General features: G+C 52.1%; 41 protein-coding genes and 9 pseudogenes (1 of these 50 running past the window's edge). 33 read left to right on the top strand and 17 right to left on the bottom strand.

Annotated features, from left to right (window positions below):
• The 3 genes and pseudogenes from menH to menF form a co-directional block, all read right to left on the bottom strand.
• On the bottom strand, positions 1–385 hold the 5' end (the start) of the coding sequence (gene menH, locus CS369_RS04155) for a 2-succinyl-6-hydroxy-2,4-cyclohexadiene-1-carboxylate synthase (protein WP_244664763.1). It extends 437 nt beyond the left edge of the window; the window shows 385 of its 822 coding nt (coding positions 1–385); it begins with the start codon at positions 383–385; the stop codon falls past the left edge of the window.
• A pseudogene (menD, locus tag CS369_RS04150) lies at positions 382–2,111 on the bottom strand (2-succinyl-5-enolpyruvyl-6-hydroxy-3-cyclohexene-1-carboxylic-acid synthase). Before menD ends, menH begins: the two are co-directional and overlap by 4 nt.
• Positions 2,112–2,218: 107 nt before the next feature.
• Entirely contained in the window at positions 2,219–3,559 is a 1,341-nt protein-coding gene (menF, locus tag CS369_RS04145) for an isochorismate synthase MenF (RefSeq protein ID WP_196906113.1), read from the bottom strand.
• Between the two features lie 592 nt (positions 3,560–4,151).
• On the opposite strand from menF, the gene rcsD reads away from it, so the two are divergent.
• Entirely contained in the window at positions 4,152–6,812 is a 2,661-nt protein-coding gene (gene rcsD, locus CS369_RS04140) for a phosphotransferase RcsD (protein ID WP_196906112.1), read from the top strand.
• A gap of 8 nt (positions 6,813–6,820) precedes the next feature.
• Positions 6,821–7,474, top strand: a complete 654-nt coding sequence (gene rcsB / locus CS369_RS04135) for a response regulator transcription factor RcsB (RefSeq protein ID WP_196906111.1) — start codon at positions 6,821–6,823, stop codon at positions 7,472–7,474.
• A gap of 184 nt (positions 7,475–7,658) precedes the next feature.
• Here the strand turns inward: rcsB and rcsC are convergent, their stop codons facing one another.
• Positions 7,659–10,538, bottom strand: a complete 2,880-nt coding sequence (gene rcsC, locus CS369_RS04130; RefSeq protein ID WP_244664762.1) for a two-component system sensor histidine kinase RcsC — start codon at positions 10,536–10,538, stop codon at positions 7,659–7,661.
• 126 nt (positions 10,539–10,664) lie between these two features.
• Positions 10,665–13,301: a DNA topoisomerase (ATP-hydrolyzing) subunit A gene (gene gyrA, locus CS369_RS04125; protein ID WP_196906109.1), complete on the bottom strand. Its 2,637-nt coding sequence runs from the start codon at positions 13,299–13,301 to the stop codon at positions 10,665–10,667.
• A 221-nt stretch (positions 13,302–13,522) separates the two neighbouring features.
• Between gyrA and ubiG the strand changes: the two genes are divergently transcribed.
• The 20 genes and pseudogenes from ubiG to ybaK all read left to right on the top strand — a co-directional run bounded on the left by ubiG (position 13,523) and on the right by ybaK (position 30,643).
• Complete coding sequence (gene ubiG, locus CS369_RS04120) at positions 13,523–14,245, top strand: bifunctional 2-polyprenyl-6-hydroxyphenol methylase/3-demethylubiquinol 3-O-methyltransferase UbiG (RefSeq protein WP_196906108.1); 723 nt, start codon at positions 13,523–13,525, stop codon at positions 14,243–14,245.
• Between the two features lie 511 nt (positions 14,246–14,756).
• A complete protein-coding gene (gene nrdA / locus CS369_RS04115; protein ID WP_196906107.1) occupies positions 14,757–17,042 on the top strand; it encodes a class 1a ribonucleoside-diphosphate reductase subunit alpha in 2,286 nt (761 codons plus the stop codon).
• 86 nt (positions 17,043–17,128) lie between these two features.
• Positions 17,129–18,259 (top strand): class Ia ribonucleoside-diphosphate reductase subunit beta, encoded by a 1,131-nt coding sequence (gene nrdB / locus CS369_RS04110; protein WP_196906106.1) that lies wholly within the window; start codon positions 17,129–17,131, stop codon positions 18,257–18,259.
• Between the two features lie 4 nt (positions 18,260–18,263).
• Complete coding sequence (yfaE, locus tag CS369_RS04105; protein WP_196906105.1) at positions 18,264–18,524, top strand: class I ribonucleotide reductase maintenance protein YfaE; 261 nt, start codon at positions 18,264–18,266, stop codon at positions 18,522–18,524.
• 396 nt (positions 18,525–18,920) lie between these two features.
• A pseudogene (locus CS369_RS04100) lies at positions 18,921–20,947 on the top strand (type VI secretion system tip protein VgrG).
• Between the two features lie 87 nt (positions 20,948–21,034).
• Positions 21,035–21,742: a DUF4123 domain-containing protein gene (locus CS369_RS04095; protein WP_244664761.1), complete on the top strand. Its 708-nt coding sequence runs from the start codon at positions 21,035–21,037 to the stop codon at positions 21,740–21,742.
• 104 nt (positions 21,743–21,846) lie between these two features.
• Positions 21,847–22,170, top strand: a complete 324-nt coding sequence (locus CS369_RS22970) for a hypothetical protein (RefSeq protein WP_244664760.1) — start codon at positions 21,847–21,849, stop codon at positions 22,168–22,170.
• 30 nt (positions 22,171–22,200) lie between these two features.
• Complete coding sequence (locus CS369_RS04090) at positions 22,201–23,736, top strand: DUF2235 domain-containing protein (RefSeq protein WP_244664759.1); 1,536 nt, start codon at positions 22,201–22,203, stop codon at positions 23,734–23,736.
• Positions 23,736–24,341 (top strand): DUF2931 family protein, encoded by a 606-nt coding sequence (locus CS369_RS04085; RefSeq protein ID WP_244664758.1) that lies wholly within the window; start codon positions 23,736–23,738, stop codon positions 24,339–24,341. The genes CS369_RS04090 and CS369_RS04085 overlap by 1 nt, the downstream gene beginning before the upstream one ends.
• A 99-nt stretch (positions 24,342–24,440) precedes the next feature.
• On the top strand, positions 24,441–24,587 hold the full coding sequence (locus tag CS369_RS04080) for a hypothetical protein (RefSeq protein WP_196906104.1): 147 nt from the start codon (positions 24,441–24,443) through the stop codon (positions 24,585–24,587).
• Positions 24,587–25,234: a DUF2931 family protein gene (locus tag CS369_RS04075; RefSeq protein WP_244664757.1), complete on the top strand. Its 648-nt coding sequence runs from the start codon at positions 24,587–24,589 to the stop codon at positions 25,232–25,234. Before CS369_RS04080 ends, CS369_RS04075 begins: the two co-directional genes overlap by 1 nt.
• Positions 25,235–25,322: 88 nt before the next feature.
• A complete protein-coding gene (locus CS369_RS04070) occupies positions 25,323–25,589 on the top strand; it encodes a type VI secretion system PAAR protein (protein WP_196906103.1) in 267 nt (88 codons plus the stop codon).
• A 121-nt stretch (positions 25,590–25,710) separates the two neighbouring features.
• Positions 25,711–25,941: an SEL1-like repeat protein gene (locus CS369_RS04065; protein WP_196906102.1), complete on the top strand. Its 231-nt coding sequence runs from the start codon at positions 25,711–25,713 to the stop codon at positions 25,939–25,941.
• A gap of 81 nt (positions 25,942–26,022) precedes the next feature.
• On the top strand, positions 26,023–26,121 hold the full coding sequence (locus tag CS369_RS25035) for a hypothetical protein (RefSeq protein ID WP_374191028.1): 99 nt from the start codon (positions 26,023–26,025) through the stop codon (positions 26,119–26,121).
• A 581-nt stretch (positions 26,122–26,702) separates the two neighbouring features.
• Positions 26,703–27,386 carry a methyl-accepting chemotaxis protein gene (locus tag CS369_RS04060; RefSeq protein ID WP_196906101.1) on the top strand — a complete coding sequence of 228 codons (684 nt, stop codon included), beginning with the start codon at positions 26,703–26,705 and terminating at the stop codon, positions 27,384–27,386.
• A 33-nt stretch (positions 27,387–27,419) separates the two neighbouring features.
• Positions 27,420–27,620 (top strand): hypothetical protein, encoded by a 201-nt coding sequence (locus tag CS369_RS04055; protein WP_196906100.1) that lies wholly within the window; start codon positions 27,420–27,422, stop codon positions 27,618–27,620.
• A 213-nt stretch (positions 27,621–27,833) separates the two neighbouring features.
• Positions 27,834–28,757 carry an SPFH domain-containing protein gene (locus tag CS369_RS04050; RefSeq protein WP_196906099.1) on the top strand — a complete coding sequence of 308 codons (924 nt, stop codon included), beginning with the start codon at positions 27,834–27,836 and terminating at the stop codon, positions 28,755–28,757.
• Positions 28,747–29,205, top strand: a pseudogene (locus tag CS369_RS04045) (NfeD family protein). The gene CS369_RS04050 and the pseudogene CS369_RS04045 overlap by 11 nt, the downstream one beginning before the upstream one ends.
• Before the next feature lie 114 nt (positions 29,206–29,319).
• Positions 29,320–30,135 carry a TraB/GumN family protein gene (locus CS369_RS04040; protein WP_196906119.1) on the top strand — a complete coding sequence of 272 codons (816 nt, stop codon included), beginning with the start codon at positions 29,320–29,322 and terminating at the stop codon, positions 30,133–30,135.
• A gap of 28 nt (positions 30,136–30,163) precedes the next feature.
• Positions 30,164–30,643, top strand: coding sequence for a Cys-tRNA(Pro)/Cys-tRNA(Cys) deacylase YbaK (ybaK, locus tag CS369_RS04035; RefSeq protein WP_196906098.1), 480 nt, complete (start codon positions 30,164–30,166; stop codon positions 30,641–30,643).
• 152 nt (positions 30,644–30,795) lie between these two features.
• Here ybaK and CS369_RS04030 read toward each other — a convergent pair.
• Both CS369_RS04030 and ushA read right to left on the bottom strand, forming a co-directional pair.
• A pseudogene (locus tag CS369_RS04030) lies at positions 30,796–32,160 on the bottom strand (glycoside hydrolase family 28 protein).
• 224 nt (positions 32,161–32,384) lie between these two features.
• Positions 32,385–34,045, bottom strand: a pseudogene (gene ushA, locus CS369_RS04025) (bifunctional UDP-sugar hydrolase/5'-nucleotidase UshA).
• A gap of 544 nt (positions 34,046–34,589) precedes the next feature.
• Between ushA and ybaL the strand changes: the two are divergent.
• Positions 34,590–36,278: a YbaL family putative K(+) efflux transporter gene (gene ybaL / locus CS369_RS04020; protein ID WP_196906097.1), complete on the top strand. Its 1,689-nt coding sequence runs from the start codon at positions 34,590–34,592 to the stop codon at positions 36,276–36,278.
• Between the two features lie 34 nt (positions 36,279–36,312).
• Here the strand turns inward: ybaL and hemH are convergent, their stop codons facing one another.
• Positions 36,313–37,293, bottom strand: a complete 981-nt coding sequence (gene hemH / locus CS369_RS04015) for a ferrochelatase (RefSeq protein WP_196906118.1) — start codon at positions 37,291–37,293, stop codon at positions 36,313–36,315.
• Between the two features lie 494 nt (positions 37,294–37,787).
• On the opposite strand from hemH, the gene CS369_RS04010 reads away from it, so the two are divergent.
• Both CS369_RS04010 and CS369_RS04005 read left to right on the top strand, forming a co-directional pair.
• Complete coding sequence (locus CS369_RS04010; protein ID WP_196906095.1) at positions 37,788–38,327, top strand: hypothetical protein; 540 nt, start codon at positions 37,788–37,790, stop codon at positions 38,325–38,327.
• A complete protein-coding gene (locus tag CS369_RS04005) occupies positions 38,328–38,612 on the top strand; it encodes a hypothetical protein (protein WP_196906093.1) in 285 nt (94 codons plus the stop codon).
• A gap of 604 nt (positions 38,613–39,216) precedes the next feature.
• Here the strand turns inward: CS369_RS04005 and adk are convergent.
• The 7 genes from adk to CS369_RS03970 all read right to left on the bottom strand — a co-directional run bounded on the left by adk (position 39,217) and on the right by CS369_RS03970 (position 46,260).
• Entirely contained in the window at positions 39,217–39,861 is a 645-nt protein-coding gene (adk, locus tag CS369_RS04000; RefSeq protein WP_196906091.1) for an adenylate kinase, read from the bottom strand.
• Between the two features lie 160 nt (positions 39,862–40,021).
• Complete coding sequence (htpG, locus tag CS369_RS03995) at positions 40,022–41,911, bottom strand: molecular chaperone HtpG (RefSeq protein ID WP_196906117.1); 1,890 nt, start codon at positions 41,909–41,911, stop codon at positions 40,022–40,024.
• A gap of 207 nt (positions 41,912–42,118) precedes the next feature.
• The gene (gene recR / locus CS369_RS03990) at positions 42,119–42,724 is read right to left on the bottom strand and encodes a recombination mediator RecR (RefSeq protein ID WP_196906089.1); all 606 of its coding nucleotides are present in this window, start codon (positions 42,722–42,724) and stop codon (positions 42,119–42,121) included.
• On the bottom strand, positions 42,724–43,044 hold the full coding sequence (locus CS369_RS03985) for a YbaB/EbfC family nucleoid-associated protein (RefSeq protein WP_196906087.1): 321 nt from the start codon (positions 43,042–43,044) through the stop codon (positions 42,724–42,726). Before CS369_RS03985 ends, recR begins: the two co-directional genes overlap by 1 nt.
• Before the next feature lie 39 nt (positions 43,045–43,083).
• Positions 43,084–45,069 (bottom strand): DNA polymerase III subunit gamma/tau, encoded by a 1,986-nt coding sequence (dnaX, locus tag CS369_RS03980; protein ID WP_196906085.1) that lies wholly within the window; start codon positions 45,067–45,069, stop codon positions 43,084–43,086.
• Positions 45,070–45,181: 112 nt separating this feature from the next.
• Entirely contained in the window at positions 45,182–45,733 is a 552-nt protein-coding gene (gene apt / locus CS369_RS03975) for an adenine phosphoribosyltransferase (RefSeq protein WP_196906116.1), read from the bottom strand.
• A 158-nt stretch (positions 45,734–45,891) separates the two neighbouring features.
• Positions 45,892–46,260: a DUF454 family protein gene (locus CS369_RS03970; protein WP_196906115.1), complete on the bottom strand. Its 369-nt coding sequence runs from the start codon at positions 46,258–46,260 to the stop codon at positions 45,892–45,894.
• A gap of 163 nt (positions 46,261–46,423) precedes the next feature.
• On the opposite strand from CS369_RS03970, the gene priC reads away from it, so the two are divergent.
• Together priC and rsmS are read left to right on the top strand one after the other, a co-directional pair.
• Positions 46,424–46,963, top strand: a complete 540-nt coding sequence (gene priC, locus CS369_RS03965) for a primosomal replication protein PriC (RefSeq protein ID WP_196906084.1) — start codon at positions 46,424–46,426, stop codon at positions 46,961–46,963.
• Between the two features lie 22 nt (positions 46,964–46,985).
• Positions 46,986–47,123 (top strand): annotated as a pseudogene (rsmS, locus tag CS369_RS22965) (pleiotropic regulatory protein RsmS); the annotation flags it as partial.
• 189 nt (positions 47,124–47,312) lie between these two features.
• Here the strand turns inward: rsmS and CS369_RS03955 are convergent.
• Both CS369_RS03955 and acrR read right to left on the bottom strand, forming a co-directional pair.
• Positions 47,313–50,536: pseudogene (locus tag CS369_RS03955) on the bottom strand (MscS family mechanosensitive channel).
• Positions 50,537–50,713: 177 nt separating this feature from the next.
• Positions 50,714–51,380, bottom strand: a pseudogene (gene acrR, locus CS369_RS03950) (multidrug efflux transporter transcriptional repressor AcrR).
• A gap of 142 nt (positions 51,381–51,522) precedes the next feature.
• On the opposite strand from acrR, the gene CS369_RS03945 reads away from it, so the two are divergent.
• The 6 genes and pseudogenes from CS369_RS03945 to CS369_RS03920 all read left to right on the top strand — a co-directional run bounded on the left by CS369_RS03945 (position 51,523) and on the right by CS369_RS03920 (position 57,595).
• Positions 51,523–52,716 (top strand): efflux RND transporter periplasmic adaptor subunit, encoded by a 1,194-nt coding sequence (locus CS369_RS03945; RefSeq protein ID WP_196906080.1) that lies wholly within the window; start codon positions 51,523–51,525, stop codon positions 52,714–52,716.
• 16 nt (positions 52,717–52,732) lie between these two features.
• On the top strand, positions 52,733–55,879 hold the full coding sequence (locus CS369_RS03940; RefSeq protein WP_196906079.1) for an efflux RND transporter permease subunit: 3,147 nt from the start codon (positions 52,733–52,735) through the stop codon (positions 55,877–55,879).
• 164 nt (positions 55,880–56,043) lie between these two features.
• Complete coding sequence (locus CS369_RS03935) at positions 56,044–56,292, top strand: type B 50S ribosomal protein L31 (protein WP_196906077.1); 249 nt, start codon at positions 56,044–56,046, stop codon at positions 56,290–56,292.
• Between the two features lie 30 nt (positions 56,293–56,322).
• Positions 56,323–56,461, top strand: a pseudogene (ykgO, locus tag CS369_RS03930) (type B 50S ribosomal protein L36).
• 499 nt (positions 56,462–56,960) lie between these two features.
• Positions 56,961–57,329, top strand: coding sequence for an Hha toxicity modulator TomB (gene tomB / locus CS369_RS03925; RefSeq protein ID WP_196906076.1), 369 nt, complete (start codon positions 56,961–56,963; stop codon positions 57,327–57,329).
• Between the two features lie 62 nt (positions 57,330–57,391).
• Positions 57,392–57,595 (top strand): HHA domain-containing protein, encoded by a 204-nt coding sequence (locus CS369_RS03920; RefSeq protein WP_196906074.1) that lies wholly within the window; start codon positions 57,392–57,394, stop codon positions 57,593–57,595.
• Positions 57,596–57,671: the final 76 nt, after the last annotated feature.

Raw genomic sequence — 57,671 nt, 5'->3', positions numbered from 1 at the left:
GCAATCCAGGGTTGCCGCCTTCCACTAACAGGCCACGTAATCCTTCCGCCACTTCCCCTGCGCAAGAGGCCGCGAAATCCATTGCGATACACCCACCTAACGAATAGCCAATCAGCCAGTAACGCATGATGCCCTGCGCACGCAATGTCAGTGCCAACTGCTGGCGCATCTCGCTGAAATCACGGACACGCACGCACGTCGAAGCGCCATGACCCGGTAAATCCACTTGCAGAATGGGCCACTCTGGCAACAGCGGGCACAGCGCCTGCCAATCATCACCGCAACCAAGCAACCCATGCAACAGCACCAGCCAGGGTGTCTCTGGTGTAACATCTGGAGGTGCAATACGCAGGCAGTGCAAGCTCATGGCGGGACCAGCACTCATAGCGGGAGCGGTTCTAAACGGGCAATGTCGCTTTCCAACTGTGTTTCAATCTCACCGCTGGCAACCTGAGTCGCGAGTTGATTGAGCGTGTCAGCCCCCGCCTTGGCTTCGACGGCGGCCTCCAGCAAGGTTACGCCACCTTGTGCCCAGCAGGCCGCCGTGGCTTCGCTCATCTGTTGCCAGCTTTCCGCACGCACGTAGTTCAGTACGAACATGGCAGCAACGTGGCTAAACTCCACATCTTGCGGCATGGAATAAAAAGCTTCTCGCGCCCGAGCAGGCGTCGGCAACAAAGAGAAAATCTGTCCGCCGTTGTTGTTCACCACCATCAGCACCAGTGGAGCCGGTGCCTGGCGCAGCAACGCCAGCTAGTTCATGTCGTATAGCGCGGAGAGATCGCCCACAATCCCCAGCGTCGGTAACCCGTTTGCCCGCTGGACTCCCGCCATCGTTGCGATCAGGCCATCAATGCCGCTGGCACCGCGATTGCCATACACGTTATAAGCACTCGGTAACTGCGCCAATGCATCGATCAGGCGAATCACCAGACTATTGCCCGCAAACAGTTGACGATTTGGCGGTAGCAGCGCCGCCACACGGTGTGCCAATGGCGCTTCACCAAAGGGTCCCGCCAACCGCGCGGCCACATAATCACGGACCGCCTCTACGCACGCCGACAATCCGCGCGCCCACGGTGCCTGCTCCTGCGCCGGATGAGCGTTAAGCCAGTCACTGACGGGAGCCACCAGACGACGCCCGCGATGATGGGCAGGATCGAGCAGCCCCGACATCGGGTCAATCAGCCAGAACTCTTGCGGGCAGCAGTGCTCCTGCCAATGCAACACGCGTTTTCCAGTCAGACTACCACCAAATTGCAATACCACTTCGGCTGCCTGCAATTGCTGCGCAGCGGTCGGATGCGCCAGCCACAAATCCGCATAAGGCAACGGTTGGCCGGTTTGCGATAGGGCATCGCCAATCAACGGCCAACCTAACGTTTCCGCCCATGCCGTCAGTTGTGCCCCTTCTTGCGCGGTCACCCGGCCCACCAGAACCACACAGCGCTTTTTACGCCACAGCGGCCAATCGGGCTCCACTGCGACCGCCGTTGGATGTGCTACCCGCAGCCAGGACGCGCGCGTTTGCCACCATCCGCCCAATGTAGCCAGCCAGTCCTGATACAAATCGTCGTCATCGGTGCCATACAGCGGTTCAGCAAAAGGGCAGTTGATATGCAAGGCGCCGTGGGTTAATTCCCCCACCGCTCCATCGATCGCCGACACCAGGCAGCGTGCGGGCAAATCCGGCGTCGGGCGCGAAAGATTGAGTACCTGAGTAGGATGAGACGCATACATACCCTGCTGGCGAATGGCCTGATTGGCCCCACAGTCAATCAATTCCGGCGGGCGATCGGCAGTCAGCACCACCAGCCGCTCTCCGGTCAACTCAGCTTCAATGATCGCCGGATAAAGATTGGCCGTTGCCGTACCCGACGTCACAATGATCGCCACGGTTCGCGCGATGCCTTGGCTAAGCCAAGCGCAAGATGGCCCAGCCCACGTTCGTCGAAATGGGTATGGCAGATTACCGAGGCATGCGCAGCCGCAGCCAGCGTTAACGGTGTTGAGCGCGAGCCCGGCGCGATGCAAATATGGCGAACGCCATGACGAGTCAACGCCTCAAGCAATAATGTGGCCCAGCGACGATTAAATACACTTGTTGACATGCTGGACTCGACTGCTCTGATTTCAGGATATGCCGCTTATTATATTTTTTTTCATGAGGCTGACTTTGATATAAACCCGCACTTTGCACAACAAAGATAAAACAAAACTATGACACTTCGCCGTCGAATAGCGTCTTTAATCCAGCCGCTTTGTTATCCAGCTCGACCCATTCTTCCTCTGGATCAGATCCCGGCAAAATGCCAGCACCGGCATAAAGGTTGATTTTATCGCCATTGATCTCTGCTGAACGTAAGGCAACGCAAAATTCGGCCTGCGCCAGTGAAAGATAACCGGCAGAACCAGCATACCAGCCGCGCGTAAACGGCTCGACCTGACGAATAAACGCACGGGCTACCTGACGGGGCAACCCAGCCACCGCCGCAGTCGGCTGTAAATCATTCAGGCAGGCAGTATCAGAAGCCTGATGCAGCGTGGTACGGATCGCGCGGCGCAAATGTTGCACTTTACGCAACTTTATCACTTCCGGGGGCATAACATCTAACGTGGCGGCGAATTGCTGCAATCGTTGGCTGATATCGTCCACCACGAATTGGTTTTCGCACTGGTTTTTTCTGTCGTTCATCAACCACTGCGCGGGCGTCTCAGCAGTGCGGTCATTGTCATCGCTGGCGACCGTTCCGACTAGCGCTTCCGTGTTCAGGGTGGTCCCCTGGCGTAAGTAAAGGCGCTCAGGACTGAAGCCCATAAAGGCCTGTTCAGCATTGTGGGCTAGCATAAAGTGGAAGCAGCAATGATTGGCGGCGCGGCTGGCCGCCATTATACTTGCCGCGCGCAGCGGCTGAGACAACGTCAGCGTGGTACAGCGCGCCAAAACCACTTTTTCCATTTCTTCGGCGGCAATACTCGCCAGTGCCTGTTCGAGCATGCTAACCCACCCTTCCCGCGAAGGTTGATGCTCTTGCGCCACAATGCGACTGGTCAGCGGCGCAATGGGATGCGCGGGCAACAGGAATTTGATAAACGCGGCGGCTTCATCGGCATCCGACTGCAATGAGGTTTCACTGAACAGATTCACCTTAAGGCTCAGTTGATTGCCCTGACGAATGACTTCAACGCGCGGTAAAAAGAGATAGTCAGCCGACTCTCCCCCTTCCACAGTGGTACGCTCAAAGCCATTGAGACCCCAGACACGCACATCCGGCGCACAGCTATAACGCTGAAAAAAACCTTCGGCATCACTGATATGGCGAAAACCGCGTACGATACCGCACACGGCAGCTTCTTCCGGCTCCTGCCGGTGCTGCCAGTAAAACTGGGGATAAACGGGCTGGGTGGCCAACCAGGGCAACAATGACGGCTCACTCTCTTCTGCCTCCGCGACATCCATGGACAAAGAGACGACGAGTTGTCGGCTTCCCGGCAATGCTGGCTGCGGTTCACGCAATACCTGCTGCATACGACGCAACAAGTGAGAAAGTTGTTTCACCCTTACCCCAAAGCTTAAACGTAAAGCACGGGATTATACGGCAAAAAACGGATGATGTGAGACAGGCTTCCGTGCTATCTAGGGTTAAATCATTGTAAACAAGCACAACAACAAACGGGTGCCGCGCATTATGGATGCTATCGTACAATAATTAATCGCATCAATCGACAAAAGCGGCGAACACAACGCGGTAAAATGGCGTTGCTATCATCATTTATTTCCCAATATCCGATCCTTTAGCCGGTTTTTACCGGCTTTTTTTGCCGCTATACCTATTATCTCCTGAGAATCCCCTTTCACCATTGGCGAATATCACAGCAAAAAGGGTTAACTGTTCCGATTAATATCTGAAGTTACACTACGGGATTAAGGAAGTTTCGATTCAGTGAGGAAGTTATGATAAAAAGGGAGCCGGACAAAGAGAAGGTGGTGCGTGGAACATGGGCAAAGTAACGCGAGAAGCGCAATGCCAAATCGAGAACGCGGAGACAAAAGAGACCGCACAAGGAGCAGGTTGTGCTTATTTGTTGCTGGCTGAGGTCAATGCATTTCATTTTCTCATCTTACGCTCTGCCAAGTAGGAACTGTTATAATGCCTGCGAGTCTGCTTCGCTACCTTACCTTGTTCGCCCTGTTGCTACTGCTGACAACCGGCACGCTGAGCTACAATATCGTGAACAACTGGTTGACAGAGAAGAAATCTACGCTCAACACCCTCGCACTTGGGATGCAAAAGCGTATCGATACCTACCGCTTTTTCACTTACCAAATCTATAGCAATCTGAACAACGACACCACCGTGGGCGGGAAAGATAGCGTCAATGCCATCAGTCTGCTGCCAGATGTGTTCTATGTGGAAAAAAACGGCCAAAAAACCGATGCGCTCATCTTCGGTCAGCACGATAAATCAACGCTGAGCGCGGTGCGCAAGATTTCACGTTATCTCGATATCCTGTGGGGTGCCGAAAGCGATATCTACTCCATGTACTACCTCAACGGTGTAGATAACAGCTTGAGCATGATTTCCACGCAGATACTGAAAGACATTTCCGCACAGTTTCGCGGCAGCTATATCACCGCGATTGCCGAAGCCCGGCGCACGGAGATGCTACAACAGTCAAACGCGCTTGATGAACGCGAAAGCTTCTCTCCCATCCGCAAGCTGCGCTTTTATAATGACTACTATTTTACGCTGCGCACCACTTTCAACCAGCCTGGCCATCTGGCGACCATCATCGCCTTTAATTTGCCCATTAACGATCTGATCCCACATACGCTGTCGCGCGACAATTTCATCCTGCGCGCGGACAGCGTGGGAACCAGCAGTGAAGCATTTACCAATAACGAGTATACGACCCGCGTTCAGTTAAACGGTTCGCTGTTAGAGGTGGCAGCACCGCTGGTTAACGCGCCGGTGAATATCGTTTATCAGTTACCTCTGCGGCAATTCGCTGCCGATATGGTGCGTAATAATATCTGGTTGCTACTGCTGAATTTGGCGCTGCTGGCGCTAACCCTGACTGGGTTCTACCTGTGGCGTCAGCCCAACCGCGATGCGCGCGACGATCCGTCACCGCGCTTGCGTAAACAGCAGGCGCTTTATAAGGAGATCGTTAAACGCGTTCCGATTGGCATTCTGGTTTATGATTTTTCTGCCAACCGCGTGGTAGTACAAAACGCCATTGCCGAGCATCTTTTGCCCCACCTGAGTTTGGAGAAAATCGCTGCGATGGCGCGCGAGCATCAGGGCGTGGTGCAGGCAACCATCAACAACGAGATGTACGAGATTTTGCAGTTCAGCCATCCGCAGATGCCAGAGCACAATCTGTTTCTGATTCGCGAGCAGGATAAAGAAATCCTGGTGCATAAAAAAATGCAATTGGCGCAGCGCGAATATGACAAAAACGTGCTGGCGCGCCAACGGCTGTTAACCAATCTTCGTCAGGAGTTGCATACGCCAATGCTGGCTTTACAGCAACATTTGCTGTCCCTGGCACAAACGTCGGATGACGATATTCGCGCCAGATTGTTACGTAAAGCCTCAGATGAAGCGGCACAAACGATCGCGCTACTGGATAATATTGCGCTCCATGACCGGCTCGGCAGCGACACATGGCAACCGGACGTGGTGCCCTTTTCTCCCCTTGCGATGATGGATAGCTTGCTGCTTGCAAGCTTGCCGCGTCTTTCCCAAAAAGGGCTGCACCTGTTTCATCACTACCGCTTAGAGCCACAACGTTTGTATGTGGGCGACATGGCCATGCTGCAAAAAGCGCTGCTGCTGCTGCTCGATTACGCCATCACCAATACGGATTACGGCAAGATAACGCTCACGCTGGAAGCAGATGCCGAGCAGGCAGACAAACTCGCTATCCGGCTCAGCGATACTGGCACCCGCATGTCAGCGGCAGAACTGGATAATCTGCGCCACCCCTGGCTAACGGTGCCATCGGCGGATCGTTCCCAACAAAATTCGGGATTTGCACTGTTCCTGTGCCATCAACTAGCACGTAAGCTTGGTGGCGAGCTGAGTATCTCCTGTAAACAAGATCTCGGCACTCACTATCAGTTGACGGTCACGTTGCCCGACAGCACCAACAGCGCAGATGAAGACGAAAAACTGCTGGAAGACATGACGGTGCTGTTAGACATCACCGCCAATGAGGTACGTCAGATCGTGCAGCACCTGCTCTCCAGTTGGGGGGCCGAATGTGTCAACGCCGATGAGCGCCAGATGCCCCAGGAGTTCGATCTGCGTATTGTCGATGATGAAGCAAAAATGGCGGATAACACGCTGCTGGTGAACGGTGAGGATACCCAAGTGACCTTACTGGCGCCGCGTCGATTACGCACCAATTTTAATATCAGTCAGCTGTTGCAAGATGCCGTGTTGACCTTGATTGAGCAACAATTTGAGGTCGCTACGCAGGATGCTGCGCCGATGGATATTCAAGAATACGCCCAGCAACTAAAAGCCAGCGACTATTTTTCGCTGTTCGTTGAAACGGTACCCGACGACATTGTCAAACTGTATACTGATGCAGAAACAGGCGACTTTTCAACGCTGGCACAAACGGCGCATCGACTTAAGGGTGTGTTTGCCATGCTAAATTTGCACCCAGGCAAACAATTGTGTGAACAACTTGAGCGGCATATTACCGAACAGGCGAGTGAAGAAATCAAACACGATATTGATGAGATCGACGAACTTGTCCGTATATTATTGCAGCCTAATGGCCAACAAGACGAGTAAATAAAACGATGAGTAATTTAAACGTAATTATCGCTGACGACCATCCGATTGTACTTTTTGGCATTAAAAAATCGCTTGAACAAATTGAGTGGGTTAACGTGGTGGGCGAGTTTGAAGACTCAACATCACTGATCAATCACCTGCCGAAACTGGATGCCAACGTTTTAATTACCGATTTATCCATGCCCGGCGATAAATACGGTGATGGCATTACGCTTATCAAATACATCAAACGCCATTTTCCCCATCTGGCGATTATTGTGCTGACAATGAACAACAACCCCGCCATTTTAAGCGCGGTGTTGGATCTTGATATCGAAGGTATTGTATTGAAGCAAGGGGCACCGACCGATTTGCCCAAAGCGCTGGCTGCCTTGCAAAAGGGCAAAAAATTCACCCCGGATAGCGTTGCCAAGGTGCTGGAAAAAATCAGCGCCAGCGGTTACGGCGACAAGCGCCTGTCACCGAAAGAGAGCGAAGTGCTGCGCCTGTTTGCAGAAGGCTTTCTGGTGACGGAAATTGCTAAAAAGCTGAACCGCAGCATCAAAACCATCAGTAGCCAGAAAAAATCTGCCATGACCAAGCTGGGTGTTGATAACGATATTGCCTTGCTGAAATACCTCTCTTCCATCAACGGAGCCGAGCCGGGAGAGAATGCATAAACATTCCCAGGGGGCTGATAAGCCCCCCCCCCCCGATAACGGTCATTCCCTCACTCCCTCTGTCATTCACGCGAAAGCGGGAATCTCTTTCAGGCGTAACGCTTTCTTTCTGTAGGAGATCCTCCGGCCTATGCGGAGGATGACGTGGTGATTATTCAGATTGATGCAGGAACGACGACGGGTGTTAAACCTTTCCTATTGAATGAATACGCTGTTCACGCACTTGAAGACTGTACTGCGACAAACACTGTTGCAGTACATCCAGCGTAACCGGTTTCGATAAACAGTTGTCCATCCCCGCCGACAAACAACGTTGTCGTTCTTCCGCGAGCGCATTGGCGGTGACGCCAATCACGGGCGCTTTCCAGCGTTGCGCACGCAGGGTACGCGTCAGCGTATAGCCATCCATATTCGGCATGTTGACATCGGTCAGCACAATATCAGCCGTTTGCTTTGCCAGCGTGCTTAACGCATACACGCCGTCATTAGCGGTAATGACCTGATAACCCAGCGATCCAAGCTGATCGGCGAGCAAACGACGGTTGATCGGATGATCGTCCACCACCAGAATCAATATGTCGCTATTGTCCACCAGGTTATAGTGCGTTTGGGCACGTGTACTCGGCACGGCCAGCGTTTCTTCTTCTCCGTCTTTGTTGCGGCACAGGCGTTCCAGCAGCGCCGGCAAATCCGGCAATCCGGCGGTGCTGATGACCCAGCGCCCTGCCTCACTCTCCTGCGCGCTGCCGATGTGCACGTGACTAAACAACACGCTCCAGCGAGAAAGCGGCGGCGTAGCCTGCGGGTAATCGCTGATGGCGATGTCGTCCTCATGAACAGTCTGGTCAGAATAACGGGCCGCAGAGAGACCATATTGTTGCAGCAAACTGAGCGCGTTGTGCTCAAGACTGGCATTACGCATCCTCAGCCAGCAGGTTTTCTGCCTGAGCGCATCGCTGACCGTTGGAACGTCGTAATGAGCCTGATAGAGCGGAATACGAATGCCAAACTGACTGCCCAGCCCGGGTTCCGATATCAGTGACATATCGCCATCCATCAGGTTCACCAACTTTTCACAGATGGCTAACCCCAACCCGGTCCCTTGAAAATGGCGCTGAACGCCGCTGCCTGCCTGGAAAAAGGGATCGAACAGCTTGAGCGCCTCGCGAGGATTAATCCCCACGCCAGTATCCCGTACCCAAAATTCGAGATAGCCGTCGGTGCAACACACCTGAAAGATGATGCAGCCGGTATCGGTAAATTTAATCGCATTGCTCACCAGATTAGAGAGCACCTGCTGCAAACGTACCGGATCTCCCGACAACGTTGCCGGCACCGACGGATCGATAAAGCAGTAGAGTGTCAGATTTTTTCGCACCACCAGCGGCAGATAGTTGCTGGTGATATGACTGACCACTTCCTGTGGGGTAAAAATAGCGGATTCGATTTTAAGCTGTTCCGACTCTATCTTGGAAAAGTCGAGAATATCGCTGATGATTTTGAGCAGCAGTGCCGAGGAGTTCTGCATCGCCGCCGCCAATCGATTAGCATCTTTGGACAGGCTTTTGGTACGGAGCAAATCCAGATTACCAATAATCCCGTACAGCGGCGTGCGCAGTTCATGGCTGACCGTGGCCAAAAACATCGATTTCGACTGGCTCGCCTGTTCAGCGGCATTGGCCATTTCTTGCAGAGACTCTTCCATCTTCACCCGTGCGCTGACATCGGAGAGCACGCAAATAGCCACATTTTCATTACGATAGCGCGAATGAACGAAACTGATTTGCAGGTGATGGTTCCAGCTGGTAACCACATCGACATATTTTGATTGCTGTTCACAGATAATTCGCGTGATTTTGAGCCGGTCTTCATGGGTTAACAAATTCAGGTAGTTATGCGCCAGTTCGTTGCTAAGCAGGTTAGTGCCATCGCTGATGCGTAAAATACAGATGCCTACCGGCGCAGAGGCCACGATTTTACGGTTAAACTGCTCGTTCTCTTCCAGTTGAAAGGCGTTAATCTGCGCGGGCAGAAACATCTTACGTTCGAACGTCCAGGCGAGAATAAACAGCACCAGCGCAGAGAGCAGGTTTAACAACACTATGTTGATAATCAGCGCGTTTAGCTGCGAGAGCAGCACGCTGAACGGCATAAAATAGACGATATTAAACGTGGTTGGCGGTAAGGCTTTCTTCAGGATAATTTCGTCGTAACCGTCCACATAACCAAAATAGGTGCGATCGTTCGGGTAGCTGGACGTCATAGAGCCGTTGCGCTCTTTATCGGTAAATTGCAGCAACGGCTGATTGAACTGATCGAGCAACTTGGCACCGACCGTAAATTTGCCTGCAGCAACAAAATCATCCAGACGGATGGTTTGCTCGATGCCCATCAGGGTTTCCAGACGATCCCCTTTATAAATCGGTGTAATGGCGTACAGATAGCCGATATCGGGATCGGAAGCCGGGGTTATCCAATACACAGTTTCATCGCGCCATTCGCCCTGCGTCGCATGCTTTTTATCGGCAAACCGTTCTTGCAGGTTCTGCAATAAATTATCGCGATCCAGCGCCTGATTACGGATACCAAAATCCATCATGCACTGCCAGGCGCCATCGACAAAAAACACCCGGTTCAGATCGTATACCGTGGAGAAGTTATCCTCCCAATCGGTAAAAAATGCGCTGACGGCATCCAACTGCCCTTTTTGGGTCTGATAGATAGCCTGACAGTCTGCACCTGTGGTTAAGGGATAGAGCGAAAGCAGCGGTGTACGCAGGGTATTGGCGGAAGACGGAGTAGTGTGCGCGGGCGCCATGTTGACATGGCTGACGGCCACATAGCGTAATTCCCGCACGATGTCCGTGGTGCGACGAATATATTCCTGCGACTGATCGTAGCTCTGGTTATATTCCAGGCGTAACTCAGCCTCTTTATCGTTGAGTACCTTGCTGAAATAGAAGATGGAAATCAGCGCCCCCAGCATCCATAACATCATCGCCAGCACCCTGAACAGGTAGCGGGAAATTTTCAGCGTCGTGTGAAATGAAGCGAGGTATTTCAAATTTATTCCATCAAGTAGGTAAATAGTTGCAGGGGAAAGGCTTGTCGATACAGTACCGAGAGCGCATAAAAAAAGCCAGCATCTGAGGTGCTGTGCTGGCTTCTGTTTCATCGGTGTAGCGCGCAATTATTCGTCGTCAGACACATCGTCGTCGGTTTCAGCATCATCAATGCCGTCTTCTTCTTCGGCGACTTCACCCGGCGCGGTTGCCACGCTGTCGAGCTCTTCGTCTTCGACCGGCTCAGCAACACGCTGCAGCCCGACCACGTTTTCGTCTTCCGCGGTGCGGATAAGCGTCACGCCCTGGGTGTTACGGCCTACGATGCTGACCTCAGAGACACGGGTGCGCACCAGCGTACCGGCATCCGTGATCATCATGATCTGATCCAGCTCATCGACCTGCACCGCACCAACAACCTTACCGTTACGCTCGCTCACTTTGATAGAGATAACGCCTTTGGTCGCACGAGACTTGGTCGGGTATTCACTCACCGCAGTACGCTTACCGAAGCCGTTTTGCGTGACCGTAAGGATATCGCCTTCACCGCGCGGCACGATCAGAGACACCACGCGATCGTCACCTTGAAGGTTGATACCACGGACACCGGTAGCGGTACGTCCCATAGCACGTACTGCCGCTTCGGAGAAGCGCACCACCTTGCCTTCCGCAGAGAACAGCATCACTTCGTTCTCACCGTCCGTCAAATCAACGCCGATCAGCTCGTCGCCCTCATTGAGGTTAACGGCGATAATCCCTTTCGAACGTGGATTGCTAAACTCGGTCAGCGCAATTTTCTTCACCGTTCCGCTGGCGGTCGCCATAAACACGTTTTGGCCTTCTTCGTATTCACGCACCGGCAGAATGGCAGTAATGCGCTCTTCCGGTTCCAACGGCAACAGGTTGACGATAGGACGCCCACGCGCACCGCGACTTGCTTCCGGCAGTTGGTACACTTTCAGCCAGTAGAGACGGCCACGGCTGGAGAAGCAGAGGATCGTATCATGGGTGTTAGCCACCAGCAGACGGTCGATAAAATCTTCTTCCTTGATACGTGCCGCTGACTTACCTTTGCCCCCACGACGCTGCGCTTCATAGTCGCTCAGCGGTTGGTATTTGACATAACCCTGATGGGAAAGCGTAACCACCACATCTTCCTGATTGATCAGGTCTTCGATATTGATGTCAGCGCTGTTGGCCGTGATTTCCGTGCGACGCGCATCGCTGTACTGTGCCTTGATGGCCTCGAGCTCTTCACGAATGACTTCCATCAAACGCTCAGGGCTGGTCAGAATGCGCAGCAGTTCAGCGATCTGCAACAGCAACTCTTTGTATTCATCCAGCAGCTTTTCGTGTTCCAGACCAGTCAGTTTTTGCAACCGCAGATCCAGAATCGCCTGAGCCTGCTGCTCAGTCAGGTGGTATTTACCGTCACGAATCCCAAATTCCGGCTCCAGCCAGTCAGGACGCGCAGCATCATTACCAGCACGCTCCAGCATCGCCGCAACGTTACCCAGATCCCAGGCTTGAGCAATCAATGCCGCCTTGGCTTCTGCCGGCGTTGGTGCATTGCGAATCGCTTCAATGATCGGATCAATATTTGCCAGCGCAACCGCCAGGCCTTCTAAAATATGGGCACGCTCGCGCGCTTTGCGCAGTTCAAAAATGGTTCTGCGCGTCACCACTTCACGACGGTGACGAACAAAGGCAACCAGAATGTCCTTGAGCGGCATGATCTTCGGTTGGCCCTGATGCAGTGCCACCATGTTGATGCCGAACGAGACCTGAAGCTGAGTCAGCGAGTAGAGATTATTCAGTACCACTTCACCCACAGCATCGCGTTTGATCTCAATCACGATACGCATGCCGTCTTTATCGGACTCATCGCGCAATGCGCTGATGCCTTCAACGCGTTTCTCTTTCACCAGTTCGGCGATTTTTTCAATCAGACGCGCTTTGTTCACCTGATAGGGAATCTCGTGCACGATAATGGTCTCACGACCATTTTTGTCGTCCACTTCCACTTCGGCGCGTGCGCGGATGTAAATTTTGCCGCGCCCGGTGCGGTAGGCCTCTTCAATACCGCGTCGGCCGTTGATGATCGCTGCGGTCGGGAAATCCGGCCCTTTGATATGCGCCATCAACCCTTCCAGGCTGATGTTTTCATCGTCGATATACGCCAGGCAGCCGTCGATCACTTCCGTCAGGTTGTGGGGCGGGATATTGGTCGCCATCCCCACGGCAATACCGGAAGAACCGTTCACCAACAGGTTAGGAATACGCGTCGGCATTACATCGGGGATCTGTTCTGTGCCATCGTAGTTGGGCACAAAATCGACCGTCTCTTTTTCCAGATCCGACAGAAGCTCGTGGGCGATTTTCGACATGCGAATTTCGGTATAACGCATGGCCGCCGCCGAGTCGCCATCTATCGACCCGAAGTTGCCCTGACCATACACCAGCATGTAGCGCAGGGAGAAAGGTTGCGCCATGCGCACGATGGTTTCATACACGGCGGAATCACCGTGCGGGTGGTATTTACCGATAACGTCGCCGACCACACGGGCCGATTTTTTATAGGGTTTGTTCCAGTCATTTCCCAGCACGCTCATCGCGTACAGCACGCGTCGGTGCACGGGTTTCAAGCCGTCACGAACATCAGGCAAGGCACGCCCGACAATAACGGACATGGCATAGTCCAGATAGGAGTTTTTCAACTCATCTTCGATATTGACCGGTGTTATTTCTCTGGCAAGGTCGCTCATGGAGCCGCTATCCCTCTATATAATGCATCAACCCGAGTTCAAAAGGTGGAAAATGATAGCACAAAACCCACCTGACAGGGAAAATACGCGCACGAGTAATGACGCTTTTCTTTCATCCATCGCCTTTTGCGTCGCCAAGGCAAAAAGGAGAATCGCTACTACATCCTGCCTACACCCGATATACTCACCGCAGATGAGAATAACAAAAGGTTGTATACCGCATGAACGCAGAAACACAGACGCAGAATGTCGATCATGATGAAATCGCCAAGTTTGAAGCTGTCGCCTCACGCTGGTGGGATCTGGAAGGTGAATTCAAACCGCTGCACCGCATCAACCCGCTGCGACTTGACTACATCGCACGCCGCGCCGATGGGCTGTTTGGCAAGCAGGTGCTGGATGTCGGTTGTGGCGGCGGCATTCTGGCAGAGAGCATGGCGCGCGAAGGCGCAGAGGTTACCGGATTGGATATGGGGGCCGAACCGTTGCAGGTTGCCCGGTTGCACGCCCTGGAGAGCGGCGTCAGCGTGCAGTATGTGCAGGAAACCGTGGAGTCTCATGCAGCGGCGCACGCCAGGCGCTATGACGTGGTGACCTGTATGGAGATGCTGGAACATGTGCCAGACCCGCAATCGGTGGTGCGCGCCTGTGCCTCCTTGGTCAAACCAGGCGGACATGTGTTCTTCTCGACTATCAACCGTAATGCCAAAGCCTTGCTATTAATGATTTTCGGTGCTGAATACGTGCTGAAAATGGTGCCGAAAGGCACCCATGACGCGAAGAAATTTATTCGCCCGGCGGAGTTGCTGAATTGGGTTGACGGCACCTCGCTGGCGGAACAGCACATCACCGGTCTGCACTATAATCCGCTGCGCGATCGTTTTACTCTCGGTCCTAATGTGGACGTGAACTATATGCTGCATACGCAGCGCGATGCTGAATAAGTCCGCATTTTTTGGCTCACGTTGCTGATAAACAGAGACTCTCACCGTCGTTCCCGACCACCGCTGTCATTCCCGCCCCTCTCTGTCATTCCCGCGAAGGCGGGAATCTCGTGCAGAGGAAACGCGTTTCAAACGCAGATTGGTGATATCGTCGCCAATCTGCCATTCCCTCTACCGTCATAACCTTAGACGCTGATCAAATTAAGAATTTTCTGTACGCAGAAAAAAGCGGCAATCGATCAATTTTTTATCCCCATCCATTGACAAAAGTTAAGGCCGCAACGCTACAGGCGTTTAGCCAGTGTGTAACAATTCCTCCCCATGTTATCCACAATTTCAGTGTGTTTTGTTCACTTGCAATAGCCGAAAATTCTCACTATCTTGTTATCATTCAAAACCAAAACCCCTATATGTAGTGTTACCCCACACACCGCAGCACTAGACTGTCGTGTGCGTTTTCGATCGGGGAAAACGCTATAGCATTGGGAAAAACGGATAGGTACTACACCACATGAACCAGTGCCTGCTAGTAACCAAACGCGATGGCAGCAAAGAACGCATCAATCTGGACAAGATTCACCGGGTGATTACCTGGGCAGCAGAAGGCCTGCACAATGTGTCAGTGTCTCAAGTCGAGCTGCGCTCCCATATTCAGTTTTATGACGGCATCAAGACCGCCGATATTCATGAAACCATTATTAAAGCTGCCGCCGATCTGATTTCACGCGACAGCCCGGACTACCAATATCTGGCCGCACGTTTGGCCATTTTCCACTTGCGTAAAAAAGCGTACGGCCAGTTTGAACCACCGGCGTTGTTCGACCATGTCACCAAAATGGTGGAACTGGGCAAATACGATACCCACTTATTGCAGGACTACACGCAAGAAGAGTTCGCTCAGATGGACGCTTTCATCGATCACTGGCGCGACATGACCTTCTCTTACGCTGCGGTCAAACAGTTGGAAGGGAAATATCTGGTGCAAAACCGCGTCACCGGTGACATCTACGAAAGCGCCCAGTTCCTGTATGTACTGGTGGCTGCCTGCATGTTCTCCGGTTACCCGCGCGAAACGCGTCTGGATTACGTCAAACGCTTCTATGACGCGATTTCTACCTTCAAGATTTCGCTGCCAACGCCGATCATGTCCGGCGTGCGTACCCCGACCCGTCAGTTCAGTTCCTGCGTGTTGATCGAGTGCGGCGACAGCCTGGATTCCATTAACGCCACCTCCAGCGCTATCGTGAAATACGTTTCACAGCGTGCCGGTATCGGCATTAACGCCGGTCGTATCCGTGCGCTGGGTAGCCCGATTCGCGGTGGTGAAGCGTTCCATACCGGCTGTATTCCGTTCTATAAACATTTCCAGACCGCAGTGAAATCCTGTTCACAGGGCGGTGTGCGCGGCGGAGCGGCAACGCTGTTTTACCCGCTGTGGCATCTGGAAGTGGAAAGCCTGCTGGTGCTGAAGAACAGCCGTGGCGTGGAAGGCAACCGCGTGCGTCACCTCGATTACGGCGTGCAGTTGAACAAGCTGATGTATCAGCGTCTGGTTAAAGGACAAGAAATCACCCTGTTCAGCCCTTCTGACGTGCCCGGCCTGTATGAAGCGTTTTTCGCAGATCAGGACGAGTTCGAACGTTTATATCAGCAGTATGAAAAAGACGACAGCATCCGCAAGAAATCTATGAAAGCGGTCGATCTGTTCTCGCTGATGATGCAAGAGCGCGCCTCTACAGGCCGTATCTATATTCAACACGTCGATCACTGCAACACCCACAGCCCGTTTGAACCGACCATCGCACCGGTGCGTCAGTCCAACCTGTGTCTGGAAATTGCGCTGCCAACCCATCCTCTGGAAGACGTCAACGATGAAAAAGGCGAGATCGCGCTCTGCACCCTCTCCGCGTTCAACCTTGGCGCATTGAATAGCCTGGATGATTTGGAAGATTTGGCGCGCTTGGCAGTACGTGCGCTGGACGCCCTGTTGGACTATCAGGATTACCCTATTCTGGCCGCCAAACGCGGTGCCATGGGCCTCCGCACGCTCGGCATCGGCGTTATCAACTTTGCCTACTATCTGGCGAAAAACGGCGTACGCTACTCCGATGGCAGCGCCAACAATCTGACGCACAAGACCTTTGAAGCCATTCAGTACTACCTGCTGCAAGCCTCTAACGAACTGGCACGTGAACAGGGTGCCTGCCCGTGGTTTGACCAAACCACCTACGCCCGTGGCGTGCTGCCAATTGACACCTACAAGCGCGATCTGGACGGTATTTGCAGCGAACCGTTGCATTACGATTGGGAAGCACTGCGCGACAGTATCAAAACACACGGTCTGCGTAACTCAACACTTTCTGCGTTGATGCCGTCGGAAACCTCGTCACAAATTTCCAACGCCACCAACGGTATTGAACCACCGCGCGGTCACATCAGTATCAAAGCGTCAAAAGACGGTATTCTGCGCCAGGTGGTGCCGGATTACGAAACCCTGAAGGATGCCTACGAATTGCTGTGGGAAATGCCGAACAATGACGGCTACCTGCAACTCGTTGGGCTGATGCAGAAGTTTGTCGATCAGGCTATTTCTGCCAACACCAACTACGATCCGGCGCGCTTCCCGTCAGGAAAAGTGCCAATGAAACAGTTGCTGACTGACTTGCTCACCGCCTATAAGTTCGGGTTGAAAACGCTGTATTATCAAAATACCCGTGACGGTGCAGAAGACGCACAGGAAGATATCCTGGCGGATGCGCAGGATGACGGTTGCGAAGGCGGTGCCTGCAAGATTTAAACCGCTTCCCGCATAGAGTATTGTTTACGTAAGTTTTTTCAGGAGGCGGTTAAACGCCTCCTGTCCCTTTTTGGAGATACAGCCCTATGGCTTATACCACCTTCTCACAGAATAAAAACGATCAGCTTCTGGAACCGATGTTCTTTGGTCAGTCCGTTAACGTAGCGCGTTACGATCAGCAAAAGTATGAAATATTCGAGAAGCTGATCGAGAAACAGCTCTCCTTTTTCTGGCGTCCGGAAGAGGTGGATGTATCTCGCGATCGCATTGACTATCAGGCGCTACCGGAACATGAAAAGCACATCTTCATCAGCAATCTGAAATATCAAACGCTGCTGGACTCTATTCAAGGACGCAGCCCGAACGTCGCATTGTTACCGCTGATCTCCATCTCTGAGTTGGAAACCTGGATAGAAACCTGGGCATTTTCAGAAACCATCCATTCCCGTTCCTATACCCATATCATCCGCAATATTGCCAACGATCCGGCACTGGTGTTCGATGATATCGTCACCAATGAAGAGATTCTGAAACGTGCAAAAGACATCTCTTCTTTCTATGACGATCTGATCGAACTGACCAGCTATTACCACCTGCTGGGGGAAGGCACACATCAGGTGAACGGTAAAACGGTCACCGTTAATCTGCATGCTTTGAAGAAACAGCTTTATCTGTGCCTGATGAGCGTTAACGCGCTGGAAGCCATCCGTTTTTATGTCAGTTTCGCCTGCTCATTCGCCTTTGCCGAACGCGAACTGATGGAAGGCAATGCCAAAATCATCAAACTGATCGCCCGCGATGAAGCACTGCACCTGACCGGTACCCAGCATATGCTGAATCTGATGCGTTCCGGCCAGGACGATCCGGAAATGGTACAAATCGCCGAAGAGTGCCAACAGGAATGCTACGACCTGTTTGTGCTGGCGGCGCAGCAGGAGAAAGAGTGGGCGGAATACCTGTTCCGCGACGGCTCGATGATTGGCCTGAACAAAGATATTCTCTGCCAGTACGTTGAATACATCACCAATATCCGCATGCAAGCGGTAGGGCTGCCCTTGCCGTTCCAAACGCGCACTAACCCGATCCCGTGGATTAACGCCTGGCTGGTCTCTGACAACGTGCAGGTTGCTCCGCAAGAAGTGGAAGTGAGTTCTTATCTGGTCGGCCAAATTGATTCTGAAATCAACGCCGATGACCTGAGTGACTTCCAGCTCTAAGCCGATGAGCACCTCAACCATCACACTGCGCGTCTCGGGCGCGCAGCTTGCCAACAACGACAGCGCCACCTCGTTACTCGACGTGCTGGAACAACACCACGTGCCGGTGGAATATCAGTGCCGCTCGGGCTATTGCGGTGCCTGCCGCTTACGGCTGGTGAAAGGTCGTGTCGCCTATCGCCAAACGCCCCTTGCCTGTGTACAGCAAGACGAAATTTTGCCGTGCTGCTGCATGCCTGTGAATGATATTGAGTTGGAGCTGTGAGCGTTCGGTATACCCCGTTGCTAAAATGCGGGATGCCGTGACGATCATGAGTCCAGCGCGTTAACCCTTCAGAATAAATGCGCACTCTGCGCAATTTCTTGCTCACTTCCTGGCATAAATCACTTTCTGCGCAATGTTTGCAAATGATTCACGAGGTTTGCGCAACTTCTTGCTCAGAATTGACATTTGCACCTCAGTAATAAAATAATTATCAATAAAAACAATTAATTAAAAAACGGCATGGTTTTTGCTTATCTCTCGAAAAAATATGTCTAAATCGACAACGGTATTAACCCGGCCCAGTGCCGGGTTTTCTGTACCGTTCTGCCCTGAGTTCTGATCCCCCAGACCTGAGCGCAGACACGGCGCTCATCACAGGGAACAAGGGGAACAACGTTGGCAAACAGCACAGGATTGCAGTTCACGGTCAAGGTCGGCGGACTGCCAGAATCCACCTTTGCCGTGGTGGATTTTCAGCTCAACGAGGCATTAAATTAGCCGTTTTCCCTGTTGTTAAATCTGGCGAGCCTTCAGCCGGATATCGACTTTGGTGATGTCCTCGACCACTCCTGCGAGTTGTACATCTGGTACCAAGGAAACCTACAGCGACGGATAAATGGGATAGTCAGCACCTTTGCCCAGGGAGATACCGGTTTTCGCCGCACGCGTTATCAGATACAAGTGCACCCTGCCCTATGGCGACTGAGTTTACGTACCAATGCGCGTATCTTTCAGTCGCAGAAACCGCACGAGATCATCAGCATCCTGCTACAAGAAGCGGGAATCACTGATTACGCCTTTGCGCTACGCGACGAGCATGCCCCACGCGAATACTGTGTGCAATACCGGGAAACCGATCTGGCGTTTATCACCCGGCTGGCGGCAGAGGAAGGGATGTACTTCTTTCACGAGTTTGAAGCAGGCAAACACCGTGTGGTATTTGCCGATGACGCCGGAGCGCTGACAGCAGGCCCTGAGCTGTTTTTCAACCTTGCGGTAAAGGGGCTGAGCGAAGGGGAATATGTTCGGCGTTTTCGCTATGCCGAATCCGTCAGCACCACAGAGGTGGAACTGAAGGACTACAGCTTCAAAACATCCGCGTATAGACTATCACACAAAAAAAGAAGCGGCGATCTGGCGCACCAGCAGGAAAGCTACCAACACTTCGACTATCCTGGACGGTTTAAGCAAGACCCAAGTGGTAAAGCATTAACGGGCTATCGGCTGGATGCATTACGTGCTGGCGCTATGACAGGCACAGCTGAATCCAATGCAGCGGCACTGATGCCGGGCTGCCGTTTCTCGCTCACCGAGCACCCTCATCCTGCACTTAACACCTACTGGCAACTGGTGGCCATTACCCATAAGGGGCAACAACCGCAGGCACTGGAAGAAGAAAGCGGCGGTGAGCCCACCACCTACACCAACAGCTTTGAAGTGATTAATGCCAACACCACCTGGCGTGCTGTCTTGCCCTATAAACCGATGATGGATGGCCCGCAAATCGCCACGGTGGTTGGTCCTGCCGGGGAAGAAATCTACTGTGATGAACACGGCCGGGTGAAACTGCAATTCCCGTGGGACAGATACGGTTTCAGCGATGACCAAAGTTCGTGCTGGGTGCGGGTAAGTCAGGGCTGGGCAGGTGGTCAGTATGGCATGATCGCCATCCCGCGTATTGGTCATGAGGTTATCGTCAGTTTTCTTGAAGGGGACCCCGATCAGCCCACGTAACGGGCAGAACCTACCATGCTACCCAGCGCCCTCCTTATGACCTGCCGATCCACAAAACCCGTACCGTGTTGCGTACCGAAACGCATCAGTGAGAGGTATTCAATGAACTGCGTTTTGAGGATCAGACCGGACAGAAGGAGATCTATCTGCACGGACAAAAGGATCTTAACGCGTGCATTGAGAACGATATTATCTGGCATATCAGGCACGATGCCCATGCGGACATTGATAACAACCGCATCACCCGGATTAAAGCCAACGAACACCTGACCGTAGAGAACGAGATGCGCATTCAGGTTACAGGCGATCATTTACTGACGGTGGATGCCTCGATGCACCAAAAGCTGGGGCAGGCTTTGCTGATCGAAGCAGGCCAGGAAGTGCACGTGAAATCCGGGGCAAAAATGGTGCTTGAGGCTGGTGCGGAGCTAACCCTGAAAGTCGGCGGCAGCTTTGTGAAGATTGACCCCAGCGGGGTGACGGTCGTGGGCCCTTCCATCAAGATGAACTCCGGAGGAAGTGCTGGCAGCGGCTCTGGCTGGGCAGGGCAAAGCCCCGAACTCCCGGGCGGTGTTGCGGTGCCCTCCACCCCGCCCGCTACCTTGCCTGCCCCGGCAATTCATAAGAGCATGGTGTCCATGGCTCCCCTTTCCAAGCCTTGCCCACTATCCACGGGAGGTGACGCATGAAGGTGAGTGAGTGGCAAACGCAGCAGAGTGGAAACCTGTTTGCCATCGTCGACGGTGCCGCAGATCGCTCAGCGGTAGCCCGGTTCTATGAACTCAGTGACGGGGAAGCCTCTCCTTCTGTTTGCCGGTACCGCATTTGGCGATCAAGCCGCGCTGGGGCCCTGGCTACTATCTGCACTTTCGCCTGAGTTTGTTTCGGGCTCACCTGCGTTAAGCGGATTTTATCTGGTAAGCGAACAGCCGCTCGTGGTTGTTCGCCGTCACTGGCAAAGCCTGATCGAAGTGATACGGGAAGGGGAAGCCGTCATATTTCGTTTCGCTGACCCACGTATTTTTTTGCCAGTATTGCTCGCCATGACGACAAACGAGCGGGATGCCATTCTGGGCCCCTGCTCTGGACTCTGGATTGACGGCCACGCGTTTGCGCGTAATACCACCCCTCCCGGCCCTCCGTTCTTGAAAACCCCCTGGTTTGCTATCCATTCACACCATCTTGCTGCGCTGTATGACGAAAATCGCCACTCCTATATTCTTCGTCGCCGTTTTTGGCAGGCCATGACAACGATGATGGAGCGACATCCGAATCCCGCCAGCACGATTTTGCCGGTGCTCAGACAAGCCAATATCGACAAGCTTCAGGACGATGTGCTCGATGGTGTGGTGGCGGGCACCCTGACCGTACAGGCAGGGCTACCGCTGGAAAGCATTCGTGCGCCGCTGATGTTGACCGAAGCTCAACTGGCACAGATCCGCCACTGGATGGCGCAGTATGCTGAATTAACGGGAGTGAATTAATGGCCGCTGATCCGCATTGCATTCCTTGTTAACGTTACGATAACTGGATCGAGGTTGATATCCGGGATGAACACAATGTCGCCTTTAAAGGGCTAAAGACAACATTGACCGATGAGACCGGCAAATCCCAGACGGTCACGCTTAAAGACGGGCCCACGCTGGTGCGCGGTTTTGCCATCAGACCCATAGCGGTAAAACTGGAGACGCCCCCCTGGCTCAAGGCCGCGCAATCGCGTGAAACGCTCAAACAGGGACAGAGCACCGTACCGGCTTATACGGCAGAACGCAGCGGGCATGAGAAAACGCCGCGTGAACACGTGAAAGTCACCACGGGCGACCTGTGTCTGACAGCCCCCGAGCAGCCACTGCCTGAGGCGCATCAGGAAGGTAAAGCGGGAGAGGCGCGTTTCTTTACCAAACATTCCTAGGTCATTGAGGTAAAAGGCTATACGCTCAATGTGTTGCTCATCGGCGTTTTCTTCGATGGCACCGGGAATAACACCAGTAATGCCGAATCCGGCATGAAAAAGGTGGAACAGTGGCTGGCAGAAACCTGTTCAGACCCGGCGCAACGTGAGAAAGAGCTGCGTGGCTGTCAGATGGGGCAATTGCCGGTCAGTGACAGTGCAGCAAACGATAAGACCAATGTGGGCAAGCTGTACGATCAATACCTTTTTGGAGCCAAAACACTAAGTGCGCATTGTTATATCAGCGGGATTGGTACCCGCGATCCGGTCCCCGGTGAAGAGGGTCCGGAATACCGTTCAGATGTGACGCTGGCACTGGCAATGGATCTCAGCGTTCTGGGGGAAGATACCTCCATTGTGGGTAAAGTGAACCTGACCTGTGGCCAAGAGATTGTGGCTGCAATTCGAAGAGAATTGGAAAACACATTACCCGATATTGAATATATTCACCGCATTGTGTTTGATGTGTTTGGCTTTAGCCGGGGGGCGGCGGCTGCGCGCCATTTTGTTAACGTTATTGACCAGCAGGACGATCATCCGCTGGTGCAGGCCGTAGCGAAAGAACCTACTATCTCTCTCAAAGCCGGGTTTGACTGGCGCAGCCGGGACGATGTGCGTATTGCCTTTTTAGGGCTTTTTGATACGGTTACCTCCTCGTATAACCCAGGGGTCAAGACCCGCTTGCGGGATGACTGCGCCGAACGGGTGGTGCAACTGACGGCACTGGATGAGGTTTGCTACCATTTTCCGTTGACACGAATTACCCCGACGGCGATCGGCACCCGTATTCCGCCCCATTTTACCGAACTGGCTCTTCCAGGAGCCCATTCGGATATCGGTGGCGGGTATTACAGCCGCTGGAGCCTGGCAAATCCGAACAGCGATCCGGCGCTGATCGAATGCATTGAGCTGGAACGTTTTATGAGTCAGGAAGAAACGTCCACCCCAGAAACACAGAGCCGCGTCTTCAAACAGGCGCGTGCCTATGCCGAGGAGAAGGTCTCTTTGGGATGGGTTGATCGCATTTGTACGCAATCGATGCGCACCGCGACACCGCAGGTGGGCGCCATCAGCCTGATCCCCTATGCCTACATGCGCCGGCACGGAAAGGATGACCCCTGGCCACAAAAAGCAGTCTATGTCGACGTGGTGATGAGTCGGGTGGTGGAAGGGGAATACTCCCGCATTCCGCTGCATATGATGGTGGAGGCGGGACGTGCTGTGGGGGTACGATTTAAAGAGTGGCAGCCAGAAAGTAAGATGCTGCAAGTTGAATCGCTTTCAGCCCGGCAGCCTGCGGCAAATCTTCCAGCATTAGATCAACGCTGGGCGATGGCCGCCACCGAACAGGGGGTGGTGAAAAACCTGGGGAGCCAGTTATCGCCTGACGTTTACCGGGCATTGCGCCGTGATTATGTACACCACAGCGCCAGAAATCAGGGGATCGCCAATCCGGCCAATACCAACCAACGGGAAACCTCCGTCAGCAAGGAACGGCGGCATATCATCGGCAATCAGGAGGTATGATGTTCAGGTCTCTGATTATATTTATCGGGCTCAGTTTTTCTCTGGTGGCCTGCTCTAGCCCAAAAACAGCTAGCCCTGTCAGTTGGAGTTATGGTTCTGGTAGCAACATTGACAGTTTTTGTACAACACAGGCTACCTTTTATCGTCAGGGTAAAACAATTTTTAGTTACCCCGGTGTAGGGTGCAATGCAGGAGCACCGCATAAAGATATTATTGAACGAAAATATTACTGGGCAGGAGGGGGAGGATTACCGACAACGGGCGTCCCTGTCCCTGACAAGGCAGTGATAGAAATGGTCTCCTTCCACGATCGCAAACGCTATCGCATCAAGGTGGATTTACCTGCTGACCTGACGCAACAAATACAGCAACGTTATCAGATTAATGGGCGAACCGATCAGCGGAATTGGCTTTATTTTGGGTTAGCGCCGGGCGGCTATTATGAAGTGCTGCTAAAGGGCAACATGTTACTAGTCAAACCAGACCGACTGCTCACCCGAGGCATTGCCGAAGAGGTCACAGATGACTGGTATGATAAAAAAGTGCCGCTCTCCAGACAATATGGTATCGATGCGTTTCGACAAAGAATATGGTGCGTTATTTAAGCAATACCCAGTACCGCAGGGAATGGCCTGGGCCCCGATAATGGATGACTACCGCGCCAAGCAGCCAAGAACCGATCAGTATCCTGTTAAATAATCGCCGTGCCAGGTATCAACCGGGCATTGCGCCGTGACTATGTGCACCACAGCGCCAGAAATCAGGGGAGCGCCAACCCGGCCAATACCAACCAACGGGAAACCTCCGTCAGCAAGGAACGGCGGCATATCATCGGCAATCAGGAGGTATAATGTTCAGGTCTCTGATTATACTTATCGGGCTCAGTCTTTCTCTGGTGGCCTGCTCCAGCCCAAAGACATCGAGCCCTGTCAGTTGGCGTTATGGCACAGGTAGTAATATTGACATCACGAGCAATACACGAACTGAATTTTATCAAAATGGGAAACTTGTCTATTCCGACCAAGGTTCTGGCGGCGGTACAGGTGGCCTCTTGAGCGATCGAATTAGCGGGCAACGTTACTACTGGGCTGGCGGCGGGGGGTTTCCAACCAACAGCGTTCCTGTACCTGACAAGCCGTTGATAGAAATGGTCTCCTTGCACGATCGAAAACGCTATCGTATCAAGGTGGATTTGCCTGCTGATTTAGCGCAACAGATAACAACTGTTTATCACGTTGAAGGGCGTGATGATCGCCGTAACCGTATTTATTTTGGTCTGGCTCCAGGTGGCTACTATGAAGTTGTTTTAATGGGATGGGAACATGGAGCGAGTCCGGATATTTTGCTAGCCCGAGGCATTGCCGAAGAGGTCACGGATGACTGGTATGATAAAAAGTGCCGCTCTCCAGACAATATGGTATCGATGCGTTCGACAAAGAATATGGTGCGTTGTTTAAACAATACCCAGTACCGCAGGGAATGGCCTGGGCCCCGATAGTGGATGACTACCGCGTCAAGCAGCCAAGAACCGATCAACACCCGATCCAATAAATACACCTGGAATAAACGTTAATGAGGAATAAATAATGGGAAACGCCGTCAAAATAGGCGATAACGATACCGGGCACGGTAGCCATCCGCCAACCTCCGTCGTTACAGGGTCATCAACCGTCAAGGTTGATGGTCTTCCATTGGCTCGACAAGGCGATCCTCTGGCTCCCCACGGACATAGCCGAACCATCAGCGGCGGTTCATCCATCGTCTTTATTGACGGCAAGCCCGCCGCACGCACAGGGGACACCGTTAGCTGCGGTGGCGCGTTAATTGGCGGAGGAAGTGTCACTATCGGTTGATAGGCTTTGGAGCATGCTCCCTCTTAAGGACGCAGTAGTTTGCTGATAATATTCATTCGGGTAGGCATGCCCGTGGTTTCAACGACAAAGAGTAATAAAGGTGCTGTAAATGGCGTTAAGGATGAATCAGTTTGTTGTGCTGGCACTCGCCTGCTTTCTGTTGTCGGCTTGCGATAACAATACGCCTGACGCCGCTGAGCAATATGTGTTAGGAAGTGCTTATGATGATGGCGGCACACAAAATATTGATTATGAAAAAGCCAGATATTGGTATGAGAAATCTTCTGCGCAAAGAAATCTGGATGCCATGAGGGCGCTTGGGTTTATGTACGAAAAGGACAAGGGGATGTAGGTCAATTACACTAAAGCCATTAAAATCTACACAGAAGCGGCTGAAAAAGGTGATTATCACTCCCATATCAATTTATGGTGGATGTACTCCCAAGGGCTTGGCGTAGAAAAAAACAGCGATATTGCAGCGCAATGGTCTCAAAAGGCCAGAAAGCTGGAAGCGGCAGGAAAAGCAGACTAGGGCGAAGTGGCACTCCCACCGCCACGGATGAGGCACAATAACAGCAAATAGTTTAGTTGGTATATTATTTCCATTTTGTATTTATCAGCGTGAATATAATAAATTGAAAAGGTTTATCTCACTCTTATTATTTAAACCCTTTTTTAGGATAAAAACGGTCTAAATCTCCGCATAATTTTACTTATATACTGAGCTAGCCTCCATCGTGCTGTTACGGCAGTTATTCTTGCCTGCTCTGCCCGCAGCGGAAAGAAGGACCACATTGTTATACCCGTCATACTTCAAGTTGCAGGTGTGTTGGCTGCGTTCGCTCACCCGAATCACTGACCAGTGTCAGCTCATCGGGATTCATTCACTTGCCGCCTTCCTGCAACTCGAATTATTTAGGGTATATAATTCTTATAAAAGGAAGATAATGAAATTTTCAGATCTGAAAATCGCCACGCGCCTGGCGCTATCATCAGCCTGTTTATCCTGATTATTTTGGTATATTAGCCTTTGGCGGGCTTAAAAGCTTCCATGAGCACATCGACGCCGTAGTAAAGAAAAATTACCCTACCGTGATGCTCTCCAACAATGTCATGAGCAGTCTAAATAACGTCTTTATTAGCCAATCCGCATTCTTTGCCCTGACCGCAGAAAATGATGAAAATAACATCAATACTACGGTTGAACAAATCAAAAAAGACCGCAGCGTTATTGTTAAACATATTAAGACGCTCAGTAATTATGTCCAGGACGATGCTGAACTCACCGCTGCGTTAAATACCATCAAACAGGACTATAGCAAGTTTGCCGAGGCCAGCGACACGCTGCTGAATCTGGCGAAAAACCGTCAGGACTTACGCCATCAAGCGCTTGAAGTCACCTGGCCTCTGGGCACCGCGCTCAAAAAAGATATCTCACAGTTCATCAGCAAAGCCGAATACCGCATGTGGCAAGCGGACCAAAACGGTGAATCAAAGTTACAGCAGCATTCGCATCATACTGCTATGCATTATTCTCGCAGGCGTCGTTATCAGCCTGACGCTGTCATTCGTGACGGCGCGCAGCGTGGTGCCGCCGCCGCAAAAGAGATCAAAGCGCTGATCGACGATGCCGTGCACACCACACAACAAGGGATGGAACTGGTGGAAGGTGCCGAAACATCAATGAAAAACCTGAGCGCCAACGCCTCTCACATGAGCAGCATTATGTCTGAAATTGCTCACTCCAGCCGAGAACAAAGCGTCGGGATCGATCAGGTCAACATTGGTGTCGGGTAGCTTGATGCATCAACACAGCAAAACGCATCGCTGGTGGAAGAAGTCTCTGCGGCCGCACAATCTCTTCAAAATCAAGCGCAACGCCTGACGGATGCCGTCGCCGTGTTTGTCATTACTCCCACCGCCTCAACGACCGTAGCGCCCACCACAGCAGCAACTAAAACACCGTTACTGGCTGCTGCAAGTACAGGTTCCACCACAACGTCCTCAAACGATAACTGGACCACCTTTTAATCCAGCCTCTTGCCGGGGCGTATTCGCGCCCCTGCTTGCCTCACCTCTCGTTTTTGCTATTTTCAGATAATACGCCAATGACAATGCGCGATTACGCCTGCGAAAAGATGGGCTTTATACACCGACAGCGCTAGAATAGCCTTTTCAGGATGAAGAAAAATATAGTTTTATTTCAATAAATTATTTTTAAAACTACCTTTGGAGGTGAAAACCATGCTGAGTGTCATTCCCGTATTGATATTTGTTGCGCTGGTTATTGTATGGTCAGGAATCAAGATCGTGCCGCAAGGCTATCAGTGGACCGTAGAACGCTTTGGCCGCTACACCAAGACACTAATGCCGGGGTTAAACCTGGTGGTACCGTTCATGGATCGCATTGGCCGTAAAATCAATATGATGGAGCAGGTTCTTGAGATTCCCTCCCAGGAAGTGATTTCCAAAGACAACGCCAACGTGACGATTGATGCCATCTGCTTTATTCAGGTAGTGGAATCGGCACGTGCGGCTTATGAGGTCAGTTCGCTCGAATTGGCGATCAAAAACCTGACTATGACCAACATCCGTACCGTGCTGGGTTCTATGGAACTGGATGAAATGCTGTCGCAGCGTGACAGCATCAACACCCGCCTGCTGCATATTGTCGATGAAGCCACTGGCCCATGGGGCGTAAAAATCACCCGTATAGAGATCCGCGATGTGCGCCCACCCGCCGAACTGATCGCCTCCATGAACGCCCAGATGAAAGCCGAACGAACCAAACGTGCCGACATTCTTGAAGCGGAAGGGGTGCGTCAGGCTGTCATTCTCAAAGCGGAAGGTGAAAAGCAGTCACAAATTTTGAAAGCAGAAGGGGAGCGTCAATCGGCGTTTCTGGAAGCAGAAGCCCGTGAAAGAGCCGCAGAAGCAGAAGCACGCGCCACCCAGATGGTCTCTGATGCTATTGCCTCCGGTAATATTCAGGCCATCAACTACTTTGTGGCACAAAAATATACCGATGCATTGAAAGAGATTGGTTCTGCCGACAACAGCAAAGTTATCATGATGCCGCTGGATGCTAGTAATCTGATGGGCGCTATCGGCGGTATCGCCGAATTGATTAAAGATAGCGGAAACGCCCGGAGCCAGAATGGACGTTGAACTGCTGGCTGAGAATGCCCACTGGGTGTGGCTCTCTCTTGGTGGTCTGTTACTGGCGGCTGAGATGCTTGGGGCCAGCGGTTATTTACTGTGGAGCGGCGTGTCTGCCGTTATCATTGGTTTGTTAACCTGGGTATTACCGCTGCCTTGGGCGTGGCAGGGAACGCTGTTTGCCGTGCTGACCATCATCATCGCACTGCTGTGGTGGTACTGGCTGCGCAGCCGTTCACGCCGGATAGCAGATGCTACACTGCTGAACCAACGCAGTCGGCAACTGATAGGGGGGAGTGCCACTGTCACCCAAGCGGTTGAGGATGGCATCGGCCGTGCCAGAATTTGAGACAGCACCTGGCGGATCAAGGCCGATGAAGCCCTGCCCGTCGGCACTACCGTAGAAGTGATTGCCGTTGACGGCATTACGTTACACGTTCGCACCCTCAAGATTTAACCGCCCTTCCCGACTATCCCCAACGGTAACACGGTTGGGGATTTTTCATCCTAATGGAAGTATCCTCGCGCGGCACAAGCGGTTAGCATGAGCGTTTGTGGTTGATGGAGATAAATCATGACGTTACTGCGCCAACTGGCCACTTGGTTGAGATTAATTTCCCCGGTCACCTATGACTATCCCGCACTGGATATGTCGCTGACAAACGGCGGACGCCTGCATTTGGTGGGCAGTATCCATATGGGCAGAGAAGCCATGTCTCCGTTGCCGGAGGAGTTGCTGCAACAATTGCAGCAGTCTACTGCACTGGTGGTAGAAGCCGATATCTCCGATATGGGGTCGCCGTTGCAAGAAGAGTATGAGCCAATTCCGCTGGCGGAGCGTCTGGATCCAGAACGCTATCAGCAGTTCCAGCAGCACTGTGAGGCACTGGCGCTTAACCTGAACCGCTTTGAGCATCTGCCCGCCTGGCACGCGGCGCTGACGCTCCAGGCGATGCAAGCGCAATCGCTCGGCTTACGTCCTCAATATGGCATCGATTATCAATTGATTCGGGCCGCCAAAGCGGCAAACATTCCGGTGATTGAACTTGAAGGTCAGCAGGAACAACTCGCCATGCTGCGACAATTGCCGCAGGGGGGTGTAGCATTGCTGGAAGATACATTGGATCACTGGCACGTTAATGCGCGCCTGCTTCAGGTGATGACCGGCTGGTGGCTGGAAGGACCGCCTGCAAAATCCGCTGCCGCTATTCCGGCGACGTTCAGCAGCGCCTTGTCCGAGATATTGATGCGTCAGCGCAATACCCGCTGGCGTGATCAGTTACAAGCACTGCCGAGCGGACAGTATGTCGTGGCTGTCGGTGCATTGCATCTGTACGGCGACAATAGCCTGCCTTCCCTGCTACAACCTGTTAATGCAAAGCAATAACGACGGGATTGATTAAGGAACGAGCACCATGACACCCGCAGTAAAACTTTTGGAAAAAAATAAGGTCGCTTTCCAACTTCACAGCTACGACCATGACCCAAACGAAACCAATTTTGGCGAAGAAGCCGCACGTAAGCTGGGGTTGAATAAAGAGCAGGTGTACAAAACCCTGCTGGTATCACTGAATGGCGATGCCAAACACTTAGCCGTTGCCATCACCCCAGTCTCCGGGCAGTTGGATTTAAAGAAGGTGGCGCGAGCCTTTGGTGCCAAAAAAGCCGATATGGCCGACCCGATGCTGGCTCAGCGTGTTGCGGGCTATCTGGTAGGCGGCATCAGCCCGTTGGGACAGAAAAAATTGCTGCCAACCGCCATCGATGAACCGGCGCAGCACTTCCCAGTGATCTACGTTTCCGGCGGCAAGCGCGGACTGGATATCGGGCTTGCGCCCACCGATTTAGCGAAACTGCTGAAAGCGTCATTTAGTGATATTGCCAAACGGGATTAGCGAAGGAATCCCGATTAACTTACTCAAGTAAGTGATTCGGGTGACTGAGCGTGGCCAACGCAGCCACGGCGTGAAGTATGAAGCGTAAAAGAAGCTGATGGCAGAGGACTCCACGGCCAGTGCGTCCCCTGCCACCGCTTCAGAACGGGTAATTAATCGATCTTAGCCCCTTTTTCGACCAACAGCGTCGGCCCTTGCTTCACGTTGAGGGTTAAGCCTTTTCAGCATTACGCAGGCGGATCCCCTGATCGGCATCGATACGCACGTTGTCAAAATGGAAACCGCTCAAGGGTGCTTCGGGTACACCAATGATGTACGCAGCTGCCGGTTGATTCCAGGTTCTCGATCGTCACATTGCTAAAATGCGGCGTCTTATATTTATCAAACGGCTGTTTGGCATCGGTATCTGGCGGGTAAATTTGTTCACCCATGGTGAAACCGCCTTCTGACAGCAGTTTGTCCACTTCGGCTTGCACAATGGGAGCCGCCTTGTAGTAGCCAGCAAACACCAGCGGAATATTAACATCGATCATTTTGGTGTTGCGATAAGTGATGTTTTTCACCTCACCGCCTTTACCGCGCAGCGTCTTGATACGAATACCGTACATCGAACCTTCGAACTGGTTATTTTCCACCAGCACGTTGTTCACACCGCCGGAGGTCTCGCTGCCGATATAAATACCGCGCTCTTGACGCAATACGTTGTTCGCAATGTAGATATTGTCGACAACGCCTTCAGGGAAACGCTCATCGGGCTTCTCTGCCTTGATGGCAATATAGTCGTCGTTACCGTCGATAAAGTTATTGGTGATACGAATGTTCTGGCTGTCGATAGGATCGATGGCATCGGTATTCGGTGCATGCCAAGGCGACAGAATTTTTGTGTTGTTGACGTTAACGTCATGCGCGTAACGCATCACCACATGGAAACTCGGTGAGTGAGTCAGGGTAACGCCATCCACCAGCACGTTGCTGGAACGGGTGATGTAGATCAAACGCGGGCGATCGGTGCCGCCTTTCTTACCCGTGGCACGGATATTGGCACGCCAGCGCTCCCACCACACGGCACCTTGTCCATCAATGGTACCTTCACCGGTGATAGCAACGTTCTTGGCATCAGCAACGCTGATAAACGGCAACCAGCCATTTTCCGCCTCGGCGTATTTGGTCTGCTCCGTGGCACGATAGGCTGCTTCTTCTGTCGAAGCCACAATGGTGGCATTCTTCGCCAGGTTAAGACGCACATTGCTTTTCAGGAACAGTGGGTTGACCAGATAGTTACCTTCCGGCACCAGCACCGTACCGCCGCCTGCGGCCGCACAATCATCGATAGCGCGTTGGAATGAATCCGTATTCAGTGCAATTTGCAAGCGATGACCTTCCGCGCCATATTACGTGACATCGCACACTTTGCCATTATCGGTAAAAGTGACAACGACAGGTAAGGCTGCGGCACCCGCCTGAGAACTGACCGCAATACATGCGCCAAGCAATGACAAAACAAACCCCGTCTTCATTCCAACACTCTATATTGAAAATATATTTTAATAAAATATTAAAGGATTTTCAATAAAAAACAACAGATCACGTTTGTGATACTGAGCGCGCTAAAAATATTATCGCTAACATTTAACTGTTACGTCCATCACAAAAGAGCACTTCGTAATTGATAAGCAATAGTCATAAAAAAAGAGGGCTTACCTATCTGCAAGCCCTCTTTAATATTAGCGCGACCATTTCATCAACGGTATTGGATTTCACCTTTTGGCGCATAGGCCGCGGCATCAAGCGGTGAATGCTGCTCGATATACTGCTTCAGCACCTCGGCATCGACAAAACCGGTGTTGACGTAAGTCGGCAATTCATCCAGACGCGGATAACCATCACCGCCCATCGCATTGAAGTTCAGCGTGGCCATACGATAGGTTTTATCCGCATGCAACGGTTCACCCTTGATTTTCACATCCTGAACGCCTTGTCCATCGGCCACCAGGCTGACGTTCAGGAATTGGGCGTAGGCACCGGAATCCACTTTCTTGTTCGCCACCGCAGCCAGGTATTTCTCAACCTCGCTGCCTTTCATATCGACATAAACCAAGGTATTGGCGAACGGTTGCACTTTCAGCACCGTTTTATAGGTGATATCACCGGGCTGAATGGAGTCGCGTATCCCACCGCCGCTCATCACGGCAAAATCCGCATTGGCGCGTTCGCGCTGGGCGGATAACAGCAGATGTCCCAGATTGGTTTGATAAAAGCGCACCTGTTTGCGATCGCCATCCAGCGTGCCATTAACGCTTCCCACCTTCACATCTAGCTGTGCCTGACTTTTTTCCTGGAACGGCGTCAGCATTTTTACCACGCCATCATCCTGTTTGATCTCCTGGATATAATAGACGCGTTCGGTACCACCACCGGTCTTCTCCACCTTTTTCTTCAGGTTGACTGGAATAAGCTGGTAATGGGCCAGCGTCAGCGTGCCATTTTTGAACGTGAAATCAGCGCGTCCAACATATTTACCCCATTCGTAAGCCTGCACGATCCAGGTACCATTTTGCCGATCCGGCGCACAGGGTGTACCCGGCACATAATCCACCTGTTTCTTGTTTTCACTCGCCATACAGACCGGGTCTTGTGAGTGACCACCCACAATCATGTCCAGATAGCCTGCCGGCAGGCTGCGCGCCATTTCGACATCTCCTGGCGCATTGGAGCCGTGCTGTCCATCGTCATAGTGTCCCATATGGGTTGCAGCGATAATCACGTCGGCTTTTCGGTGCTACGCAGTTGATCGACCACCGATTTCACTTCCGTTGACGGCTTGCGAAACTCGATGTCGGTGAAAAATTCCGGGTTACCCAATTTTGCCGTGTCATCAGTGGTCAGGCCGATAACCGCAATCTTGATACCTTGCTTATCAAATAGCGCATAGGGTTTGAACAGACGCTGTTGTGTACTCTTTTGATAGATGTTGTCAGACAGGAGCGGGAATGTTGCCCACTTTTCTTGCTGCCGCAGTACCGAGAGCGGATTATCAAACTCATGGTTGCCAAGCGCCATGGCATCATAGCCCACCATATTCATGCCACGAAAATCGGGCTCTGCATCCTGCAACTCAGATTCATGCACCCCGGTGTTGATATCCCCGCCGGACAGCAGCAGCAGCAGCAGCACGCTGCCGCCTTTAGCTGCTACCTCCTGACGAATCTGATCCACCAGCGTTTTTTGCGCTGCCAACCCATATTCGCTGTATTCGTTATGCCAGAAATGGCCGTGGTGATCGTTGGTGTGGAGGATGGTGATGTCATAGGTTTTATCTTTTTCCCACGCCAACGCCCCTGCCGAGGTAAAAACCAGCGACATCGCAATAGCACGTCCCAACGCTTTCGTTGCAGAATGCATGGAAATTCTCCGTTAAGTAAACAACCCTTGTTAAAATAATGCGATAGCAGCCCTCTGCCCGTCCTGGTCTTAGTCAGGTACGCGCAGATTGAGATCTCCCTCCAGAATAGCGCACTTTTACTCAACGCTCGATTTCATTTGTACCCTGTTACCTGTATCACAAGAAAAACCGGCATTGCGCGCATGAATCACAAGAGAAAGCTGATGAAAATGGTCAGTTCATTTGATTCTGTTGTATTTATGTCATTTACCCCCGCTATTCTAAGGTTTTTAGCGCAGAGAAACCGGTTCCCCTCAGCACACAGGATGAAAATGCAGCATAACAGACATGAGAAAGTATCTTCATGAGAGCAATAACGTTGGTTTATCAATGCTTATCTGACGAAAGCATCATGAAATCTATGTTAGACTTAGATTCAATAAGTAAACTAAGATTTTTACTAGAATACCCTCATTTTCCCAAGCAGGATTTCTTCAAATGAAATAGAATTTGTTCAAGAAGTCTGCTCATGAACGTTTTTCAACAATGGCAAAAGGAGTCGGGATGCATGCAACCACACCACTAATATCCACCATTGCCGTAGGGCTGGTCCTCGCGTTCTTACTTGGGATTCTGGCCAATCGACTACGCATTTCCCCTTTAGTCGGCTATCTGGTCGCAGGGGTTCTGGTGGGGCCGTTTACCCCAGGTTTTGTCGCGGATACCGCGTTAGCACCTGAATTGGCTGAACTTGGGGTTATTCTGCTAATGTTTGGTGTCGGTCTGCATTTCTCGCTTAAAGATCTGATGGCGGTGAAATCCATCGCTATTCCCGGTGCCATTGCACAAATCGCCGTTGCCACGCTGCTAGGGATGGGCCTTTCCACCCTGCTCGGCTGGAGTCTGGCAAGCGGGTTGGTGTTTGGGCTGTGCTTATCCACTGCCAGTACCGTAGTGCTGCTGCGCGCATTGGAAGAACGGCAACTGATTGACAGCCAGCGCGGACAAATCGCCATTGGCTGGCTGATCGTAGAAGATTTGGCGATGGTGTTGACGCTGGTATTGCTGCCCGCGTTCCGTGACATGATAGGCGCTGAGCATGCTGATACCGGTAAGCTGATTCGTGACCTGGCCTGGACCATCGGTAAAGTGGTTGCCTTTATCACGCTGATGATTGTGGTGGGTCGTCGCCTGGTGCCCTGGGTGCTGGCAAAAAGCGCCGCTACGGGCTCACGGGAACTGTTTACCCTGGCCGTATTGGCGATGGCACTCGGTATCGCTTTCGGTGCCGTGAAGCTGTTTGATGTTTCATTCGCACTGGGTGCCTTCTTTGCGGGTGTGGTGCTAAACGAATCAGAACTCAGTCAACGCGCCGCCCACGATACGCTGCCACTGCGTGACGCTTTTGCCGTACTGTTTTTTGTTTCGGTGGGCATGCTGTTCGATCCGATGATTCTGGTGAACGAGCCAATGGCCGTCATTATTACGCTGGCTATTATCGTGTTCGGTAAATCAGCGGCCGCTTTTGTGCTGGTACGGCTGTTCGGCCATTCCAAGCGTACCGCACTGACAATCTCGACCAGCCTGGCGCAAATTGGCGAGTTCGCTTTTATCCTGGCAGGTCTGGGCGTTGTGCTCGGGCTCTTGTCTGAGCAGGGGCGCAATCTGGTGCTGGCAGGGGCGATTCTGTCGATTATGATCAACCCGCTGCTTTTTACTCTGCTAGAACGCTATCTGGAGAAAACAGAGACCATTGATGAGCAGATTGTGGAAGAAGCCATCGAAGAAGAGAAGCAAATTCCGGTTGATATGTGTAATCACGCGCTATTGGTCGGTTATGGCCGCGTTGGCAGCCTGATCGGTGCCAAACTGCATCAGGAAGGCATTCCTATTGTGGTCATCGAGAATTCGCGTGCGCGGGTGGATGCTCTGCGCGAACAAGGCATCAAGGCCGTACTGGGGAACGCCACTAAAGTGGAAATCATGGAGCTGGCTCGGTTGGATTGCGCCCGCTGGCTGCTGCTGACCATTCCTAACGGCTATGAGGCAGGAGAAATCGTTGCGACAGCGCGTGAAAAACGCCCGGATCTGGAGATCATTGCGCGCGCACATTATGACGATGAAGTCAGCTATATCACCGAACACGGTGCCAATCAGGTGGTGATGGGTGAACGCGAAATCGCCAACAGCATGATTACCCTACTACAGCTTGGGCAGGTAAAAGCTGAAGAACTAAAAGAGTGCCCGATTTGATACCGATGCGCAGCGGTAGCCCCGCTGCGCCCTTTTATCTGTCCTGTTTTAACGACTCGTCACGCACCAGCGCTTCAAACAAATCAATGTGCCGCGCATCATCATTTAACGCCGGAATATAAGCAAACTGTGCACCCCCAGCATGCAGGAAAATCTCCCGGTTCTGTTCCTGAATCTCTTCCAACGTTTCCAGACAATCGGCTGCAAACCCAGGGCAAATAACCTGAATGTGTTTGATCCCCTGCGCAGATAATCCCTTTAAGGTTTCATCCGTATAAGGGGTGAGCCAGGGTTCACGGCCAAAACGTGATTGGAAGGTCATTTGCGCCTGTTCCGGTGCCAGCCCCAATGCAGCAATCAGCGCCTGTGCCGTTGCCTGACAGCGCAGAGGATAGTCATCCCCCTCCGTAGCATAACGCACCGGAATGCCATGGAACGATATCACTAAGCGATCTGGCACGCCGTGCAGCGCAAATGACGCTTCCACACGCTGCTTTAGCGCATCGATATAGACCGGGTGCGTCGCGTAGTCGCGGATAAAACGGATACCGGGCACCTGGCGGCGCGTGCGCATTGCATCGGCCAGCCCATCCCATACCGCACCGGTGGTAGAGCAGGAGTATTGCGGATAGAGCGGCAGCACCACCAGTTGAGTGACACCTTGCGACAACAGGCTATCCAGCGCCGACGACAAGCTCGGCGAACCATAGCTCATGCCAAGCGCCACCGGAATATCGTCGCCTAAACGGGCGGAGAGCGCGCATTCTTGACGTCGACTGAATGCCAACAACGGAGAACCGTCAACCGTCCAGATAGACTGATAGAGTTTGGCGACACATGGAGAACGAAAAGGCAGGATCACGCCATTCAACAGCGGCCACCAGAGCCAGCGCGGTGTATCCACCACGCGTTTATCACTAAGAAACTGTGCCAGATAGCGTTTCACCGCCTGCGGCGTCGGGGCTTCGGGCGTCCCCAGATTCACCATCAGTACGCCCAATTTTTGTTGACTCATCATCTGCCCTCACAAAAGGCTGCCTGTCATACGCATGTCGTACACCTAGCAGCGGTTATTGTTACCAGCGCTGAGTGTAGCGAAAATGTTGCCCGGATGGGATAGGGAAAACGATGTTATTACCGATACTTGCCATCGAAAGGATAGATAGCGCCATGGGTGAGCACTGACGTATCGGCCGGGTTCTCTTTCAGGTAGAAGTGCCATGTAGAGTTTGTTAAGCTGCAAATAAAGTATTGATAAACAGGATTTCATGTTCAGCCAAGGATGCATAAAGAACAATGACAATAATTGAGTCAGTGAAAACTGTGATTGAATTTCTTCTGGCAATACTGTCTGTTTTATCGTTATTCAAAGATCCATCAATATTTTATTATTTGAATGATAACAAAGCAGCGGTAGCTGTCTCATTGTTGCTCTATGTGTCGATCACCAGCGCCTGTTAACGCGTCAAAAAGCGAAAACCAGGAAAGTGGTCTATCACGTCAATGTGCATGATGTTTATCATTGGCTGTTTTGCACTCTTTTATGATCCTTACCCTGCCCCGTCATTGCTCACGATCTCCGGTTTTTATACAGAGAAAGATGGGCAATACGTCAACAATGCGACAGATGAAAACGCTGAAAAATTAATAACGGCGATTGATGATATCCATAGAAAAGTTTCAGCCCACGAGAACCCTCTGTTTAAATTCATTCGACCCGAAGCAAAAAGCTATCACTTGCCCTCGATTTATTTGTCAGGCAAGACCAAAAAAGAGATCGTTGGCCTATCAGAAAACAAAATAAAATCGCCGGTTATCATCACGGCGTTCTCCACCCAGGATGCCCTTTCCGAGGTACACTACGCGATAAAAGCAGAGTACATGAACGCAAACGCACACGCGGCGGAAATTGAAATTGCATGGTATAACGATTTATTCAAAAAGATCGTGAACAACAGTGAATTACATCACGATGAAAAGATAGAAATACTGGCACATATCTTATTTATTGATATCAACGCCAGAAGCATCAAAGCGGGATCGCAGTGAATGTCTCCCATCGGAGTAGAAAACCACATTAACAAGATCATCGATAGCGTGACGGAGATTAAAGACAAAAATCCATTCATCAGCAATGAGTTAGATTATCTGATGAGTGCGCTCAGCATTGCCTATGTTGATGCCTACAAAAACGATCTGGATGCCAGGCTGATAGAAAACAAGCTCATCAGTGCCATTTCAATCTACCCGTTTTATCCTTTCCATGATGAAAATGATTTTAACAACAGCTACATCATCAAAAACTACAACTATTGGCAAATAGGTAATAAATAAGAAAGAAATCTTACCTTTATTGACTTTCTCCTTGAGGTGATTGCCACACTGCCGCAAAAAGATCAAATGGATATCACCAACAAATACATGAACGAGGTTTTGATAAAAAACCATCTCCCGTACTGTGGTATTACTATTTTGATTTGATCAAATCGCACAGTAAAATCCCGGAAAGCAAAAAAACCAGTTTCAAACCATCCTAGACTACGAAGAGCGAGTCGATAACTTTTACAAAGACAGCAAAGGCATAGATAAAAACTACATTGACTTAAAAAGCAGTGTGCTATATTCTCTTTTCTATGCGTATCACATCAGAAACGGGAACAAAAGCGATGCGAATAGAAATTATGATAAGGTCAATACGTTATTAAATGAGAATCCGACCGCGAAAGTGCTGTTTCATAAAATAGCAACGAAAACCAACGGTGAATCCCCGTCATCTACCCGAAAAAAACCACTAAGTGCGTATCCGCTACCATGCGAAAAAGATAAACCGGAGTAGATGATACGCTTCAGTGTTGAATAATCGCGCCGGATACCGTGCACTCAGGCATAAAAAAGCCGGTCACACTGTACCCGCATTTTCAGGCAAGGCTGCGATAGGTTAACCCAGGATGGATTCCAACTCAGCACGCACTTGTACTACCTGACGGGTTCCGTCTACTTTGTGGTAGCGGGTATTGCCTGCCATGGCTTCTTTCTGGTAGTAGTCCACCAACGGCGCAGTTTGCTGATGATATTCCACCAAACGTTTACGCACGGTATCTTCATGATCGTCTTTACGGATGGTCAGCTCTTCACCCGTGACATCGTCTTTACCTTCAACCTTTGGCGGGTTGTACTTAACATGGTAAACACGACCTGATGCAGCATGCACGCGACGGCCAATAATGCGATCGACAATCAGTTCATCAGGCACAGCGAACTCAATAACATTATCAACCTGAATGCCAGCGTCTTTCATGGCATCCGCTTGCGGAATGGTGCGAGGAAAACCATCCAGCAGGAAACCGTTACGGCAATCATCCTGGGCGATACGCTCTTTCACCAAGACAATAACCAATTCATCCGTGACCAGTTTGCCTGCGTCCATGATTTCTTTGGCCTGTTTGCCCAGTTCGGTCCCGGCTTTCACCGCCGCACGCAACATATCACCCGTGGAAATTTGTGGAATGCCATACTTTTCCATAATGAATTGTGCTTGAGTGCCTTTGCCTGCGCCCGGAGCGCCCAGCAGAATAATACGCATTGCGTAAATCCCCTTGCTATGTAGATTTTTTAAAATAAATTTGAAAACGCTCAACCATACCATTCCAGAGGCTTATCCTCAAGGAACGGGCTCGCTTCAGCGTGTCACAACGCGAAAAAAAACCCGGTTAAAAACCGGGTTTTCAGAAAAGTGTGAGCGGTTATGCACTCAGCAGCTGGTTCATACGACGGATAAACTGGTTAGGATCTTCCAGCGTGCCGCGTTCAGCCAGCAGCGTCTGTTCCAGCAGCAGTTCAACCCACTCGCCAAACTGCACGTCATCGCCAGTGTTTGCAGCGCGTTTCACCAACGCATGCTCCGGGTTGAGTTCAAAGATATATTTCACTTCCGGCGCATTCTGCCCTGCGGCGGCAAACAGCTTCGCCATCTGCGTGCTCATGTCATTTGCATCGGTGGTGACGATGGCAGGCGTATCGGTCAGGCGATGCGTTAGGCGCACCTCTTTGACGCGTTCACCCAGCAGCGTTTTCACACGCTCAACAAAAGGCTCCAGGGATTTTTCCGCTTCTTTGCGCGCTTCGTCATCACTGGCATCATCCGCCAGCTTATCCAGCGCTTCATCCGCTTTGCTGACGGACTGGAAGGACTTACCGTCAAACTCGGTCAGGTAGCTCATCATCCACTCATCGACGCGGTCAGAAAGCAGCAGTACTTCGATGCCTTTCTTACGGAACAGCTCTAGATGCGGGCTGCTCTTCGCCGCGGCATAACTATCGGCAGTGATGTAGTAAATCTTCTCCTGCCCGTCGACCATACGGCTGACATACTCTTCCAGCGATACCGTCGGAGCAGAGCTGTCGCCATGGGTGGAAGCGAAGCGCAACAATTTGGCAATGGCTTCACGATTGCCACCATCTTCAGCAGGCCCTTCTTTCAGCACCAGGCCAAACTGTAGCCAGAAGGTTTGGTATTTTTCGGCGTCGTCTTTTGCCAGTTTTTCCAGCATCTGCAACACGCGTTTGGTCAGCGCATTGCGCAGATTCTGGGTAACACGGCTGTCTTGCAGGATTTCACGAGAAACGTTGAGCGGCAGATCGTTGGAGTCAATCAAGCCACGCACAAAGCGCAGGTAGTTCGGCATGAACTGCTCGGCGTCATCCATAATGAACACGCGCTGAACATAGAGTTTCAGGCCATGTTTATGATCGCGGTTCCACATGTCCCACGGTGCCTGAGAAGGGATGTAGAGAAGGCTGGTGTACTCCTGCTTCCCTTCCACGCGGTTATGGCTCCAGCTCAGCGGATCGCTGAAATCGTGAGCAATGTGCTTGTAGAATTCTTTGTATTCATCTTCGGTCACATCCGCTTTATTGCGCGTCCACAGCGCCTGTGCCTTGTTGACCTTTTCCCAAGTGACCGTCGGCTCACCGCCCTCTTCTTCGCTCGGCGTATGGGTTTCAATTTCTACCGGCAGCGCGATGTGATCGGAGTATTTACCGATAATGGAACGCACGCGCCACTCATCGAGGAACTCATCTTCCCCTTCACGCAGGTGCAGGGTGATCTCGGTACCGCGATCGGCCTTGACCACATCCGCCACGGTGTACTCACCTTCACCCGCCGATTCCCAGAACACCCCCTCTTCTGCCGCCGCGCCCGCCGCACGGGTACGCACCGTCACTTTATCCGCAACGATAAACGCAGAGTAGAAGCCCACACCGAATTGACCGATGAGCTGGCTGTCTTTGGCTTGATCGGAGCCGATAGATTCCAAAAACGCTTTGGTACCCGACTTGGCAATAGTGCCCAGATTATCGATAACTTCATCGCGGCTCATCCCAATGCTATTGTCCGCGATGGTCAGGGTACGTTGCTCTTTATTGGTGGAAACGCGCACGCGCAGTTCTCCATCCCCTTCATAGAGCGCTGGCGAAGATAAAGCGCGAAAACGTAACTTGTCTGCCGCATCAGAAGCGTTGGAGATCAATTCACGCAGGAAAATTTCTTTATTGGAATAAAGTGAATGGATCATCAAGTGCAGCAATTGCTTCACTTCAGATTCAAAACCGCGCGTTTCTTGGCCCTTCATGCTCATTGTCACTTACCTCAATCCTAATAGTTAGTCAGGCTGATAATGTTCAATCCCTGTAGTGGGTGTGGGAATGGTGCCGGTATTTCCGGCCAGTAGGCAAAAGGTGGGGATAAGGAGAAGGATTTTCAAGAGCAAAAAACAATTTATCCCCAGCGCGGCGTCAGGTGAAGACGACACTACGCCAGGGAAAATGCAGCACAGCCGCTACAAACGGATGGGATGACGCCCCGCCAGCGAATGGGACAGCGTGGTGCCATCGACCATTTCTAACTCACCGCCGACTGGCACGCCGTGCGCAATACGGCTTGCCACCACGCCGTGCTGGGCACACAGTTCAGCAATGTAGTTGGCAGTCGCATCGCCTTCCACCGTCGGATTGGTGGCAAGAATCACTTCTGTCAGGTTTTCCTGCCCTAAGCGCTGTTCCAACAGGTCGAGTCCGATATCGTCCGGCCCGATGCCGTCCAACGGCGACAGATGCCCCATCAACACAAAGTAACGGCCGGCAAACTGTCCGGTCTGCTCAATGGCGTGGATATCTGCGGGGCTTTCCACCACGCAAATCTGGCCCGTTTGCTGACGACGCGGATTGGCACAGATCGCGCAGCGTTCCTGCTCGGTAAAGGTGCGGCAATCCACACAGTGACCGATTTCAGACATGGCGCGCGTCAGGGCCTGCGCCAAACGCATACCGCCGCTGCGATCGCGTTGCAGCAATTGAAACGCCATGCGCTGTGCTGATTTCGGCCCCACGCCCGGCAAGCAGCGCAGCGCCTCCATCAATGATTCAAGGAGCGGACTGGTTTGCATCAGAACGGCATCTTGAAGCCCGGCGGCAACTGCATACCGCTGGAAACTGACGCCATTTTCTCTTTCTGAGTTTCGTCGATACGGCGCGCGGCATCGTTGAATGCGGCAGCGATCAGGTCTTCCAGCATCTCTTTATCATCTTCCAGCAGGCTGGGATCGATTTCGACACGGCGGCAGTTATGTGCACCGTTGATAGTGACTTTGACCAGGCCTGCGCCTGATTCACCGGTCACTTCCAGGTTGGCAATCTCTTCCTGCATTTTGTCTTGCATCTGCTGGGCCTGCTTCATCAGATTGCCCAAACCACCTTTACCAAACATATGCTTCTCTCTATTGCATGGCTGCAAGAATTGCAGCGGTTAAACAGGGCGGATACTCTCTTCGTCCAGTTCCGCATCAAAGAAACGCCGCAGCGTTTGAATCGTTTTGTCGGTCATCAGAGACTCGCGCGCCTGCGCCAGTTTCTCTTCATAAATCGTCTGACGCCACTCCAGCGGTGTTAACGTACTGGGATCGTCATCCTCTACCACCACCAAGGTGATAGGCTTTCCATAATGTGCTGCCAATGCATCCATCAGCGTTTTTTGTGCCGACGGTGAATTCAAGTGACGCTGCGATGAACGTAAATGCAGCGTCACGGTTTCGTTATCCGTATCGACTTTAAACGCGTTAAGCGCCAGTTGCTGAACCAGTTTCGGTAGCGGTAAACGTTGAACCTCTGCCGCCCAGGCATCGCGCTCTTGCGCTTCTTCCGTCAATTTAGCCGCTAATTCCGGCGTTTTCTCGTACTCCAGTACCGTGCGCAACGCTTTAGGCGTGGCGGTAGTTTCTGCCACGGTGGTCTGCTGTTGCTGCGCGCGCCAGCGGTACGCCTCAGGCTTTTTCTGCGCTTCGCCGTTCTTGTCAGCCGTCTGACGCTGCTGACTGCGTTCTGTCATCGAGGCCAGGCGTTCCAGGGCCGATACCGCCGTGCCCGGCCGAGCGCCTTCCTGCGCTGCCGGCTCAGACTTTTTTGGTGGCGGCGTACCCTGTCGCTGCAATAACTGGCTGCGCGCCTGCAACAGTTGCGAAGTCGTGTCCGGTAGCGGCGCGGCCTGTGCAACAGGCTCCTCTGGCACCGCTATCGGCGATGACGGCGCGGCGACAGGAGATGAGGGTGCACTAGGCGTCGTCACCTGGCGCGCTGGCGCAATGCGCGCCTGAGGTGCGGCAGGCGCACTCGCCACCACTGGCACAGTTGCCACAGGTGCAATCACAGCCTGCGGGTGAAACGCCAACGCTCTGAGCAGCGTCATTTCAACTCCCATACGCCGGTCTGGCGCATAGGATAATTCTTTTCGTCCCACCAGCAACGTCTGATAGTAGAGCTGCACATCGGCAGGCGGTACGGCGAGCGCCAGATCGCGCAAGCGCGACGCAATGGGGGAATCTTCCAGCCCGAGCGCTATGGGCAGCAACTGCACCATCGCAATACGATGCAATAGCGTCAGCATCTCAACTAACAGCGTTTCCCACTCAACGCCACGCGACGCCGCCTGCTGAAGCAACGCCATAGTCTGTTCGCCGTTGGCATTGACGATAGCTTCAATCAGCGCCAGCGGCTGTTCATCATCTAACGTGCCCAGCATGCGCGCGACTGCATCGGTCAATACCGCGCCCTGCCCCATGGCAATCGCCTGATCGGTCAGGCTCAGCGCATCACGTAGGCTGCCCTCTGCCGCACGCGCCAGCAGTTGCAAGGCTCGCGGTTCGGTCGGAATCGCTTCGGCTTGCAGCACTTGCTCAAGGTGGTGACGGATTTGCTCCACATCCAGCGCTTTGAGATGAAATTGCAGACAGCGAGAAAGGATAGTGACCGGCAACTTCTGTGGATCGGTGGTCGCCAGCAGGAATTTAACGTGTTCGGGGGGCTCTTCCAGCGTTTTTAACAGCGCATTAAAGCTGTGGCGGGAGAGCATGTGCACTTCATCGATCAGGTAGACTTTGAACCGACCGCGCGCAGGGGCATACTGCACATTATCCAGCAGTTCGCGGGTGTCTTCTACCTTGGTGCGCGAGGCGGCATCAATCTCGATCAGGTCAACAAAACGCCCTTGCTCAATTTCCCGGCAATTCGCACACTGTCCACAAGGCGTGGCGGTAATGCCGCTCTCGCAGTTCAGTCCTTTCGCCAACAGGCGAGCGATACTAGTTTTCCCCACGCCACGCGTGCCGGAAAACAGATATGCGTGGTGAACCCGCCCCATAGAGAGACCATTGGCCAATGCGGTCAGCACATGTTCTTGACCAACGACATCAGCGAAAGATTGAGGACGCCACTTACGGGCCAGTACCTGATAGCTCATCAATACCGCAACGGTTGTGTAATTGAGGAGGCCATGCTAACACAGCCTCGCCGGACACGGCGAGGCTGTTTATCAGGATAGCCAACAGATTTACGACGGAAAAAAGGCAGGATCAATGGCCCGGGAAATTCACCAGACTGTAGCAGTTGATACCAAGATTATTCAAACGCTGCTCGCCGCCCAGATCGAACAGATTAATGATAAATGCCGCATCGGTGACGTCTCCGCCCAAAAGGCGAATCAGCTTAACCGTGGCCTCAATGGTGCCGCCGGTAGCCAGCAGATCGTCGATTACTAACACCTTGTCGCCAGCGCTGATGGCATCGGTGTGAATTTCCAGGCTGTCAGTGCCGTACTCCAACTCATAGCTTTCTGAAATCGTCGGGCGCGGCAGTTTGCCAGGTTTACGCACCGGCACAAAACCCACACTCAACGCCACTGCCACCGGGGCACCGAACAGAAAACCGCGCGCTTCCGTGCCCACCACTTTTGTTACGCCAGTGTCACGAAAACGGTTTACCAGCATCTCGATACTGGTCGCATACGCGACGGGCGCTTCCAGCAGACTCGTGACATCACGGAACAAGATCCCCGGTTTGGGATAATCGGGAATGCTTTTAATGCTGTTTTTGATTAATTCTGACTGCTGTGCGGTTACGCTCATCATCTTTTGCCTGATAGTACGCTTTAAAAAATCTTACCCATGACCGCTGCTGCTCCTTTCCACTCATCGATACTGAGAGATAACCGGAGGCAAACAGCACACGAAAACGCTCAAATCTAGTCAAACTGACGATCAAATGCAATAGCCTGCGGTGGGTTTTATTGTCGCGGATCAACAACTAGCAGGCGCAACATAAAGGTTAGCAAGACCGCCATTATCGTTAACAGCAGCACTCTGACCCATACCATATCCACCAGCCACAGCGAAATAGCGAAGGTCAGCACGATCATCACCACCGCTTTGCCTTTCGCTCCTGGCGGCAATGCCCGGTGATCCTGCCAGTGCCTCAAATAGGGACCAAACCAGGAACGGTAGAGCAGCCAGGCATGAAAACGCGGTGAGGAACGGGCAAAGCACCATGCGGCCAGCAGCAGGAACGGGGTGGTCGGCAACAGCGGCAACACAACGCCTAACGTCGCCAGCACAACCGCTAACCATCCCAACACCACCAACCCGATACGATACATCACTGCTCATCCTCTTCACATTACGTACTAGCACTCTAGCATACCGCCCGTCACTGACGTTAGTTAAGATGCGCTCATCTTTCTTCCCCACGCGCAAAAGGCTTGTGCCTGCTGACAATCCCGTGCAAGCTTGGCTTTATCATTTCATTATGTGGGTCAATCCGTGAACCGCCACCACTTTCTTCAGGCGTTGGAACATCAACTTGTCCTGTTGGCTCAGGCGGTCGCTCCGCTGGCAAACAGGCCGTTGGCCTATTCCCGTTTTGATCGCCAGCTGTTTCAATCACATGGCACGCGTTTGCGCGATTATCTGAATGAAGTTGAGCAAAATTTTCAGTCCTTGCGCCATCTGGTAGCAGAAAACCGTACCGAACGCGTCGCGTTCATGACGGAAAAATTGGTCGCGCAGATCGGCGCACTACAACGAGAACTCTCCACACAGGCGCTACGCCGTCAGGAGGAGACGACGCCGGTCGCCATCGCCAGCGATCTGTATCAAAAGCTGGCAGAGCACCAGGACTATGAACGACGTCTGAATCTGATGATTCAGGACCGGGAAAGCCAACTCGACAGAGCGGCAACGTTGAGCGCGCAGCAACAGTTGCAACGTGAGATGGCCGCGCTCGAAGGCCGGTTAGCACGGTGTCGTCAGGCGCTGGCGCGTTTAGAGCGTCAGGTGGAAAGGCGTGAACAAGGGCTGTAACCGCAACCAAAGGACCTAACGCATGTCGCTGGAAAATGCCCCGCCAGAGGTCAAACTGGCAGTCGATCTGATTATGCTGCTAGAGGAGAGTGATATCACACCCGATGTGGTGCTGGCTGCGTTAGAGATTGTGCGACGTGACTATGAATCCAAGGCACATGCGGTAACAGGGCCTGAGCCTGACAACGGATGGCCCTACTTTCACCGTCATTCCCGCGAAGGCGGGAATCTCATACCGAAGAAACGAGTTTATTCTCACAGAGATCCCCAGCTTTCGCCGAGGATGACGAGAGGGAAGCCGAGGATAACCAGGGGAAAAGTGGTTTTGTTATCATACGGATGACCCCGCTTACGCCGTTTCACCTGCCGCGTTACCACCCAACGCGCGGTTTATTTCCTGTACTTCGCTGCCCTGTTTGTTATGCAGGTAGACTTCAAGCTGATTAAACGCGATATCAATATTATTTTCCCGACACAGCCTGTCGATACTGCGGTTTAACTCATCCACCGTATAGCTGCGATCGCGCAGTTCCCGCACGTAAAGCCGCAGTTTGTGATCCAGCGAGCTGGCACCAAACGCCAGGAAAAACACCTGCGGCTCAGGATCGGTCATCACGCGGCTGTTCTCATGTGCCGCCTGCAACAGCACCGCTTTCACCTTGTCCAGATCGGAGCCGTAGGCCACGCCAATTTTAATCAGCACACGCGTAATGGTGTCCGACAGTGACCAGTTGATCAACAGCTCGGTCACGAAGGCTTTATTGGGAATAATCACTTCTTTGCGATCGAAATCCGTAATGGTGGTGGCGCGAATACGAATTTTGCTTACCGAACCGGAGAAGGTGCCAATGGTGATGGTATAGCCAATGCGTACCGGACGTTCGAACAGAATGATCAGGCCGGAAATAAAGTTAGCAAAAATTTCCTGCAAACCAAACCCTAACCCCACCAACAACGCGGTAACCAGCCACTGCAACTTGTCCCATGACACCCCGATAGAACTGAGCGAGGTGGTGGTACCCACGCCATGATCAGGTAGCTCAACATGGTGGTAATGGCGTAAGAGGTGCCCTGACGCAACTGCAAACACGACAATACCAGCACTTCCAGCAAGCCCGGCAAGTTGCGCATTAACACATAGGCCACCACCGCGACGATGATCGACAGCATCAGATTGCCCAGCGTCACCGCCTGCAATAAGGCATTGCCCGCCACGGTCGCGTTGTAATGCCACAGCGTAATGCTGTCCAGGTAGGACATCACCGTGACCAAATCGGACCAAATCGGACCAAATCCAGTAGAGCACGCCGGAGAAAATCAGCAGCAGCACCATGGTGGTCAAACGCAACGATGGCTGACCAATCTGATCCAGCGCCAACGGCGGTTCCGGTGCCGGTTCGCTGCCCTCAGCCCCTTCTTTATTCAGGTTCTGACGACGAGCCACTGCACGACGGTATGCCAATCGACGCGCCGCAACGCTCAAACCACAGATAGTGGTCAGATAAACCAGGTTCCACACCAGTAACAAATACAGGCTTTCCACCCGGATAGTGTGTGTCTCTTTTTCCCGCCAACTGTCACGACAAAGCGGAAACACCAGAATGCCCAACAGGATCAGGTTGCAGAAAATCACAATCTGCCCGATCACGTCATCCACCAGATAGAGCGGTGCTTTCTCGCCGATAACCGACCAGAAGATCAACAGCATCAGCGCTCCCCCCAGCCGCAGCGCCTAACGGCGGTAGTGGGCTGCCAGTGAAACGCTAAAATTGAAGTGCCGCTCACCGATACCGCCGGGTTTCATCGCCCGATAGAGCAAACCGAACACCAGCCACAGCAGCGCAAACTGCTGACTCATGCCCCACACGGCATCCCCGACGGCGTTTTCGGCATAGTGAAAGCACAGACCAAACGCGAGGATCAGCATAATCCCCGGCAGCACCATCACGGTTTCCAATAACAAGGCTTGCGGCGTGTGGCGCTGCGAATCCCGTTTTAGCTGCCCGACATCATTCGACAAGCGCTCGATATAACCAGCGATAAGACGCCGCCGCCAATAGATCAGCCCGCTCACCAGCAGCATCGGTACAATAAAAATTAACGCCCGTAACGCCCCTGACTCCAATCATCCCACTGGAAAGCCAGATTGGAATGACGCACTTGTTGTTTCAATCCCTCGGGCAACTCTTTCAGCCAGGTCCAATCCATCGGTTTATTACTGCTGACCCAGAAAATCTGCTGCGTCAGCGTATGCTGCAATGATGCCGTTACGCTGACCAGTTGCTGACGGTTGATTTGCAGGTTAATAGCCAGCATCAGTTGGTTGCCCAGTTGCTTATTAAGCTGTTCGAGCAGTTCACGCCGCGTATCAAGGATCTGGTCCAACGCATCGTGCACTTCATCATCCAGCGCAACCCCCTTGTTGGCCGCCATCAATTTGCTGATGTATTCGTCGCCACGAAACAGCACATCACGCTGCTGATTGATCTCAAACTGCTCCAGACGCAGATCGGCAATTTGCGTGCTCATATCATTCATGGAGGAGGCAGAAGGCGGGTTAAGCTGCTGCTGATACAGGATGCGCGACAGCAACAAACTGCCTTTGAGCACGGTGACCTGCTCTTTAAGGTTACGTTCGGATTGCAGGGTGCGATCGAGCCAGTTCTTCACCTGAATGCTTTACTGAACCAGGGTATTGCTCGACTGCGTCGCCACAACCAGGCGCTGGCTGAGTTGGTGGTTGGTTTCCATCTCCGCTTTCACCAGCGGGTTGTCCTGTATGCGCTGCGTGTCTTCCGAGGTTTGCGCCTCTTTGCCGGTTTTCTCCGACAGCGTTAGCCGTTTGCCGTTGAGTACCCCTTGCAACGCCTGCACCATTTTCTCTAACTGATTAATCTGGGCAGAGGCATAGTCACGCTGCTTCTGTAGCAAATCTTGCAGCGTGGTGTTCACTTCCAGGCTTTTACGCTGTTGCTCCATTTGCACACCCACCAAGGCCTGCTCGGTTTGCAGCAGCGCTTGCTGGCTGGCGCACAGCCCATTCTGACTGGCTTCCATGCCGTTGAGCTGGTTGCGAATCTGCTGGCTGCGCTGCGACAGCGCGGTTAATGCGCTTTGTACACGTTACGGCTGGGTTTGCAGAGAGATCAACTGACTGTTGTAGGTCGAAAGGTTTTCCTGCGCCGACTGTAAGTTATCCAGAGATTCATTGAGACGGGTTTCCAATTGGCGCAGCGAGAGCGCCTCAAGCGACGCCGTGGCAACATCATTATTGCTTAACGGAGCCAGATCGTCTGCCGCCTGACGCAGTTTGGCGGGCGCTTGCGTCGCCTGTTGCTTTAGCTGTGCGGTCTCCTGGCGTACTCGATCAATGGCATCCAGATACTCAAGCGTGTGCGTGAGATCCTGCTGAGTCAGTTTATCGGCTTCCGTCAGGTTTTTCTGCTTGCCGAGCGGGTCCAGTCGTCCCTGGATCTCACTGCGCGTGGGAATATCATTACTGGTCGCAGCCTGTGCAGCAGTAGAAAATCCAATGGAAAATAGCACTAAAAGGGCAACGCAGCGGGAAACAATCGATAGAATACGCGGGAAATCAAGGCCGCGAGAAAGGGACTTGCAGTACATGATACGTCGTCAGGCATAAAAAGAATGGCGAAGAATATCACGGTTCTGCACGCTAACGCACGGAGCAAACCTGACGAAAAAGTAACGATTCATTATAACGGACAGTGTGTTATAACAGATTGAATCTTAGTCGGCGTTTTCTTGTACAGGCGTGGCGAGCGGCAGTCTGAGTGCCGGGCTGAAACGCAGCATATCAATAAAGCTGTCTACCAGGGTTGGCGCCTCCTGATGGATATCAAAGCTTTCAGGCAGAAACAGCCAGTTTTCCAGGATACCGGAGAAATAGGCGCGCAACGTCACGGCGGCACGACGCAAATGCAGATCGGACGGCAGGAAACCCAACTGAATACTGTGATTGAGGCTATCCTCAATCTGTTCATAGCAGGAAAAATAGAGCACCTTGCGTTGCGTTATACGACGGTAACATTTCACCGACAAACTCACACTTATGGAAATTGATCTCCATTATCGAGCGCCACTGGGTGTCGGTCGTCGTCAAACGCAGCATATAGATCAGTAGCTCACGCATCACATGCAGTGGATTATCAGGGAATTTTGCCTGATACTCAGATTCGAAATCGTTGATTTTCGTCTCGGACAACGTCCAGATTGCATCAAACAACTCAGCCTTGTTTTTGAAGTGCCAATAAATCGCGCCGCTCGTGACGCCTGCGGCGGCAGCGATAGCCGCCAGCGAAGTGGCGAAGACGCTGAACTAGGAGAATAGGCGTAAGGCCGTATCAATAATGTGTTGTCGAGTTTCCTGGGCCTGCTGTTTGGTTTTTCGTGCCATGGCGCTGTTTTTTAAAGGAAGCGTGATTTACATACATTCGCGAATGTATGTAGCATAACACGCTTGCAGGATTATCGCAGCAATGGGTTTTAGGGCTTGTGATCCATTGGTCAAATTCAAATCGGACACTTGAGGTTTATTTATGAACAAAAACAGAAGGCTTATGCCTCTGGCGGCAGTCCTGATACTTTCTGGCGGCTTAGCGCTCACTGGGTGTGATAATAAAAATGAAGGTCAGCAGCAAGGCGGCCAGCAAGCGCCTGAAGTCGGCATTGTGACCCTCAAAACACAACCGCTGAACGTGATTACCGAACTTCCAGGGCGCACTAACGCATTCCGCATTGCTGAGGTTCGGCCTCAGGTGAGCGGTATTATTCAGAAGCGTCACTTCGTCGAAGGGAGCGACGTGAAAGCGGGCACGTCTCTGTGCCAGATTGACCCGGCAACCTATCAGGCGGCTTACAACAGTGCGAAAGGCTCGCTGGCACAAGCACAGGCTCAGGCAGAAATCGCCCGCTTGACCGTGAACCGTTACAAACCGCTGGTTGGCACCAATTATGTCAGCAAGCAGGATTACGATCAGGCATTGGCAACACAGCGCCAGGCAGAAGCCAGCGTACAAGCGGCACAAGCCTCTGTGGATTCTGCGCTGATCAACCTGAACTACACCAAAGTACTCTCCCCGATTTCAGGCCGCGTCGGTAAATCTACGGTCACCGAAGGGGCATTGGTGGCTTCCGGTCAGGCGAAGGCGTTGACCAGCGTTCAGCAACTCGACCCGATCTATGTGGATGTGACGCAATCCAGTAATGACTATTTGCGACTGAAGCGTGAGCTGGAACAAGGCACGTTGAAACAAGCCAGTGGCAAAGCTACCGTGCGTTTGTTGCTGGATAACGGCACGGAGTATGCACAAAATGGTACGCTGGAATTTTCTGATGTCACGGTAGATGAAACCACGGGGTCTATCACCCTGCGCGCTATCTTCCCGAACCCACAACACGATTTGTTACCCGGCATGTTTGTACGTGCACGCCTTGATTCAGGTGTGAACAATGACGCGCTGCTGGTGCCGCAACAAGGCGTGACGCGCAATCCGCGCGGTGAAGCCACCGCCATGATTGTTGGTGAAGGTGACAAGGTTGAAACACGCACGCTCACGACAGCCCAGGCTATCGGCAGCAACTGGCTGGTGACCTCCGGCCTTAAAGCAGGCGATCGTCTTATCGTGACTGGGTTGCAGAAAATCAGACCGGGCGTGCCCGTCAGAGCAAAAGAGACGGCACCTGGGAATGGTGAAGAAAAACCTGCGCAGTCTGAACCCGCGAAGTCTTAACAGGAGCCTGTAATTCATGGCTAAGTTTTTTATTGATCGTCCCATCTTTGTATGGGTACTCGCCATTATGGTGATGCTGGCGGGGGCGTTGGCAATTATCAAGTTGCCTATCGCCCAATATCCGACCATTGCACCACCGGCTATTGAAATAACGGCGAACTACCCGGGCGCGGATGCTTCTACACTGCAAGACTCTGTGACGCAGGTTATCGAACAGAACATGAACGGTATCGATAACCTGCTCTACATGGCTTCCAGCAGTGATTCATCAGGTACGGTTCAGATTACGCTGACGTTTGACTCGAAAGCGGATCCGGACATTGCTCAGGTTCAGGTACAGAACAAACTGCAACTGGCGATGCCATTGTTGCCGCAGGAAGTGCAGCAACAGGGCGTAAGCGTACAGAAATCGAGCAGCAGCTTCCTGATGGTAGCCGGCTTTATTTCTGAAGACGGTTCACTGACGCAGCAGGATATCGCTGACTATGTGGCTGCCAATATCAAAGATCCGCTCAGCCGTACCAACGGTGTCGGTGACGTGCAGTTGTTTGGTGCCCAATATGCGATGCGTATCTGGTTGGATCCGAACAAGCTCAACAGCTTCCAGATGACCACGGGTGATGTGGTAGCAGCCATCAAAGTGCAGAACAACCAGATTGCCTCTGGACAATTGGGTGGTACACCGCCGCTGCCGGGGCAGAAGCTTAATGCTTCTATCATTGCCCAGACACGACTGAAATCTGCCGATGAGTTCTCCAACATTCTGCTGCGCGTCAACGCTGACGGTTCGCAGGTGCACCTGCGTGATGTCGCCCGCGTAGAGTTGGGTGGTGAAGATTACAGCGTTATTGCGCGTTACAACGGCCAGGCAGCCGCAGGGGTCGGTATCAAACTGGCAACCGGTGCCAATGCGCTGGATACCGCCTCCGCCGTTAAAGCCGAGTTGGGTAAGTTACAGCATTTCTTCCCGGCTGGGTTGAAAGTGGTTTATCCCTACGACACCACGCCGTTCGTTAAGATCTCGATTAACGAAGTGGTAAAAACGCTAGCGGAAGCCATCGTGCTGGTGTTCCTGGTGATGTACCTGTTTCTGCAAAACTTCCGCGCCACGCTGATCCCGACGATCGCGGTGCCAGTGGTGTTGTTAGGCACCTTTGCCATCCTTTCTGCCTTCGGTTACTCGATTAACACCTTAACCATGTTCGCCATGGTACTGGCCATCGGCCTGCTGGTGGATGACGCCATCGTGGTGGTGGAGAACGTCGAGCGCGTAATGATGGAAGAAGGGCTACCGCCCAAGGAAGCCACCAAGAAATCAATGTCGCAGATTCAGGGAGCGCTGGTCGGTATTGCGCTGGTACTGTCTGCGGTATTTATTCCGATGGCGTTCACGGGCGGTTCTACCGGTGCCATTTACCGTCAGTTCTCCATCACCATTGTGTCCGCGATGGTGCTGTCTGTACTGGTAGCGTTGATTCTGACACCAGCGCTTTGTGCCACGCAGCTCAAACCCATCGCGAAGGGCGACCATCACGAAAAAACGGGTTTCTTCGGTTGGTTCAACAAGCTGTTTGAAAAGAGCACCACCCATTACACCGATAGCGTTGCCAATATTTTGCGCAGTACCGGCCGTTATCTGGTGGTCTACCTGCTGATTGTGGTTGGCCTCGCAGTGCTTTTCATGCGTTTGCCAAGCTCCTTCCTGCCGAAAGAAGACCAGGGCGTACTCTTGACGATGGTGCAACTGCCCGCTGGTGCAACTCAAGAGAGCACCGAGCGCGTGCTGGAGCGTGTAACCAAACACTACCTGGAGAATGAGAAAGACAACGTTAATTCGGTGTTTACCGTTAACGGTTTCGGCTTCTCCGGTCGTGGGCAGAACGCCGGTCTGGTCTTTGCCAGTCTGAAAGACTGGGGCGAACGTCCCGGAGCAGCAAACAAGGTTGGTGCCATTGCCGGTCGTGCTAACGCTGCCTTCTCGCAAATCAAGGAAGCGATCGTTATCGCCTTTAACGTCCCCGCCATCGTTAAGCTGGGTACCGCAACCGGTTTTGACTTCCAGTTGCTGGATCAGGCTAACCTGGGGCACGAGAAGCTGACTGCGGCACGTAACCAACTGCTGGGAATGGCCGCACAGCGTCCTGATACCGTAGTTGGCGTACGTCCAAACGGCATGGAAGATACCCCGCAGTTCCGTATCGATATCGATCAGGAAAAAGCTCAGGCGCTGGGTGTATCTCTGTCGGATATCAACGCCACGCTGGCAACCGCGCTGGGCGGCAGCTACGTCAATGACTTTATTGACCGTGGACGTGTGAAGAAAGTGTATGTGCAGGCTGATGCGCCGTTCCGTATGCTGCCAAGCGATATTGAGCGCTGGTATGTTCGCGGCAGCAACAACCAGATGGTGCCGTTCTCTTCCTTCTCACAAAGCCACTGGACGCATGGTTCACCGCGTCTGGAACGCTATAACGGGCGGCCGTCCATGCAGATTCAAGGTGAAGCAACCTCAGGTAAAAGTACCGGTGAAGCGATGGCCTTGATGGAAGAATTCGCCAAACAGTTGCCGGAAGGTATTGGTTACGACTGGACCGGGATGTCTTATCAGGAACGTCTGTCAGGTAACCAGGCACCAGCCCTGTATGCCATTTCGCTGATTGTGGTGTTCCTGTGTCTGGCCGCACTGTACGAGAGTTGGTCTATCCCCTTCTCCGTCATGCTGGTGGTGCCGCTCGGGATCATTGGTGCGCTGCTGGCCGCCACCATGCGTGGATTGGAGAACGACGTCTACTTTAAGGTAGGGCTATTGACCACCATTGGTCTATCGGCGAAGAACGCTATTCTTATCGTTGAATTCGCCAAAGACCTCATGGAGAAAGAAGGCAAAGGCTTGGTGGAGGCGACGCTTGATGCAGTACGTATGCGTCTGCGCCCCATCCTGATGACCTCGTCAGCCTTTATCATCGGCGTAGTGCCGTTGGTAATCAGTTCCGGTGCAGGTTCCGGCGCGCAGAACGCTGTAGGTACTGGCGTAATGGGCGGGATGATTACCGCAACGGTGCTGGCGATCTTCTTCGTTCCTGTCTTCTTTGTGGTGGTACGCCGTCGCTTTAGCAAGAAAAATGAAGATATTGAACACAGCCATATCGTTGAAAAACAATAACTCAGTTATTCCCTAAAGGCCGCGCAAGCGGCCTTTTTTTTGCCTGCCTGTTTTGACCATCGTCCTGCTCTCACTCCGTCACCCCCCTCAGACACAAGAGGGTTGATCTTGTACCTGAAGAAGCACACAATTAGTTATGTTATAATATAACAACGGAGTTTTTAATGAAAGCAAATATCCACCCGCACTACCGTACTGTAGCCTTTCACGATACCAGTGCTGATGAGTATTTTATGGTTGGCTCAACCATCCAGACAGACCGCACCATCGAACGGGACGGCGTAACCTATCCCTATGTCACTATTGATGTATCGTCAGCATCACATTCTTATTACACCGGGAAACAAAAAGAGTATGCCAAAGAAGGAAGCACGGCACGCTTTAACAAGCGTTTTGGCCATTTTTTAAAATAGCGAAATATGTAATTTTCAACGGGAGAAAGTATGCAGGTTCTCAGTTCATTACGTTCGGCAAAAACACGCCATAAAGATTGTAAGGTTTTTCGTCGGCACGGGCGTTTATGTTATTTGTAAGACAAATCCACGTTTTAAGGCCGTGCAAGGCAGAAAGAAAAAACGCTGATAATGACAGCAGCGCACCGTTCAAGCCCTAGACCTGTCCAGGGCTTTTTATTATATATCAAAGTGTTAATAAAAGCCCATTCCCAAGCGCTCACACAATTAATTTCCTTTCTGCGCGTGATGATATTGCCCCGCCAAGTAACCTTTATAAAATAATTCTCGCTCTAATTTGTAAGAGAATTTAATAAAGTAATATTATGAAACACAGTATCAACTATTATATATATCGGCTATACCGATCGTCTATCTGATTAAATAGGGTCAAAAACCTTACTTATTTTTTGCGATAATCTGTGATTCTTTTGCTATAGTTAGCGTATGGGTGATGCGGTATGTCGTGTAATCTGCACTCTCCATCAGGATAAATGTGAGCTTATTTCATCACTTAACCCAAGGAGTAACCAACTGTTGTCAGGGTTTTCTATTACGTTCCATCAGCGTTGCAGGTTTCAAAGGCAGGCTGAGGTAATGTGGAATAACAGCATGACGGAGTGAACGATATGGATGAATACTCACCGAAACATTATGATATTGCCCAACTCCGATTCTTGTGTGAAAATCTCTGTGACGGAAGCATAGCCACATTGGGGGATAGCAGTCATGGCTGGGTCAATGACCCAACATCTGCGATCAATCTCCAATTAAATGAATTGATTGATCATATAGCTATATTTATTCTGACATTTAAAATAAAATACCCCGATGAAGACGAGCTTTCAAAACGGGTCGAGCAGTATTTAGATGACACCTATGCTTTGTTCAGTAACTATGGGATTAATGGTGCCGAACTGCAACGCTGGCAACGCTCCAAAACCACGTTATTAGGAATGTTCTCACAGGAGAACGTCTGTTCATCTGCTAAATCTTAAGCAATAGATGCTTTTATATTAATTAACCACCAGGTGCTGGTATTGTTTTGATAAAGGTCGCCATGAAAAAAATTGATTATTTGATGCGCTTACGCAAGTGTACAACGATTGACACGCTTGAACGCGTTATCGAGAAGAACAAGTATGAGCTGTCCAGCGATGAGCTGGAAATGTTTTATTCCGCCGCCGATCACCGTTTAGCTGAGCTAACGATGAACAAGCTTTACGACAAAATCCCTACCGCCGTTTGGAAATACGTACGTTAAATCACTGTGTTTATATGGGTCTTCCCCGATCATGGTGGGAGACTCATAACCCCATGTTTAACCTGCCGTAATGGAA

This window comes from Candidatus Symbiopectobacterium sp. 'North America', assembly GCF_015762685.1.
GTDB lineage: Bacteria > Pseudomonadota > Gammaproteobacteria > Enterobacterales > Enterobacteriaceae > Symbiopectobacterium.
The sequence above is the reverse complement of the archived record's forward strand: the minus strand, read 5'-3'. Positions and strand labels throughout refer to the sequence as shown.

What these genes read in the sequence shown, in the direction of transcription:
- dnaX (WP_196906085.1), bottom strand. Translation starts at nt 45,069, where the DNA reads ATGAGCTATCAGGTACTGGCCCGTAAGTGGCGTCCTCAATCTTTCGCT.
- CS369_RS04075 (WP_244664757.1), top strand. Translation starts at nt 24,587, where the DNA reads ATGTTCAGGTCTCTGATTATACTTATCGGGCTCAGTCTTTCTCTGGTG.
- CS369_RS04065 (WP_196906102.1), top strand. Translation starts at nt 25,711, where the DNA reads ATGAATCAGTTTGTTGTGCTGGCACTCGCCTGCTTTCTGTTGTCGGCT.
- ybaK (WP_196906098.1), top strand. Translation starts at nt 30,164, where the DNA reads ATGACACCCGCAGTAAAACTTTTGGAAAAAAATAAGGTCGCTTTCCAA.
- CS369_RS04010 (WP_196906095.1), top strand. Translation starts at nt 37,788, where the DNA reads ATGATGTTTATCATTGGCTGTTTTGCACTCTTTTATGATCCTTACCCT.
- htpG (WP_196906117.1), bottom strand. Translation starts at nt 41,911, where the DNA reads ATGAAGGGCCAAGAAACGCGCGGTTTTGAATCTGAAGTGAAGCAATTG.
- CS369_RS03985 (WP_196906087.1), bottom strand. Translation starts at nt 43,044, where the DNA reads ATGTTTGGTAAAGGTGGTTTGGGCAATCTGATGAAGCAGGCCCAGCAG.
- CS369_RS03970 (WP_196906115.1), bottom strand. Translation starts at nt 46,260, where the DNA reads ATGTATCGTATCGGGTTGGTGGTGTTGGGATGGTTAGCGGTTGTGCTG.
- apt (WP_196906116.1), bottom strand. Translation starts at nt 45,733, where the DNA reads ATGAGCGTAACCGCACAGCAGTCAGAATTAATCAAAAACAGCATTAAA.
- yfaE (WP_196906105.1), top strand. Translation starts at nt 18,264, where the DNA reads ATGAGCACCTCAACCATCACACTGCGCGTCTCGGGCGCGCAGCTTGCC.
- CS369_RS04085 (WP_244664758.1), top strand. Translation starts at nt 23,736, where the DNA reads ATGTTCAGGTCTCTGATTATATTTATCGGGCTCAGTTTTTCTCTGGTG.
- CS369_RS04095 (WP_244664761.1), top strand. Translation starts at nt 21,035, where the DNA reads ATGAACTCAGTGACGGGGAAGCCTCTCCTTCTGTTTGCCGGTACCGCA.
- ybaL (WP_196906097.1), top strand. Translation starts at nt 34,590, where the DNA reads ATGCATGCAACCACACCACTAATATCCACCATTGCCGTAGGGCTGGTC.
- CS369_RS04005 (WP_196906093.1), top strand. Translation starts at nt 38,328, where the DNA reads ATGTCTCCCATCGGAGTAGAAAACCACATTAACAAGATCATCGATAGC.
- gyrA (WP_196906109.1), bottom strand. Translation starts at nt 13,301, where the DNA reads ATGAGCGACCTTGCCAGAGAAATAACACCGGTCAATATCGAAGATGAG.
- nrdA (WP_196906107.1), top strand. Translation starts at nt 14,757, where the DNA reads ATGAACCAGTGCCTGCTAGTAACCAAACGCGATGGCAGCAAAGAACGC.
- CS369_RS03920 (WP_196906074.1), top strand. Translation starts at nt 57,392, where the DNA reads ATGAAAAAAATTGATTATTTGATGCGCTTACGCAAGTGTACAACGATT.
- CS369_RS03940 (WP_196906079.1), top strand. Translation starts at nt 52,733, where the DNA reads ATGGCTAAGTTTTTTATTGATCGTCCCATCTTTGTATGGGTACTCGCC.
- adk (WP_196906091.1), bottom strand. Translation starts at nt 39,861, where the DNA reads ATGCGTATTATTCTGCTGGGCGCTCCGGGCGCAGGCAAAGGCACTCAA.
- rcsB (WP_196906111.1), top strand. Translation starts at nt 6,821, where the DNA reads ATGAGTAATTTAAACGTAATTATCGCTGACGACCATCCGATTGTACTT.
- hemH (WP_196906118.1), bottom strand. Translation starts at nt 37,293, where the DNA reads ATGAGTCAACAAAAATTGGGCGTACTGATGGTGAATCTGGGGACGCCC.
- recR (WP_196906089.1), bottom strand. Translation starts at nt 42,724, where the DNA reads ATGCAAACCAGTCCGCTCCTTGAATCATTGATGGAGGCGCTGCGCTGC.
- CS369_RS04070 (WP_196906103.1), top strand. Translation starts at nt 25,323, where the DNA reads ATGGGAAACGCCGTCAAAATAGGCGATAACGATACCGGGCACGGTAGC.
- CS369_RS03935 (WP_196906077.1), top strand. Translation starts at nt 56,044, where the DNA reads ATGAAAGCAAATATCCACCCGCACTACCGTACTGTAGCCTTTCACGAT.
- rcsD (WP_196906112.1), top strand. Translation starts at nt 4,152, where the DNA reads ATGCCTGCGAGTCTGCTTCGCTACCTTACCTTGTTCGCCCTGTTGCTA.
- CS369_RS03945 (WP_196906080.1), top strand. Translation starts at nt 51,523, where the DNA reads ATGAACAAAAACAGAAGGCTTATGCCTCTGGCGGCAGTCCTGATACTT.
- CS369_RS04050 (WP_196906099.1), top strand. Translation starts at nt 27,834, where the DNA reads ATGCTGAGTGTCATTCCCGTATTGATATTTGTTGCGCTGGTTATTGTA.
- tomB (WP_196906076.1), top strand. Translation starts at nt 56,961, where the DNA reads ATGGATGAATACTCACCGAAACATTATGATATTGCCCAACTCCGATTC.
- CS369_RS04060 (WP_196906101.1), top strand. Translation starts at nt 26,703, where the DNA reads ATGAGCAGTCTAAATAACGTCTTTATTAGCCAATCCGCATTCTTTGCC.
- CS369_RS25035 (WP_374191028.1), top strand. Translation starts at nt 26,023, where the DNA reads ATGTACTCCCAAGGGCTTGGCGTAGAAAAAAACAGCGATATTGCAGCG.
- ubiG (WP_196906108.1), top strand. Translation starts at nt 13,523, where the DNA reads ATGAACGCAGAAACACAGACGCAGAATGTCGATCATGATGAAATCGCC.
- nrdB (WP_196906106.1), top strand. Translation starts at nt 17,129, where the DNA reads ATGGCTTATACCACCTTCTCACAGAATAAAAACGATCAGCTTCTGGAA.